Source organism: Rhodococcus sp. T9N, from assembly GCF_024436645.1.
In the GTDB taxonomy this organism is placed as follows: domain Bacteria; phylum Actinomycetota; class Actinomycetes; order Mycobacteriales; family Mycobacteriaceae; genus Rhodococcus_F; species Rhodococcus_F qingshengii.
In genome coordinates this window covers 1-53,313 of sequence record NZ_JAMSKS010000028.1, presented here as the reverse complement: position 1 = coordinate 53,313, position 53,313 = coordinate 1, and the positions used below count along the sequence as shown (strand labels likewise).

General features: G+C 63.5%; 70 protein-coding genes and 1 pseudogene (1 of these 71 only partly in view). 32 read left to right on the top strand and 39 right to left on the bottom strand.

From position 1 onward, the window contains the following. The 13 genes from M1L53_RS30005 to M1L53_RS29945 all read left to right on the top strand — a co-directional run. A protein-coding gene (locus M1L53_RS30005; protein WP_063316336.1) for a hypothetical protein crosses the window boundary here: on the top strand, positions 1-543 show its 3' portion. The gene continues 69 nt to the left of window position 1, outside the view; 543 of the gene's 612 nt are visible here — the last part of the coding sequence; the start codon falls outside the window, past its left edge; it ends in the stop codon at positions 541-543. Between the two features lie 50 nt (positions 544-593). Then, complete coding sequence (locus M1L53_RS30000) at positions 594-1,997, top strand: ParA family protein (protein WP_193595868.1); 1,404 nt, start codon at positions 594-596, stop codon at positions 1,995-1,997. Between the two features lie 44 nt (positions 1,998-2,041). Then, complete coding sequence (locus M1L53_RS29995) at positions 2,042-2,461, top strand: hypothetical protein (protein WP_193595867.1); 420 nt, start codon at positions 2,042-2,044, stop codon at positions 2,459-2,461. A 49-nt stretch (positions 2,462-2,510) separates the two neighbouring features. Beyond that, positions 2,511-3,242 carry a hypothetical protein gene (locus tag M1L53_RS29990; protein ID WP_063316337.1) on the top strand — a complete coding sequence of 244 codons (732 nt, stop codon included), beginning with the start codon at positions 2,511-2,513 and terminating at the stop codon, positions 3,240-3,242. A 16-nt stretch (positions 3,243-3,258) separates the two neighbouring features. Then, positions 3,259-5,559, top strand: coding sequence for a hypothetical protein (locus M1L53_RS29985; RefSeq protein WP_193595866.1), 2,301 nt, complete (start codon positions 3,259-3,261; stop codon positions 5,557-5,559). Next, entirely contained in the window at positions 5,559-5,849 is a 291-nt protein-coding gene (locus tag M1L53_RS29980; protein ID WP_063316339.1) for a hypothetical protein, read from the top strand. The genes M1L53_RS29985 and M1L53_RS29980 overlap by 1 nt, the downstream gene beginning before the upstream one ends. After that, entirely contained in the window at positions 5,849-7,435 is a 1,587-nt protein-coding gene (locus tag M1L53_RS29975) for a hypothetical protein (RefSeq protein WP_193595865.1), read from the top strand. Before M1L53_RS29980 ends, M1L53_RS29975 begins: the two co-directional genes overlap by 1 nt. Before the next feature lie 7 nt (positions 7,436-7,442). Next, entirely contained in the window at positions 7,443-8,945 is a 1,503-nt protein-coding gene (locus M1L53_RS29970; protein ID WP_193595864.1) for an ATP/GTP-binding protein, read from the top strand. After that, on the top strand, positions 8,942-9,196 hold the full coding sequence (locus M1L53_RS29965) for a hypothetical protein (RefSeq protein ID WP_193595863.1): 255 nt from the start codon (positions 8,942-8,944) through the stop codon (positions 9,194-9,196). Before M1L53_RS29970 ends, M1L53_RS29965 begins: the two co-directional genes overlap by 4 nt. Next, a complete protein-coding gene (locus M1L53_RS29960) occupies positions 9,193-10,956 on the top strand; it encodes a type IV secretory system conjugative DNA transfer family protein (protein ID WP_193595862.1) in 1,764 nt (587 codons plus the stop codon). Before M1L53_RS29965 ends, M1L53_RS29960 begins: the two co-directional genes overlap by 4 nt. Then, positions 10,953-11,225 carry a hypothetical protein gene (locus M1L53_RS29955; RefSeq protein ID WP_193595861.1) on the top strand — a complete coding sequence of 91 codons (273 nt, stop codon included), beginning with the start codon at positions 10,953-10,955 and terminating at the stop codon, positions 11,223-11,225. Before M1L53_RS29960 ends, M1L53_RS29955 begins: the two co-directional genes overlap by 4 nt. Next, the gene (locus tag M1L53_RS29950) at positions 11,225-11,851 is read left to right on the top strand and encodes a hypothetical protein (RefSeq protein WP_193595860.1); all 627 of its coding nucleotides are present in this window, start codon (positions 11,225-11,227) and stop codon (positions 11,849-11,851) included. The genes M1L53_RS29955 and M1L53_RS29950 overlap by 1 nt, the downstream gene beginning before the upstream one ends. Positions 11,852-12,131: 280 nt before the next feature. Beyond that, positions 12,132-12,305 (top strand): hypothetical protein, encoded by a 174-nt coding sequence (locus tag M1L53_RS29945; protein ID WP_156511760.1) that lies wholly within the window; start codon positions 12,132-12,134, stop codon positions 12,303-12,305. A gap of 72 nt (positions 12,306-12,377) precedes the next feature. On the opposite strand, the gene M1L53_RS29940 is transcribed toward M1L53_RS29945, so the two are convergent. Both M1L53_RS29940 and M1L53_RS29935 read right to left on the bottom strand, forming a co-directional pair. Next, on the bottom strand, positions 12,378-12,698 hold the full coding sequence (locus tag M1L53_RS29940; RefSeq protein WP_193595859.1) for a type II toxin-antitoxin system PemK/MazF family toxin: 321 nt from the start codon (positions 12,696-12,698) through the stop codon (positions 12,378-12,380). Continuing rightward, entirely contained in the window at positions 12,695-13,006 is a 312-nt protein-coding gene (locus M1L53_RS29935) for a hypothetical protein (protein WP_083059662.1), read from the bottom strand. The genes M1L53_RS29940 and M1L53_RS29935 overlap by 4 nt, the downstream gene beginning before the upstream one ends. Positions 13,007-13,096: 90 nt before the next feature. Here M1L53_RS29935 and M1L53_RS29930 point away from each other — a divergent pair, with 90 nt between their 5' ends. Beyond that, on the top strand, positions 13,097-13,279 hold the full coding sequence (locus M1L53_RS29930; RefSeq protein ID WP_063316347.1) for a hypothetical protein: 183 nt from the start codon (positions 13,097-13,099) through the stop codon (positions 13,277-13,279). A 100-nt stretch (positions 13,280-13,379) separates the two neighbouring features. Further along, entirely contained in the window at positions 13,380-14,177 is a 798-nt protein-coding gene (locus M1L53_RS29925) for a DUF5710 domain-containing protein (protein ID WP_218694683.1), read from the top strand. A gap of 48 nt (positions 14,178-14,225) precedes the next feature. Here the strand turns inward: M1L53_RS29925 and mobF are convergent, their stop codons facing one another. Next, on the bottom strand, positions 14,226-18,791 hold the full coding sequence (gene mobF, locus M1L53_RS29920) for a MobF family relaxase (RefSeq protein WP_193595858.1): 4,566 nt from the start codon (positions 18,789-18,791) through the stop codon (positions 14,226-14,228). Between the two features lie 276 nt (positions 18,792-19,067). Here mobF and M1L53_RS29915 point away from each other — a divergent pair, with 276 nt between their 5' ends. The 3 genes from M1L53_RS29915 (at position 19,068) to M1L53_RS29905 (ending at position 20,433) form a co-directional block, all read left to right on the top strand. Next, positions 19,068-19,514 carry a hypothetical protein gene (locus tag M1L53_RS29915; RefSeq protein WP_063316350.1) on the top strand — a complete coding sequence of 149 codons (447 nt, stop codon included), beginning with the start codon at positions 19,068-19,070 and terminating at the stop codon, positions 19,512-19,514. 196 nt (positions 19,515-19,710) lie between these two features. Continuing rightward, positions 19,711-20,220: a hypothetical protein gene (locus tag M1L53_RS29910; protein ID WP_082845778.1), complete on the top strand. Its 510-nt coding sequence runs from the start codon at positions 19,711-19,713 to the stop codon at positions 20,218-20,220. Positions 20,221-20,238: 18 nt separating this feature from the next. Next, on the top strand, positions 20,239-20,433 hold the full coding sequence (locus tag M1L53_RS29905; RefSeq protein WP_063316352.1) for a hypothetical protein: 195 nt from the start codon (positions 20,239-20,241) through the stop codon (positions 20,431-20,433). A 239-nt stretch (positions 20,434-20,672) separates the two neighbouring features. On the opposite strand, the gene M1L53_RS29900 is transcribed toward M1L53_RS29905, so the two are convergent. The 4 genes from M1L53_RS29900 to M1L53_RS29885 form a co-directional block, all read right to left on the bottom strand. Next, on the bottom strand, positions 20,673-21,695 hold the full coding sequence (locus M1L53_RS29900; RefSeq protein WP_257233277.1) for a DUF4192 domain-containing protein: 1,023 nt from the start codon (positions 21,693-21,695) through the stop codon (positions 20,673-20,675). A 318-nt stretch (positions 21,696-22,013) separates the two neighbouring features. Then, positions 22,014-22,331 (bottom strand): hypothetical protein, encoded by a 318-nt coding sequence (locus M1L53_RS29895; RefSeq protein WP_193595856.1) that lies wholly within the window; start codon positions 22,329-22,331, stop codon positions 22,014-22,016. Then, positions 22,325-22,663 carry a hypothetical protein gene (locus tag M1L53_RS29890; RefSeq protein WP_193595855.1) on the bottom strand — a complete coding sequence of 113 codons (339 nt, stop codon included), beginning with the start codon at positions 22,661-22,663 and terminating at the stop codon, positions 22,325-22,327. The genes M1L53_RS29895 and M1L53_RS29890 overlap by 7 nt, the downstream gene beginning before the upstream one ends. Positions 22,664-22,751: 88 nt before the next feature. After that, the gene (locus M1L53_RS29885; RefSeq protein WP_261949422.1) at positions 22,752-23,648 is read right to left on the bottom strand and encodes an ArdC-like ssDNA-binding domain-containing protein; all 897 of its coding nucleotides are present in this window, start codon (positions 23,646-23,648) and stop codon (positions 22,752-22,754) included. A gap of 526 nt (positions 23,649-24,174) precedes the next feature. On the opposite strand from M1L53_RS29885, the gene M1L53_RS29880 reads away from it, so the two are divergent. From M1L53_RS29880 to M1L53_RS29860, 5 genes are all read left to right on the top strand, one after another. Then, the gene (locus tag M1L53_RS29880; protein ID WP_193595853.1) at positions 24,175-25,011 is read left to right on the top strand and encodes a hypothetical protein; all 837 of its coding nucleotides are present in this window, start codon (positions 24,175-24,177) and stop codon (positions 25,009-25,011) included. A 727-nt stretch (positions 25,012-25,738) separates the two neighbouring features. Then, positions 25,739-26,293, top strand: a complete 555-nt coding sequence (locus M1L53_RS29875; RefSeq protein WP_156511752.1) for a hypothetical protein — start codon at positions 25,739-25,741, stop codon at positions 26,291-26,293. Then, a complete protein-coding gene (locus tag M1L53_RS29870) occupies positions 26,290-26,961 on the top strand; it encodes a hypothetical protein (RefSeq protein WP_193595852.1) in 672 nt (223 codons plus the stop codon). Before M1L53_RS29875 ends, M1L53_RS29870 begins: the two co-directional genes overlap by 4 nt. A 143-nt stretch (positions 26,962-27,104) precedes the next feature. After that, positions 27,105-27,359, top strand: a complete 255-nt coding sequence (locus M1L53_RS29865; protein ID WP_063316305.1) for a hypothetical protein — start codon at positions 27,105-27,107, stop codon at positions 27,357-27,359. 25 nt (positions 27,360-27,384) lie between these two features. Further along, complete coding sequence (locus M1L53_RS29860; protein ID WP_063316306.1) at positions 27,385-28,041, top strand: hypothetical protein; 657 nt, start codon at positions 27,385-27,387, stop codon at positions 28,039-28,041. A gap of 31 nt (positions 28,042-28,072) precedes the next feature. Here M1L53_RS29860 and M1L53_RS29855 read toward each other — a convergent pair whose 3' ends face one another. The 5 genes from M1L53_RS29855 to M1L53_RS29835 all read right to left on the bottom strand — a co-directional run bounded on the left by M1L53_RS29855 (position 28,073) and on the right by M1L53_RS29835 (position 32,392). Then, a complete protein-coding gene (locus M1L53_RS29855) occupies positions 28,073-28,648 on the bottom strand; it encodes a recombinase family protein (RefSeq protein ID WP_063316307.1) in 576 nt (191 codons plus the stop codon). Then, positions 28,645-29,553, bottom strand: a complete 909-nt coding sequence (locus M1L53_RS29850) for a Fic family protein (protein WP_193595851.1) — start codon at positions 29,551-29,553, stop codon at positions 28,645-28,647. The genes M1L53_RS29855 and M1L53_RS29850 overlap by 4 nt, the downstream gene beginning before the upstream one ends. Beyond that, entirely contained in the window at positions 29,550-29,771 is a 222-nt protein-coding gene (locus M1L53_RS29845; protein ID WP_154606760.1) for a hypothetical protein, read from the bottom strand. Before M1L53_RS29845 ends, M1L53_RS29850 begins: the two co-directional genes overlap by 4 nt. Before the next feature lie 361 nt (positions 29,772-30,132). Beyond that, positions 30,133-32,010 carry a cation-translocating P-type ATPase gene (locus M1L53_RS29840; protein ID WP_240978295.1) on the bottom strand — a complete coding sequence of 626 codons (1,878 nt, stop codon included), beginning with the start codon at positions 32,008-32,010 and terminating at the stop codon, positions 30,133-30,135. A 136-nt stretch (positions 32,011-32,146) separates the two neighbouring features. Continuing rightward, on the bottom strand, positions 32,147-32,392 hold the full coding sequence (locus M1L53_RS29835) for a hypothetical protein (protein WP_126860456.1): 246 nt from the start codon (positions 32,390-32,392) through the stop codon (positions 32,147-32,149). A gap of 99 nt (positions 32,393-32,491) precedes the next feature. Between M1L53_RS29835 and M1L53_RS29830 the strand changes: the two genes are divergently transcribed. Then, positions 32,492-32,866, top strand: coding sequence for a helix-turn-helix transcriptional regulator (locus M1L53_RS29830; RefSeq protein ID WP_126860455.1), 375 nt, complete (start codon positions 32,492-32,494; stop codon positions 32,864-32,866). A gap of 191 nt (positions 32,867-33,057) precedes the next feature. On the opposite strand, the gene M1L53_RS29825 is transcribed toward M1L53_RS29830, so the two are convergent. The 3 genes from M1L53_RS29825 to M1L53_RS29815 form a co-directional block, all read right to left on the bottom strand. Next, a complete protein-coding gene (locus M1L53_RS29825; RefSeq protein ID WP_161972433.1) occupies positions 33,058-33,576 on the bottom strand; it encodes a chromate transporter in 519 nt (172 codons plus the stop codon). Then, on the bottom strand, positions 33,569-34,150 hold the full coding sequence (locus M1L53_RS29820; protein ID WP_261949421.1) for a chromate transporter: 582 nt from the start codon (positions 34,148-34,150) through the stop codon (positions 33,569-33,571). The genes M1L53_RS29825 and M1L53_RS29820 overlap by 8 nt, the downstream gene beginning before the upstream one ends. A gap of 133 nt (positions 34,151-34,283) precedes the next feature. Next, positions 34,284-34,898: an HAD family hydrolase gene (locus tag M1L53_RS29815; protein WP_126860308.1), complete on the bottom strand. Its 615-nt coding sequence runs from the start codon at positions 34,896-34,898 to the stop codon at positions 34,284-34,286. 340 nt (positions 34,899-35,238) lie between these two features. On the opposite strand from M1L53_RS29815, the gene M1L53_RS29810 reads away from it, so the two are divergent. The 4 genes from M1L53_RS29810 (at position 35,239) to M1L53_RS29795 (ending at position 38,553) form a co-directional block, all read left to right on the top strand. Next, positions 35,239-35,838, top strand: a complete 600-nt coding sequence (locus M1L53_RS29810) for a recombinase family protein (RefSeq protein WP_147794727.1) — start codon at positions 35,239-35,241, stop codon at positions 35,836-35,838. 7 nt (positions 35,839-35,845) lie between these two features. Beyond that, positions 35,846-37,249 carry a Mu transposase C-terminal domain-containing protein gene (locus M1L53_RS29805; protein WP_161916670.1) on the top strand — a complete coding sequence of 468 codons (1,404 nt, stop codon included), beginning with the start codon at positions 35,846-35,848 and terminating at the stop codon, positions 37,247-37,249. Continuing rightward, the gene (locus M1L53_RS29800) at positions 37,246-38,064 is read left to right on the top strand and encodes an AAA family ATPase (RefSeq protein ID WP_147794725.1); all 819 of its coding nucleotides are present in this window, start codon (positions 37,246-37,248) and stop codon (positions 38,062-38,064) included. The genes M1L53_RS29805 and M1L53_RS29800 overlap by 4 nt, the downstream gene beginning before the upstream one ends. Positions 38,065-38,196: 132 nt before the next feature. Beyond that, positions 38,197-38,553 carry a hypothetical protein gene (locus M1L53_RS29795; protein WP_063316310.1) on the top strand — a complete coding sequence of 119 codons (357 nt, stop codon included), beginning with the start codon at positions 38,197-38,199 and terminating at the stop codon, positions 38,551-38,553. A gap of 140 nt (positions 38,554-38,693) precedes the next feature. Here M1L53_RS29795 and M1L53_RS29790 read toward each other — a convergent pair whose 3' ends face one another. The 13 genes from M1L53_RS29790 to M1L53_RS29730 all read right to left on the bottom strand — a co-directional run bounded on the left by M1L53_RS29790 (position 38,694) and on the right by M1L53_RS29730 (position 44,280). Continuing rightward, the gene (locus M1L53_RS29790) at positions 38,694-39,041 is read right to left on the bottom strand and encodes a hypothetical protein (protein WP_063316311.1); all 348 of its coding nucleotides are present in this window, start codon (positions 39,039-39,041) and stop codon (positions 38,694-38,696) included. Positions 39,042-39,112: 71 nt separating this feature from the next. Next, positions 39,113-39,331, bottom strand: a complete 219-nt coding sequence (locus M1L53_RS29785) for a hypothetical protein (RefSeq protein ID WP_063316312.1) — start codon at positions 39,329-39,331, stop codon at positions 39,113-39,115. Between the two features lie 67 nt (positions 39,332-39,398). Beyond that, positions 39,399-39,566 (bottom strand): hypothetical protein, encoded by a 168-nt coding sequence (locus M1L53_RS29780; RefSeq protein WP_197487733.1) that lies wholly within the window; start codon positions 39,564-39,566, stop codon positions 39,399-39,401. Beyond that, complete coding sequence (locus M1L53_RS29775) at positions 39,563-39,781, bottom strand: hypothetical protein (protein ID WP_063316313.1); 219 nt, start codon at positions 39,779-39,781, stop codon at positions 39,563-39,565. Before M1L53_RS29775 ends, M1L53_RS29780 begins: the two co-directional genes overlap by 4 nt. After that, positions 39,778-39,972 carry a hypothetical protein gene (locus M1L53_RS29770; protein WP_063316314.1) on the bottom strand — a complete coding sequence of 65 codons (195 nt, stop codon included), beginning with the start codon at positions 39,970-39,972 and terminating at the stop codon, positions 39,778-39,780. The genes M1L53_RS29775 and M1L53_RS29770 overlap by 4 nt, the downstream gene beginning before the upstream one ends. After that, positions 39,969-40,544: a DnaB-like helicase N-terminal domain-containing protein gene (locus M1L53_RS29765; protein WP_063316315.1), complete on the bottom strand. Its 576-nt coding sequence runs from the start codon at positions 40,542-40,544 to the stop codon at positions 39,969-39,971. The genes M1L53_RS29770 and M1L53_RS29765 overlap by 4 nt, the downstream gene beginning before the upstream one ends. Positions 40,545-40,550: 6 nt before the next feature. Further along, entirely contained in the window at positions 40,551-40,871 is a 321-nt protein-coding gene (locus tag M1L53_RS29760; RefSeq protein ID WP_261949420.1) for a hypothetical protein, read from the bottom strand. 32 nt (positions 40,872-40,903) lie between these two features. Next, on the bottom strand, positions 40,904-41,134 hold the full coding sequence (nrdH, locus tag M1L53_RS29755; protein WP_042925377.1) for a glutaredoxin-like protein NrdH: 231 nt from the start codon (positions 41,132-41,134) through the stop codon (positions 40,904-40,906). Between the two features lie 569 nt (positions 41,135-41,703). Beyond that, complete coding sequence (locus M1L53_RS29750; RefSeq protein WP_261949419.1) at positions 41,704-43,302, bottom strand: ParB N-terminal domain-containing protein; 1,599 nt, start codon at positions 43,300-43,302, stop codon at positions 41,704-41,706. Positions 43,303-43,388: 86 nt separating this feature from the next. Beyond that, positions 43,389-43,643: a hypothetical protein gene (locus tag M1L53_RS29745; RefSeq protein WP_261949418.1), complete on the bottom strand. Its 255-nt coding sequence runs from the start codon at positions 43,641-43,643 to the stop codon at positions 43,389-43,391. Between the two features lie 73 nt (positions 43,644-43,716). After that, positions 43,717-43,926 (bottom strand): hypothetical protein, encoded by a 210-nt coding sequence (locus M1L53_RS29740; RefSeq protein ID WP_007734790.1) that lies wholly within the window; start codon positions 43,924-43,926, stop codon positions 43,717-43,719. 32 nt (positions 43,927-43,958) lie between these two features. Beyond that, positions 43,959-44,102 carry a hypothetical protein gene (locus tag M1L53_RS29735; RefSeq protein ID WP_261949417.1) on the bottom strand — a complete coding sequence of 48 codons (144 nt, stop codon included), beginning with the start codon at positions 44,100-44,102 and terminating at the stop codon, positions 43,959-43,961. A gap of 37 nt (positions 44,103-44,139) precedes the next feature. After that, positions 44,140-44,280: a hypothetical protein gene (locus tag M1L53_RS29730; RefSeq protein WP_261949416.1), complete on the bottom strand. Its 141-nt coding sequence runs from the start codon at positions 44,278-44,280 to the stop codon at positions 44,140-44,142. A gap of 602 nt (positions 44,281-44,882) precedes the next feature. Between M1L53_RS29730 and M1L53_RS29725 the strand changes: the two genes are divergently transcribed. Next, a complete protein-coding gene (locus M1L53_RS29725; protein WP_261949415.1) occupies positions 44,883-45,254 on the top strand; it encodes a hypothetical protein in 372 nt (123 codons plus the stop codon). Positions 45,255-45,396: 142 nt separating this feature from the next. Continuing rightward, positions 45,397-45,738, top strand: a complete 342-nt coding sequence (locus M1L53_RS29720) for a helix-turn-helix transcriptional regulator (protein ID WP_261949414.1) — start codon at positions 45,397-45,399, stop codon at positions 45,736-45,738. A gap of 6 nt (positions 45,739-45,744) precedes the next feature. Here the strand turns inward: M1L53_RS29720 and M1L53_RS29715 are convergent, their stop codons facing one another. Beyond that, positions 45,745-46,080, bottom strand: a complete 336-nt coding sequence (locus M1L53_RS29715; RefSeq protein WP_261949413.1) for a hypothetical protein — start codon at positions 46,078-46,080, stop codon at positions 45,745-45,747. After that, positions 46,077-46,886 carry a hypothetical protein gene (locus M1L53_RS29710; protein WP_261949412.1) on the bottom strand — a complete coding sequence of 270 codons (810 nt, stop codon included), beginning with the start codon at positions 46,884-46,886 and terminating at the stop codon, positions 46,077-46,079. The genes M1L53_RS29715 and M1L53_RS29710 overlap by 4 nt, the downstream gene beginning before the upstream one ends. Positions 46,887-47,078: 192 nt before the next feature. On the opposite strand from M1L53_RS29710, the gene M1L53_RS29705 reads away from it, so the two are divergent. Together M1L53_RS29705 and M1L53_RS29700 are read left to right on the top strand one after the other, a co-directional pair. Then, positions 47,079-47,444 carry a hypothetical protein gene (locus tag M1L53_RS29705; RefSeq protein WP_083059724.1) on the top strand — a complete coding sequence of 122 codons (366 nt, stop codon included), beginning with the start codon at positions 47,079-47,081 and terminating at the stop codon, positions 47,442-47,444. After that, the gene (locus tag M1L53_RS29700) at positions 47,437-47,601 is read left to right on the top strand and encodes a hypothetical protein (protein WP_261949411.1); all 165 of its coding nucleotides are present in this window, start codon (positions 47,437-47,439) and stop codon (positions 47,599-47,601) included. The genes M1L53_RS29705 and M1L53_RS29700 overlap by 8 nt, the downstream gene beginning before the upstream one ends. Before the next feature lie 51 nt (positions 47,602-47,652). Here the strand turns inward: M1L53_RS29700 and M1L53_RS29695 are convergent, their stop codons facing one another. From M1L53_RS29695 to M1L53_RS29655, 9 genes and pseudogenes are all read right to left on the bottom strand, one after another. Then, entirely contained in the window at positions 47,653-47,838 is a 186-nt protein-coding gene (locus M1L53_RS29695; protein ID WP_166813019.1) for a hypothetical protein, read from the bottom strand. Positions 47,839-48,319: 481 nt separating this feature from the next. Then, positions 48,320-48,661: a hypothetical protein gene (locus M1L53_RS29690; protein ID WP_261949410.1), complete on the bottom strand. Its 342-nt coding sequence runs from the start codon at positions 48,659-48,661 to the stop codon at positions 48,320-48,322. Between the two features lie 97 nt (positions 48,662-48,758). After that, positions 48,759-49,412, bottom strand: a complete 654-nt coding sequence (locus M1L53_RS29685; protein WP_261949409.1) for a TetR/AcrR family transcriptional regulator — start codon at positions 49,410-49,412, stop codon at positions 48,759-48,761. A gap of 174 nt (positions 49,413-49,586) precedes the next feature. Further along, complete coding sequence (locus tag M1L53_RS29680) at positions 49,587-49,712, bottom strand: hypothetical protein (protein ID WP_261949408.1); 126 nt, start codon at positions 49,710-49,712, stop codon at positions 49,587-49,589. Continuing rightward, positions 49,709-50,371, bottom strand: coding sequence for a TetR/AcrR family transcriptional regulator (locus M1L53_RS29675; RefSeq protein WP_261949423.1), 663 nt, complete (start codon positions 50,369-50,371; stop codon positions 49,709-49,711). Before M1L53_RS29675 ends, M1L53_RS29680 begins: the two co-directional genes overlap by 4 nt. Positions 50,372-50,451: 80 nt before the next feature. Further along, positions 50,452-51,549 carry a DUF2637 domain-containing protein gene (locus tag M1L53_RS29670; protein WP_261949407.1) on the bottom strand — a complete coding sequence of 366 codons (1,098 nt, stop codon included), beginning with the start codon at positions 51,547-51,549 and terminating at the stop codon, positions 50,452-50,454. Positions 51,550-51,647: 98 nt separating this feature from the next. Beyond that, positions 51,648-51,935, bottom strand: a complete 288-nt coding sequence (locus M1L53_RS29665; protein WP_063316328.1) for a hypothetical protein — start codon at positions 51,933-51,935, stop codon at positions 51,648-51,650. 125 nt (positions 51,936-52,060) lie between these two features. Beyond that, on the bottom strand, positions 52,061-52,834 hold the full coding sequence (locus M1L53_RS29660) for a ParA family protein (protein WP_261949406.1): 774 nt from the start codon (positions 52,832-52,834) through the stop codon (positions 52,061-52,063). Positions 52,835-53,061: 227 nt separating this feature from the next. Further along, a pseudogene (locus tag M1L53_RS29655) lies at positions 53,062-53,313 on the bottom strand (hypothetical protein); the annotation flags it as partial.

Genomic DNA, 53,313 nt, shown 5'->3' with positions numbered 1-53,313 from the left:
GGCACGGAAGGCACCGCAACCGGCCCGTCCACCACGACGGGCGCACGGGCGCAGCAATGGTCCCCGAACGAAACCTCGGCGGCCGAGCCCACACGGCCTGCGGCCACCGTTCCGGAACACGCGCCCGAACAGGTCGCCATCGTGGACCGCAGCGATCCGGCTGCCGTTGCCGACGCCGTGGTCACCACCTGGTTCACCTGGAATACCGCTGACGATCGCGGACCCAATGACGCGGCCGCCCGCACCGGCGACCTGCTCACCGAACGCTTCCTCGGCGATGTCACCGGAACCACCCCGACCGGAAGCCCCGGCGGTCAGTGGCTCGAATGGGCCGCGAAGGACGCGCAGGTCTGGCCGACGGTCAGCTCGGTACCGAACCAGGGCGCCGTGGACACCGCGACTGCGGTGCACCGGATGTATCAGGTCGAACAGACCGCGATTGCGTCCGATGGCTCCATCGTCGGCGTCGACACCGCCATCGTCGCCGTCCTGGTCGTCAGTCGCGGCGGTCTGTGGGCAGTCGACGACCTTAAAAAGCTATGACCAGCGAGAAGAACGTCCCCGGAACCACCCCCTCCCCGAAAGGAACTCCCGTGAGCGCTCCTGACCCCTACGACGAGCACCAGGACACCTACACCACCGAAAAGGCCGTTGACCTGCGCGGCCAGCGTCTACGTCGGCAATCTCGGCCCGAAGCCGAGACCGCCCCGATCGAGACTCCTGAACCAGCCCCGCAGATCGAGTCAGCCGCCGAATCCGGCGATACCGAGTTGGTCGACGAGTCGGCAGGATACGACGACCCGTATGCGGTCGGGCAGGACGCGCTGGCAGAGAACGACGAACCCGAATTCGACTACCGGTTCGAGCGGGAGACAAGCGAAGTCGACGACAGCCCCGCAACATGGGGCTGGCGCGGACGTGTCAACGCGGCGGTCGGCATGAAGATGGCGCCGAAGCCTGACTCGGCGGAGGTGCGGTTCCGCCAATCCGTCACCCGCGTTCAGCAGCCGCTACCCGGTTGCATGGTCGTCTCGGTGATCAGCCTCAAAGGTGATGCCGGAAAGACTTCGACGACCCTGACCCTGGCCAACACCTTCGGTTCGCACCGCCACGGCGTTGTCGCGTGGGATGCCAACCAGTCCACCGGGACTCTCGGAGACCGCGCGGCCAATCCCACCGATCCCGACGTCGGCCCCTGGGATGTTCTCGAGAACGCCCGCGATCTCACCTCTGCGGGAGCCGTGTCGGGTGCGCTCGGCAGGTTCCTGCGGCTTCAACCCACGCACGACGAAGTCCTCGGAGCCGACACTTCGACCTCACGCGATCATGGCATCGGCTGGGACGAGTGCGCGGCGATCATGGCTGTACTCCGCCGTCATCGGGACCTGATCTTCATCGACACCGGCAACGAACCTGTGGCCGCGAATTGGCAATGGGCCGTGCAGCACTCGAACCTGTTGGTCGTTCCCCTGCCGCTGCGCCTCGACATGACAAAGATGGCGTTGCGGATGTTCAAAGGGATCATCGCCCGCGGCTTCGGCCATCTGGTGTCCTCCGCGATCGTGCTGACTGTCGTGACACCCGGCTCCGATCCCACCCTCGAGCCTGAACTCGTCGAGGGACTGGCTCGACTGGGCCTTCCGGAAGAGAACGTCATCCGGGTTCCCTACGAGCCGTCGTTCGCGACTGGGGAGCGCATCGTCTACGACCGTCTCCTTCCGTCCACGATCGAGGCTTACACCAATGTCGCCGCCGAAATCGCGGATGCTCTCGCTGCCAGCGTGTACGGCCGCGCTGCCGAGTACGCCGACCCGTACACCCCCGAGCAGATCCAACGTCCTCCGGAAGTTATTCGACGTACAGCCCGACCCGAACCGGTCGCGCAGTACGAGGACCGATACGCGGAGTACGAGCCGGAACCTCGGCCGAACCCCCGCCCTCTCCGTCCTCGCCCGGTAACTCCACCCCACCCGCGAAGTCGCGGGCGCCTGGATTGAAAACCACTGCACCACAGCCAGACACCACATCGAAAGGGAACACGATGAACGAACAGAACACACCGGTGAGCCCGTCCACCAGCGGCGGCCGGCTGCGTCGGGCGGCGGCCATCACCTCCGGCACCATCGCCCTGGCAATCATGACCGCCGCTCCTGCCGCAGCTCAGGACGCGCCGAAGTCGAAGAACCCGTTCGAAGGGGTCACCCCCACCCTCGAGTTCCTCGGACCTGCGTTCCAGAACGTCTGGGTCCGCGTGCTCGGCACCATCTGGGCACTCGCAATGGGCGGTGTCGGCGTGAAACTGATCTTCGCGCTGTACAAGATGCGAGCAGCGAAGAACGGCGGCTACGCCTCGGAGATGACCGACAACGCCGCTGAGGTCAAGACCGCAGCCACCGCCTTCGGCGGCCTGACACTTCTGACCGTCATCATCGGCGCCATCATGTTCGTCACTCAAGGCTGAGACGAATTCCGCTCCAGCTCAGCATTTTTCACGAGAAAGAAGAGAACTCATGGTCAAAGATTTTTCTCAGGTAGGTACGGGCAACCGTCCGGTCGCGGCGACTGGATCCACAGGTGGCGGATCAGGGTTCTTCTCTGACCGCAAGCGCGTTATCGCCACTGGTGTTGTCGCAGTGGTGTTCCTCGCGTTGGTGATCGCGCTCCTCACCTCCGGTGGTGGTGATGACAACAAGGGGAGCGGAGCCGATGCAATTCGTGCAGCCCACGGTCCGACGACGACCATCGACGGAGTTCCGGCCGGATACACCCGCGATCAGGCCGGCGCACAGACCGCGGCCGTGAACTTCATCCAGGCCAACGGTCAGACGTACCAGGGCCGGATCGACGCCGAAAAGCTGCGAGAAGTTGCTGTCTCGGCGAATGCGACCGATGCGCTCAATACCGTCATCGACATCTCCAGCGGCCGCACCGATCTGGGGAAAACCGTCAACAACGTGCCACTGATCGTCACCGTCCCCGACTTCACCCAGGACTCGGCCACCGTGTCCGTGTGGGGCATGGGCGTCGGTCAAAGCCCGATCAGTGAAGGAAGCGACAAGGTCGGCATCCTCACCGTCTACTCGACGAGCACCGTCACGGTGAAGTGGGAGAACGGGGACTGGAAAGCCCAGGACTGGAAGTTCGTCAGCGGCCCGTCCGCAGATGATGCCCAGTTCCCGGCCGCTGATTCGGCGCTTTCGAAGCCGGGCGCGAACGGCTTCTACACGTTCTACGTCAACTAGAAAGGGGGCCTGACTGATGTGGCGCAAAATCATTCTGACCGCGGTCGTGGCATTGTTCGCGATGCTCGGACTGGCGTTGCCGGCGGCAGCGGAACCAGTTGCTGTCCCCAACACCGACCCGGCTCCTGGCGTGCAGAATGCCACTCAGTCGGGCAAGGAACTCCCCAAAGGATTTCCCGATGATCTGAAGAAGTTCGTCGCCGGCACAGACGAATTCAAATCCGCCTCGTGGTTCACCGGAGTCTGCAAGGACAAAGGCGGCGACATGGGCCAGTACTCGACACAGGTCATGCACAACGAAAACCGGTTGATGTACTGGACGGCAAAAGAATCCGAGCGGATCGCCATGTGGGCACCGCAGGTGATGATGTCGAAGAACCCGGCTCTGATCGACGCCCTGGTCGCCGCCGGCGGCGCCGGTACACAGATGTCCGGCATCGACATGGGTGTGGAGGCGAACCAGAAGGCCGCCTTGAGCATCACGGACGAGTCGATCCTCAAGGGCGTCTATCCGAACACGTTCCCCCTCGATGAGGCTGCGGACATGTACCCGCCGTCTCCGACCTGTGCGCAGGATCTGGCGCGGTGGACAACGAAGACGACCAGCACATGGGGTTTCGAGTGGAGCCCGACACCGGACGCGGCCTCACTCGCGGCGATGAAGAAGCAGCCGAACGCCGACAAGGTGCCTGACGCTGCCTGGACTGCTCCCTGCGCCGGCAATGGTGTTCCCGGCGTCCTCTGCATGCACGCGATGTTCGTCAACTGCGAGCGCGCAACACCTGGGGAAGACATGTTCGCGTGCACGGAATGGAACACCAGGGTCGGGAAACTGTTCGGCGGCACCATGAACTGGATCGATCAGAACACCAGTTTCAGTGACCGCCTCGGCGAGACCCTCGGCGGGATGATGAGGGCAACGCCGGCCTATATGGGCGGCAAGATCTTCGTCGACAGTTTCACCTTCGCGTGGGATACCGTTGCCGGCCCGCTCGGTGATCTGGTCGCATTCGTCAAAGACCCGTCGGACGTGATCGATTCCTGGGCGAACAAATTCAAGAGTTCGGCGATGTCGATGACCGATTCGGTCCTGCCCGGTTTGGCAGGCATCGGCGAATTCGATCCGTTGGAGCCGCAGTTCTTGACTGTGTACGCCATGTCGACGGGGTTGGGTCTCCTGGTGCTGGCTATCGCCACGATCTTCGCGCTGTACAAGTCAGCCGACGGAAGCCGCCCAGGCGAAGAACTCGCCAAGGACTTCTTCGGATACTTGCCCGCCGGGATCATGCTGATGCTCTTCGCTCCCTCTATCGCCCAATTCGTCATCAGTCTCGCCCACGAGATCTCGGTCGCGTTGGTAGGCGCGATCGGCACCACCACCGACGAAGTGATCAACAACGTATCGACCTCCCTGGGCGCTCTCAACGACGAAACCCTGGTCGGTGGAGCCGTCGCCGGCATCATCGGATTCGGGTTGATGGTCATCGGTGTGCTCTCGGTCTTCTTCGGCTTCTTGATGCACGCGGCCGCGCTTCCCGTCCTCGCAGTGGTCAGCGGTATCGCATTCGGCATGTGGGTGCACCCCACCTGGCGAAAGAAAGCGCTTCGGCCGGTGATGATGTTTCTCGGTGTCGTGCTGTCCAAGCCCATGCTGTTCGTACTGCTGGCCGCTGTATTCGTCGTCATCAACGTCTCAGCGCAAGGATCAGTCGCCGACGACGGCAAATTGGAATCCCTGGGCCAACTCGCCCTGATCGCCGTGTGCTTCGTGATGATCGGTCTGGCACCGTTCGCGTTGCTCAAGTGGTCACCGATCCTGCCGACCGCTGCGGATTCCGCCGACTTCGGTAGCTCGGGCTCAGCCTCGGGCGAGATGATCGGCTCGTCGGCGAGCATGTACCAGCAGCAAGCCGGAGGCGGATCGGGCGGCGGCGGCGACGGGGGAGCTGCGTCCCGCAATGCCGACGTCGCGACCTCACCCGGACGCGGCACCGGACCCTCCGATCACCTCGGCGGCCACAATTCCTCCCCCGACGCATCGTCAGCATCGTCCGATCACGCGTCCAGTCGATCGGGCCACGGAGCGCAAACCTCGTCCGGTTCCGTCGGGATCGGCGGCAAAGACTCCGGCAAGGGCGGAGCCAAAGCGGGAAGCGCCGAATCGAAATTGATGAGCGCGGCGAAGACAACCGCCGGCGCAGCTGCAGGTGCAGCGACAGTGGCGGCGCCCTTCGCGGTGGCCGCTGCCGGCGCGGCGATGAACAAGGCCGGCGCCTCGGCGCAAAGCGCTCCCGAACACGCGGATGGAGAGAACTGATGAGAAAGCACCGCACCACCTACCTCGGCCGGGACGCCGCACTGCACGGTCTCGCTCAGTTCCGAGATCCAGTGGTACTCACCAGGATCGGAACAGTTGCGATCCCGCTGTACCTGACGGTGATGATCGGGCTGTCCGTAGGGACTCTCGCGGCCGCGTGCCTGGTGATGTTGGCCGGGTTCGTCGCGAGCACCGAGTTTTCTCGACCGGACACCTACGTTGAACGGCTGGTCCGCGCACGCGCCGCCCGCCGTCGAGACGCCACCGAACCAGTGACCGGAGAACAGTGATGAGTGAACAACGCACGTCGATCCTGGGGCGTCAGATCGCCCGCAAAGGAAACTTGCCTTTCGCCGAACCGGTCTTGATCGCCTGGAGCGCGACACTCGTCCTAGCGCTGGCCCTGATCTTCGTCATCGGGCAGAACATCTGGGTGCTCGGGTTCGACTTGGCGTTGATCCTGGCCGTCATCGGTGCGACGTTCGAATTCGGGCAGCGTGAGTCCTATGCGGCAAGCAAAGCCAAGCAGATTCGAAACCGTCAGCGCCGCAAGCGCGGTGAGCATGTCTACGTCAGCGCCAGGGACGAAAACTTCGGCGACCCCGACCACGATCCGGGGTGGGAGTTCCCCGTCCCGCTCTACCAGACGAAGCCGGTGGATCTGGCCGGTACCGGCCTCGACGACATGTTCATCCTCGAACACACCACACCGGGCGACAACAACTACTACTCGGTGATCGTGGCGATGCAAGGTTTGGCCGAAGGTCTACGCGGTGATGCGGAGTGGGCGGTGACCTCAGCTGCGTTCGGTCGTATCCTCGCCGGGTTCGCGAAGCGGTCCTCGTTCGTTCGGGGTGTGGCGCTGCTGCACCGCAGCGTCCCGGCCGACATGGCGCCTCACGAGAACTGGATGATGCGCATGATCTCGGCCGCCGGTGAATCCGTGCGGCGCATCGACGAAGCGATCCGTTCCTACGGTCAGCTCCTCGACCGCAACGCCCCGTATGTCGAGGAGCACCGCTCGTACTGCGTACTGATCATTCCGAAGTCACCGACGTTCCTCGCCGAAGCTGCCCGCATCGCGCGCCGCAAGGATGCCGCCCTGGTGGGCGGTATCGCTCAGGTCATTCGCGACGAAACGGAGAAGGCGCAGCATTCCCTCGAACGCGCCGGTATGGGCCGGGTGGAGGTTTACGGCGAACAGCGAGCCTGCGCGGTGATTCGCGCATTCCAAGACCCCACCTTCCCGCTCGACGCGCACAAAGGTGTGCGGTGGAACAACTGCTGGCCCTCTTACATCGGCCGCGACGAGTCGGTCGAGATCGCGGGGGCGTGGCACACACGGGCCGGGGTGATTCCCCCGCGGGCGATCGAACCGCGCGAACTCGGCCCGTTGTGGCTCGGCCCGTTCTTGACCGGAGTCGAGCCCGACGTCGGAGACGACGAGATCGCCGCCGCCCCGACCATCCGCACGGTGATGGTGCGCATGGATTTCGTGGAAGCCTCCCAATCCCGCGAAGCCGCGAAGAAGGACGTCACCCGAGACGAGGCCAAGCGCATCGAGGAGAGCCGCAAGGGAAAAACCACCGACGGCGCCTCCGACGTGGCGATAACCGAATCAGCTCGCCGCCGACAGGATCTTCTTCCCGGTAGCGGACACCACGGCTTGATCTATTCGATGGCCGTCTCGGTCACCGGCCGAAACGAAGACGACGCATTACGCGCCGGTACACGTGTGGAGCAGGCCGCCGACAACTGCGGTATCGGAGAAATCGTGTGGCAGGACAACCGCCACGACGTGGCCGCGTTCTTGACGTTGCCTCTCGGCCGCGGACTGGCGGCCACCAAATGGACTCGAATCAAGACAAGGGGCTGAACCGGCGATGACGAAGACAGAACAGAGCACCGCGCACCGTCGCGGCCACAAGAAGTCCAACCGATGGACCCTCACACCAAGCCTCGGGAAGAAGAAAGTCCAGGTCGAGGGCGCGGAGGAAGTCGCAGTCACGCAAGCGGTCCACGCCTCCGACAGGATCACCACCCGTCGGCCTGCCCCCAAACGCAACCGATGGTTGGACCGGTGGGGCTGGTACGAGGTACGGGCGGAAGGCGCGTGGACCACCACCCGGCAAGGTGAAGCCCTGAACCTGGCCACGATGCGCCGCTCGGTGCGTCACGAAGGACTCATGACCGGGCTGAACAAGATCAACCAGTCGATGGTGATCACCGACCCGTTCGCGCTCTACGGCTCGGAAATCGAGAACATCAACGTCGCCATCGTCGGCGACATCGGCAAGGCGAAGTCGTCGCTGATCAAAACCGCGTTCTGCATCCGGCAACTCGCCTTGGCGAACAACCGGCAGTGCGTCGTCATCGACAAAAAGCGGCAGGGCAACAAGGGCGGCGAGTATTCCGGTATCGCAGAGGCGATGGGCGCCCGATCGATCCGATTCCTCGCCGGCGGTGACGGCGTCCGGATCAATCTGCTCGACCCGGCTATCGCCAGCGGAACCCAACGTACGGACGGTGTTTCCCCGGCCGGTCAGGAAGCGCTGGTCGGTGCCGTCATCGAAGACACGATGGGTCGTTCCCTCGTCGAGACGGAAAAAGCAGCTGTGCGCCAAGCACTCAAGTCCGTCAACGAACGCGCCGATGCGGAAAACCGCGAGCCGACGTTGCGCGAACTCGCAGCGGAACTGCTCGAAGCGAGCCCCGGCAGCGGCAACATCTTCGGCTCACTGCACGCCGAGGATTCGCGCCGCTGGGGCCTCAATCCTGGTCTCGCGCTGCAAGAACTGTGCGAAGGAGACCTCAAAGGCCTCGTCGACGGCGCTACTTCCCCGGAGGTCCGCGAGGCACTCGATCATTCGTTCGTGCACTTCGACGTCTCGGCCCTCCCGAACAAGGGGCCGGCGTTGCGGGTCATCATGACCGTGATCAACACCTGGCTCGCGAACGTTCTCGCAACCCGCTCCGCCAAGCACATGCAAACGCTGCTGCTGATCGAGGAAGGCTGGCACGTCGCCGACGGCTCGACCGGAAAGGTGTTCCGCGAGAACATGAAACTCTCTCGCGGCCTCGGTCTTTCGACGGTTTCGGCGTTCCACCACATCTCGGACCTCCCGGTCGACTCTCCCGCGCGTGCGCTGATGAAAGAGGCCGGAATCGTCTTCTTGTACGGGCAGGACCGTGTCGAGGATGCAGAGGAAACAGCTCGCATGTACCACCTGCCGGCCGGGTCGACAGAAATCATCATGTCCCTGGCGAAAGGACATTGCCTGGTCAAGTACGGCAGCGCCGACCCGATTCTCATGCAGCACGTCCGTTCCGATCTTGAAATCGAACTCACCAACACCGACGAAGTGATCAAGGGAGAGGCAGCATGATCGCCACAGACGCTCCGGATCGCCTGACGACGCTTCCTGTTCCGCCGCTCGTTGCCTTCACCATTCTGGTCGGCGGGTCGGTAGCTGCTTGCGCGCTCATGATGTGGGTTCTGGTAGCGCGGCGCAGGTCCAGCGGCCATAGGCCGCCCCTGTCACCGCGGGGCCGGACATCCGATACGGCATCCACCCGCACCACACTCTCGCGGTCCGAGCTTGTGATGTCCGACCCGATCGAAGGAGACAAGTCGTGAGTACAACTCAGCGTCCTACGCAACCGATGGTGCCGCCTGGCGTGCTTCCCCTTGTGAGTCTCGTTGCTTCGGCCGTCGTCAGCGTCGTTGCCGGCGGATACATCTCAGGTGTCGTGTCCGGTCATGGCGGCGCTCTCCCCACCGGTGTGTACGGAGTTCTCGACGTGTTCGAAGGGCTGTTCCGGAATCCGGGCGACCCCGCACTCGCGTGGCCGGAAGGTTCTCGGCCGGGCGGACCGGTACTGACGTGGGTTTCCATCGCGATCGTTGCGGCGTTGTGCCTGTGGATGGGGCTGTTCTTTTCCGGGCAGCAGATGAAACGCGCCGCCGCTCGGCGGGTGCGAGAGTCCGGATTCGCTGACCGCACCGAACTCGCCCGAACCGGTATCAGCGAAAAGGCGGCCGTCCGGAAGGCGAAAGCGACCCGCCTCTCACTCAAAGACGTTCCGGTGCGACGCATCGATGCCGCTGTCGAGACCACCCGAGTCGCGGAGCTGTACGACCACAAAGGCGAGGGCGTATTCCTCCAGTACCGCGACGGACTGACCTGCACCGGACCGACTGGTGCTGGTAAGACGTGGCGTGTCTGCTGGAAAGGTGTCACCGACGCCGTCGGCCCGGTCGTCGCTACCTCGACCCGCGGCGATCTGTTGCGCTCCACGTGGGCGCAGCGCCGGGAAGTCGGGCACGTCGAGGTCTTCGACCCGGAGGGGCTCACCGCGATCCCCAATCCGATGCGGTGGTCGATCCTCGACGGGTGCGAGGATCCGGAAGTCGCCAAGCGGCGTGCAGAAGCACTGGTCCAAGCCATGCCGATGGACGACACCAGCAATTCCGGCTATTGGAACGGCAAGGCCGCGATGCTCATGCGCGGCTACCTCTACTCCGCCGCCGTCAAGAACAAGAACATGATCGACCTGCGGATCTGGGCGTCCTCCCGCAACGTCCAACTGGTCCGCGATGTTCTCGAGCAGGACCTTCCGGACTGGCACGCCGAACTCGAGCAAGCCTTGGACTCACAGTCCGACTCCTCCGATGACGTGGTCAGCGCGTGCGCGCGATTGCTCGAACCGTTGGCGTCCCCGAAGTTGATGAGCGCGATCAACGTCCCCCGCAGCGAGTCCGCGGATCTGCATGCGCTGATGACCGAGGGCAAGAACACCGTGTATCTGGTCTCGGAAGGACACAGCGCTTCGGCGGCCGCGTTCACCACCGTGCTCTCGGCAGAGCTCTATCACATCGCGAAGACACACGGGCTGGGCAACGAGGACGACAAGATCGATCCGCCGTTGCGGATGGTCCTCGACGAAATGAACAATGTCGCGGCGATTCCGCACATGCCGGATCTGATCACGGACTCGGGCGGCCGCGGAATCCAGATCTGGGCGTTCGTGCACAGCGCCTTGCAGAACGAGAAGCGTTGGGGCCGCATCGACGGGCAACGGTTGTCGAGCGATTCCCCGGCACGGATCTACTTGCCAGGCCTAGGTGACGAAGGCGAATTGTCGGCGCTCTCACGGTTGATGGGTAGCCGCGACGAATACATCAGCCTGGACCCGCGTTCAGCACCGCGCAGCGTTCCGGTGATGGCACTCAACGAAATTCGTGAAATGCCGGAAGATCAAGCGCTGATGATCTACCGCAACGCCAGGCCGATGAAGGTGCGGCTGCCATCGGTGTGGGATGTTCCGGATCTTTCGAAGCGGGTGCGGGCGAATCAGTCGGCGTTCGATGACTTCTGCGCGAAAGCCGAACTATGAGCTCCGAATCTGCGGCCTCACCGTGGGAGTGCGCGGACCACTGGGCGCCCGGGGATTCCGCGTTGTGGATTGGCGTCGGCTCCAGCGGGGTGTACGAGCGCCCGATCATCGTCGTCTCCCCGGCCGGCGCCCTCGTTCGCGATCCGGAAGTAACGTACAACGACGGTCTCTTCACTCTGTCCGACGGATTACGGGATGTGCGGCACCGTGATTCGTGCGAACCGTGCGCAGCTTCGGTGCGCCTGCTTCACCAAGGAGGTGGTGCGTGATGAGCATTCCGGTCTACCAACCCGGTCCGGCTGATTGGCGCCACCTGGATCGCGAGGCTGCTGCGGAGCTGTGGCTCGAGCTCGGACAGTGGGTCGAGTGGCTGCGCCGGCGCTACAACGTCGGTGGGCAGCAGATCCGATCGTGTTGGTACAAACATGATCCGATGGTCGAAGAGCTGACGGCGGCGATGTGGGCGCACCGAGAGGTGTACCAGCAGCTGGAGAAGAACCCGTATCACGGCGGTATGGCAGCCTGGCACAACCACGTGCTGTGGCCGATGATCTCTCGGCTGCCCAAGATGGGCTTCAACGAGGAATGCCGTGGCGGAGAGTGCGGCTACCAGCCGAACGACCCGAAGATCGGCACGGATTTCGCGGAATTCGTCGCCGCCGACACCGACCCTCGACCCGAGACCGCGCCCGCACCGCTGATCGATCAGGTCCTCGGCTTGGTCGATAGCGCAGCCGGGAAGGTGACTGCGCTGACGATGGATCAGGTTCTCGAGATGATCGACGGCGGCCGCGCGGTCGCCGAAGATCCTTCCGACGATTTCACGGCGGTCGAGATCGACGGCGACCGGTGGGAATTCGACGATGACACCGAAACATATCGGCCCGTCGAATAACCCTCTCAAGCCGAAGCATCAACAGCCCCACGCCCTTCGGGCGGTCTCGCCCACCGTTCGAGAGTCCGGGCCTCGGGGTAGTTGATGTTTCTCGTGTCCGCCACGGTTGCGGCGATCGTGGGTTGTCCCGCCTGGGGCCTGCGCGCCGTGCTGTGGCGGACACACCCTCTTTTTCATAGGATGCTTTGCATCACAACTCGATTCGGATTGGTGGACTGCCATGCAGGAGCACGACCCCCTCGGACGGATGGATTTTCCTTTGATCCGGTCACTCGCACGCATGAGTGGAATGTTCATCCGGTCAGGATTGATTTTTCTCGCCCTGTTCGTCGCAGCATCGCTGATTGCGCAGGAGACACCAGGCCAGTGGGCGGTCGGCGCGTTCGTCGTGCTCTGGCTGGGTTTCGGCCTCACGCTCCGGTGGCTCTCGGTATCGCGATTTACCGACCTGTGACAGTTCCCTCCGCTTGCATGACTGTGGCCCTCGACCGGAAAGGTCGAGGGCCACAGTCGTACAGCGAGTTCGTTAGGGCAGTCCGAGTGCGATCGCGAGTGCTTTGTTCAGTTTGACCACCGTTGCGGGGGAGAGCGCTCCTGCCGGCCTGCTCGCGGCGATCTCGTCGTCGAAGAGCTGGATGAGGTCGTCCGCCAGGATCGAACCGACAAGTGGATCTGCGGCTCCGAGGGGGACGGCCGTCGGAACGCCGGGCTTCGGTGTGGTGGTCACGCGTGCGGCGAGGACCGTGTTCAGGTTGCGGTTACGGACGTTGTTGGAGACCACCACCCACGGCTTCTCGCCGTGTCCCATGTCGAACCAGTAGATCTGCCCGCGGAGCGCGGCCGTCATTCGCCGTAAGCCTGGTCGACGCGCTCGGCGTAGCTGCGCCGGCGCGCTCGTTGTTCCGTTAGGCCTTCTTCTTGATCCTTCGCGAGTTCGGCATAGCCGGCTTCGAGAGCCTTCTCGCGGAGTGCTTCTGCACCCACACGGAGAAGTGCGCGGGCGATCCCGGACTCGGAGTTGTCGCGGATGGTGATGTGCTGCTGCTGCGCCCATTCCCGCAGGATTCCTGCTTCGAGGCGGTCGGGGTCGGCGAACACGGCGATTTCCGCTTGGTCGTCGCTGTCTAGTGTTACAGGTAGCCGTTTCACATCCATGTTTCACAGTATGACTCACTTTGTGGATCACGGCAATGAGTTTTCGGACACGCCGCAGATCCTGTCGGCGGGATTGGCGATACTCGCCGAATGAAACTGTTTGCCCAGAAGCGGGATGAATCGGAATTCGTGGAGTACGGCTTCGGCCTCGTGAATGAAGTCGGCATCGATCGCGTCAACACTGAGGACTCGACACTGGTCGATCTTTACTACTGGAGCGAAGGAGTACGCGAAGCGCTCCGGGAAGTCCGCGACTTCAAGGTCACGGACTGAGCTCGGCGTTTCACACTCACGTGCACGCCTCGTCGAGGCGACAGGCAATGTGCGATCGGTAGGGTCTAGCTCGTCGAGCAGGCTGAGGGGAGCAGCGACGGTGGTGGGTCGAATATGGCTGGATGTTCCGTATGTAGAGAAGGATCTGGCGAAGGCCGGAGGCGCGAAGTGGGATCCATCAGCCAAGCGATGGTATGCGCCCCGAGTCGAGATGGCAGGTCTGTCGCGATGGGTCGCGCTCCCTGACATTCCGGAGATCCTGCCGGGTGAAGACCGGTCTCTCGGTCATGGTCTGTTCGTCGACCTCGTCCCTGATACGTGTTGGTTCACCAATGTCCGGTACTGCGTCGAACCGAAGGATTGGGAAAGACTGCGCCGCATGGTCACGCGGCGCGCCGGGATGCAGTGCGAGATCTGCGGTTTCCCGGAAGACCGAGCGTCGCAGCGGTGGCTCGAAGTGCACGAGAGATGGACTTACGACTGGCCGACCAAAGTGCAACGTCTGGGCCGGCTCATCTGTCTCTGTACGCCCTGTCACCAGGTGACGCACTTCGGATTCGCGCAGATCAAAGGCAATGAAGAGCAAGCTTTGCAGCATCTGATTGCGGTGACCGGAATGACCCGTCCGCAGGCGCGGAGCCATGTTGCTGCCGCGTTCGATGAGTGGCGAGCCCGCTCCATTGGGGAATGGGCTCTCGATCTGAGCATCCTCACCGACGTCGGGGTTCAGGTTCGTCGACCTCCGGCGCCCGCCGACCGCCGGATCATCGCAAGCGGCCGGCCCACCGCGACACAAATCCGGCAACCACAACCGGTGGTTCCCCCGCTCTGTCCTACCCCTGCGATCACTGCACCTAGATTGCGCGATCGGATCGCGGCATGGTGGCGATCACGCTGAGACCACCCGCCCCCTCTGTCGTCTGACGAAACGCCAGCCTGCCGGCTGTCACAGACGCGGTCCGCGGCGTTTTTGTTCGTGTTCCACGTGTTGGGCGATGGTGTGGTGATGCTCGAGTGTCGCCTGCTGCCGCTCGGCGCGCCGCTGTTCTTCGCGGTGCTCTTGCATGCGGTCGTGCAGGGTGTCGATGTCGCGGTGGACAGTGTTGAAGGGTGCGATGTCGGCTTTGTACTCGGGCCGGTCGCCGGCCACTGAGGTGGTGTCGGTGATGTTGTGGCGGTCGCGGTATGCCTGGATCTCGGCGGCGGTGCGATCCCATTGCGCTGCCAGCTCGGGGTCGTCGGGCCTCGCTTCGAGGTGCTCGGTGAAGCGCAGTTCGGGGTCTTTGCCGCGAGCATCGTCGGTGCTGATGCGTCGGGTGTTCGCGGTGTGTTCGGCGGCGATGTCGGTGTAGGTGGTCTCCAGCTGCCCAGCGAGGGTGGGGTCGACGAGGTGGGCGTCGAGGTCGGGGGAGGGCACCCAGTGCGGCGCTGCGGGGTCGACGGGCTCTGATGCGGCCGGCGCGATGGTGTCGAGTGCGTCGGTGATCCCGGTGACGTGTGCGGTGGAGTGCGCAGCGGTCTCGATCGTGCGGCACAGTTCGTCGACGTCGAAACCTGCGTGGGTGACGAGTTCGCGGATACGGCCTACTGCTGCGTTCCACCGCGGGTCTTCGGTGCGTTCGGCGGCGGCCACCGCGAGAGGGAAGTGCTCGCGCAGGATGTCGTCGTGTTCGGCTGCCCAGCGGGTGTTCGTCTTCTCGGTCGCAGTCGTGATGGCTGGTGCCATGTCTTTGATCAGGTTCGCGGCGGTGACGTCTTCACCCCGTGCTGCGAGTTGCTGCGCGTGCCAAGACAGAACTGCCTCGGGCGCGATCCCAGCGAGTGCTGCTTTACGTAGGTGGCGGCCCAGTCGCTGCACCCCGGCTTCGGCGAGGATGCGTTCGGCGATCTCGGGTTCGAATGCTTCCCGCACGGGTCGGTGGATGCGGGTGGTGTCGAGCTGCGCCCGCGTCTCGTCGTACCGGCGGATGGTCGCGCCGATGCCGTCGGTGCGCTCGTGTTCCGGCCGGGCGGTGGCGTAGCGATCGGCGACGATGCGGGCGTAGTCGTCGAGTTCTTTGTCGGTGTTGGTGGTGCGCGGGGGCAGCGGGGGGAGCGCCGTGTCGGAGCGCTCGGCTGCCGCTTCTGCTGCGGTCTGAGTGGCTTCGACGATGCGGGAGTTCAGGACACGCGCAACGTCGCGGGCGGTGTGGAGTTCACCGGACGCGAGTGCGTCGTTGAGGATGCGCCGGGCACTGTCACCGCGGTCGTGTGCCTGTCCGAGAGTGGTGCGGAGCGCGGCGAGGCTGCCGGGGTTTTCGGCGGCGATCGTCGCGAGCAGTGCTGCGGGCAGCGCCCGGTCGAGGACGTCGTCGAGCCAGCGATCGCGCAACCTGCTGTGTGCGGCGTGGTACGCCTCGCGGAGTCGTTCGGGGCTGCGTGCGTGCTCGAGTGCGTCGCGGATCTCGGTGATGGCGGCTTTGTGGCCGTTGTCGTTGGCGAGGATCTTTTCGAGGACTTCACGTGAGGCCGGGTTGTTGATGGACCCCAGGTGCATGCCCTCGGTGTCTTGGGTGACGCCGGGTTCGACGGGGACGTACAGGTGGTTTTCGGTGCGGCCGCGGGTGGTGGCGACGTAGAGGCCGGGCCGGTTGGTGGTGTGTCCGACGGTGGTGTGGGAGGTGTCGACGGTGATGCCTTGGCTGCGGTGCACGGTGGCGGCGTAGCCGAGTTCGGTGTTCCGTTTCACGTACCGGGCGGGCAGGGTGATCATGCCCTCGTGGGTTTTGCTGCGCAGGTTCAGTGAGCCGTTGTCGTTGACGGCGGTGACGGTCCACAGGTCGCCGTTGCGGACGAACATGTTGCGCCGTTTGCCGCCCTTGGTGCGCAGACGGCGCTTGTTCTTGCGGGTCAGGACGATGTCACCGACTCCGGCGTCGAGTTCGTCGGACAGGGTCACGGTGTGTCCGACTTTGGCGGTGCCGGTGGCGCGGTAGTGCGCTTGGATCGCGAGGTTCACTTCGCGGACGTCGTCTCGGGTCGAGAGCATGACGATCGAGGTTTTCCCGGCGCCGATGTCGGCGAGGTAGGCGGTTGCGGCGGCGTCTTTCATCTCGGCGGCGGTGCCCTCGTGGACCCATCCGCGGGAGTAGAACAGCTCCAAGCTGCTCTCGTCACCGTGCCGCAGTGCGAGGGAGTTCTCGGCTTGTTCGGTGTCTTTGCCGAAGCGCACGACGACTGTGAGTTCGGGTGCGTTGGTTTCTTCGGCGAGCAGTCGCAGCGCTCCGCCGGTTTCGACGGCGTCGAGCTGGTTCGGGTCACCGAGTAGCCGGACCACTGCGCCCTTGGCTGCGGCGATTTCGGTGATGGCGGCGAGGTCTTTGGTCGATGCCAGGGACGCTTCGTCGACGAGGAGCATCGCCCCGGCGGGGATCTCGATGTGATCGGGGAGGCTGCGTGGTTCGTGGCCTTCGAGGCCGCGCCACGGGTACGTCAGGGTTGCGAGGGTGTGGGCGGTGACGTCGATTTCTTCGCCCAGGGTTTCGGCCGCAACTGCGGATGGTGCGAGCGCGATGACTTCGTGTCCGGTCGCGCGCCAGGTGTCGGTGACCGCTTTCATCGACGTCGTTTTGCCGGTGCCGGCGGGCCCGACACCGACGGCGAGGAGCGTTCCGGCGCCGACGAAATGCTCGGCAAGTTCGCGCTGTCCGGCGTTGAGCGGGTGATCGCTGGTACGGGCGATTTTTTCAACGACCTTGTCGAGTCCGGCTTGTGCCGCGATGTAGGCGGTCGGTGTCCGAGTGGCGTCGAGCATGAACTGTTCGGCGGTGATGATGCTCGCGGAGGTATGCAGTGCGGTGCCATGGTTGGTGAGGATGAACTCACCATCACGGCGTCTGAGAGCCTCCGGTGCGGGGGGAAGTTCGGCCGCCGGCAGGTGCACGGACGCGCCCAGTACGTGTTCGGTGACGGCTTTCACTGCGGCCGTGCGTGCGGCTTCGTCGGGGAAGGAGACGGCTGCAAAGTTCGCTTCGACGGCGCTGTGAATGTGGGTGATCGCCCACGTTGCGCGGCCGTTCTCGAGGTGTTCGACGACACGTTTCGCTTCCTCGGCCGGTGTTCCGGCCTTGCGCATCGCCTGGTGCTCACGCACTCCAGCGGCGTGTTCGCGCTGCACGCCGCGCCATTGTTCGGCGAGGGCTCCCACAGCTGTGTCGTCGCCGAGGATCTGCGCAGATCGGGTGATCCAGTTGTTCTGCATTTCGCGCAGGGTTTGCGGTTCCTGTTTCCCGGCGCGGGTGTCGAGGTTCGCTTGCTGGTAGAGCGCGTACATCGCCTTTGCGCTGGGCATCCGGTCGTGCTTTTGGCGGTATTCGGCGACCAGCTGATCGCGCCGGGTCTCGATCTGAGTGCGCCGCGAGGAGAACATTTCGCACAGCTGCTGCGGCACTTCGGCGATCTCGACGACGTTCTGCCGACCACGTCCGGTGCTGCGCTCTGTCAGTCCGAACCCAAGCTCGGTGTGCATTTTCGACATGATCGCTGCGTTGTAGCGCTGCGAAGCCGCGACGGCGTAGCGGTGCAGGGTGGCACCGTCGAGAGCTCGCCACTTACCGTCCTTTTCGGTGCATACCTTGATGGACACAACGGCGTGGGTGTGCAGGTTCGGATCCCCCGCGCGGGAGTCGTAGTGGTCGTAGAGGGTGGCGACCATGCCGGTGGTGTCCTGGTGCTCTTGGCTCGTCGCGCCGGTGCGGGTGAAGCATGCTTCCTTCTCGATCCAGCCAAGCGTGCCCTTGACGGTCTCGTGGTGGATTCGTTCGATCTGGCGGCGCAGATCATCGTCGGCGAGCGCCCACATCGTCGACACGCTCTTGGGCGGTGTGAACACCAGATCTTGTCCTGCGACGGGTTGCCGGACACGGTTCTTCTGCGCCGAAATCCAGGACCACAGCTCTTGCGGGTCCTGTGCGGAACGCTGGTGTGTCTCCTCGAACAGTGCGGTTCCGACCTTCTCCATCAACGCCCCGGACTCCGCTTTGGAGGGCCGGCGGGCGTTGTCGACGGCGAACTGCTCCAGGGCGGCGCGGTGGGCCTTCAGGAGGGGGATGTCGTTGGCGAAGTCCGGGAACTTGCGGCCCAGTCGAGCCTCTTTGACGGCCTTCTTCGGGTCCATCCCACCCTTGATCGATTCCTCAACCATGGGGTCTGCGTTGGGGTGCATGCCCTCCCCGAAGAGTGCCTTCATCTGAGGTTCGGACACTGTGGCGCCGTCGGTGATCCGATGCTGGTCGGCGATCTCGGTGTCGGCATCCATTCGTGCGAGATCTTCGAGTCCGCCGCCGAACCACGTACCGGGCGGGGTGCCGTGGGCGGTGTAGTAGTCGGTGAGTTCTTGCCCGTGCTCCAGCTCGCGGTCTGCGGTGGCGACCTGCTTTGTCAGGTACTCGTAGCCATCGCCCGCGTGCAGTACGTGGAGCGTCATCACAAGGCCACCATAGTCGCCGCAGGCGGCCTGGTGGAGGGCAGACACCCCCAAAGTCTGAAATTCAGCAAGAGGTGTGTCTGAATTTGGGGTTTTGGCTGAGTGAAACGAAGTGCATTTGGTGAGGGACGAGCTGTCTGTGCTGAGGGAAGCGAAGTGTTTGAAAATATGGATGAGCTGGATGGATAGATGGTTTGACATGGTGATGTGTGAAAAGGTTCAGTGGAGTTGTGATGGTTGGCCCGAGTTTTTGAGCCGGGAACCGTTAGGTGGGCGGGGAACAATTGATGGCCGATCGCCGCTGCCGGCGGTAAGGTTTGCGGCATGGCGTCCTCAAACACATCCACGATCAGCGCGAGGGATCGGGCACGCGCAGCGAATGCCGCTCGTCTCGCGGAAGAGCAAGAGCGATTGAAGAAGGTCGAGGACGATCTCGTCCGGTTCTTCAAGGCGCAGGAGTCGCGGGAGAAGATCGCGGAAGATGCGCGAGTGCGTATCGAGCGCATTCGCGAAGAAACCGATACCAAGATCGCGGACGCGGATCGTTCCGGTGCGGCTGCGATTGCGGATCTCAAGTCTCGCGGTGAAACGGTGGCGAGCATCGCGCAGCTGACCGGTCTGACGACGAGTGAGGTCAACAAGTTGCTGCGGTCGACCAAGCCGAAACAGAAATCGGAGAAAGTACCCGCCGACAAGGCCGCGTCGAAGGAAGATTCTTCGCCCGCGCCTGCTTCGACTTCGTCGACTGATTCTGCCGCGCTGGCGTCGTAGAAGCGACCAGCAAACCAATGTCGGCCTTCGCGGTTTTCCCCGGTTGGGTGTCAGCGACCGATTGTGTGTTGCCTGAGATCGAGCGGAGCGGGAACAGAAATCTCGGGCATCCACATGAGGGATATCGCTGTCCCCGGTTGGGGGAAACCGCGGCCGATTCGTCGGCAACTCTCACAAGCGTTAGGAGTTCGTTCTGATGGCGGACGTCCTAACGCTTCCGGCGCTCGGCGATCCGGAGCGGGAACGTTTCGCGCGGTTCATCGTGCGCGGACCTGGCGAACGTGATTGCCATTTTTGGACCGGCAGTATTTCTGATGACGGGTACGGAAGATTTTGGTTGATGCGCGATGGCCGGCAGCGGGTCGTGCGCCCGCATCGGTACGCGCTGATGCTCGAACTCGGTCGGCCGTTGACCGATTCGGAGTTCGCGATCCACGAGGTGTGTGACAACCCGATCTGTGTCCGGGCGACGACGAGCATCGCCGGTCGTCCACATGTGGTTGCGGGTACGCAATCGCAGAATCTTGCAGGGATGAGCGCGAAGGGGCGCGGCGGCGGCCGGGGGCAGAGCTGGCATTGGTACGGCCCGGATCGCGCCGCCCGCGCAGCGCGATCGAAAGCTCTACGGGATGCATTGCGCAATGGATGGGATGCGGACGCGGTGGAGTCCGCTTTGCTGCGCACGGATACTCCAACACTTTTTTGACGACCGAGAGGCATGTAGATGACTGAGAACGGCGTTCCGCGTGAGCGGTCTGAGGTGGAGGCTTCTCTGTATCAGGCAACGAAGCATGTGAATGTGATTACCGATGCGGATCTCGCGGCCGTTGTCGAGGGATTGACTGGCGAATCCGTTGCGCGCCCGCGGATCGATTTCGCTTTTCCCGAGCCGGGGACCACGGATCATTTGTTCAATTGATCTTTGGCGCGCCGCATTGCACGGGTGGCGCGCTGAGGAGCTGACGCAGCGGTGGGTGGGGGGGGAGGGCCCCACAACCCCCCCCCCCAACGGGGGGGGGGGCCCCCCGGGGGGGGGGGGGGGGGGGGGGGGGGGTTTGTGGGGGGGGGGGGGGGCCCCCCCCCCCCCCCCCCCCCCCCCCCGCCACTGCATACGGGGGCGGCCCCGACTTCTTGGCGAAGTCGGGGCCGTTGTTGTTTTCAGCTGTCGAGGTTGTCGACGTCGACGCCGAAGGATCGCGCTGCCTCGGCGCTGATCGCGTGGAGTTGCGTGGTGACTGCGGCGGGTGAGACTGCGTGCTCGAGTGCGAAGTCGAGCAGGTTGCGCAGTGAGGTGTCGTGTTCGCCGTTGCCGTCGATGACGGCGGCTTGGGCGGCCTCCAATGCGATGCCGGTACTGGGGCCGTCGCCGCTGATGTACGAGCAGTACGCCGCGACGGTGAGAATCTGGATGCGGGCGTTGCCGCGTACCTGGCGGGCGATAGTCGCGAACGCGTGGGCGGCTGCGTGCTCATTTCCGTTGGCGGTGAACATCAGAGCATCGCGTGCGGTGGGGCTGATGGTGGCGCACAGTCCGACACGTGCAGCCAACTCGGCGGCCGGGTTGCCGCGTGTGCGGATGAGTGTCACGAGTTCGGTGACGGTGTGGCGAACGAAGTCCGGTCCCTGCGCGTGCAGCGCTGCGTGTGCCGGTGCGGTGTCCGCTTCGACGGTGACTGCGTAGCGGGCGGCGATGTCCTCGCGTGAGGCTGCGGTGCTGCGGCCCTCTTCAACGGCGTTGTGAATGCTCAACGTGGAGGCGTTCGGGTCTTCGGTGAGTCCGGTCGCGTACGTGTCGAGGTCCGTCCACAACGCTCCGGCTTCGAGCGCGGTGACGTGCAGGGCGAGCATGTCGTGGATTCCGGCGTCACGGAATCCCTGGCGCAGGATCGCGATCTGGTCAAGCGCGATGACTGCGGCGGTGTCTTCGGCGACGGCAACGCAGATCGTGGCGGTGGCCTCGGCGCGTGAGGCAGCTTCGAGGTACGGGGCCGGATCGAATTCGGCGCCCTCGCCTGCGGCGGCGTCGGTCCGCGCGACAAGGGCAATCTGCTTGGTGGTGCGTCCGTCGACGATTTCGTCTTTGAGCATGATCACGATGACCGATGCGGTCGGGATGAATCCGAGCATGGTGGGGATGGAGGCAAGTACCTCGGTGGCGGTGTTCAAACGGATGCGCTGCATGTCGTTCCCCTCGCTGATAAAAGTGACCGGGCCAGGTGCCCCGCCAATTTTTTTCGCCTTCTGGCAAAGGAGAATCGCGTCGGCATGAGGGGGCCGGAGTGCCACCCCTGGGCCGAGAAAATTTCGGCGGGAGCTTGCGAGTGACGAAAATTTCTCGGAGCCAACGGCCGGCGCTTGCGCCGCCAGGGGTTGCGCGCAGGTCACCGCCGACGAGAATCGGAAGGCCAGAAGTGAAAACAAATCAATGCTTTTCACAGAACGGAGCGCAGCGGAGTTCATTTCGAGGGACACCGAAGGTGGCCGGCCGCCGGGCAGGCGTCAGCGTTCCGCCGGCAACGTGCAGTCGCGGCACTCCCACTGCCCACCAACGCGGGTACAGGTGCGGCGTTGCTCGCACAGCCAGCACCGTTGATTGCGTCGGGTCAACTGCTGCGCTGCGGTCGCGGCGGGGCGCGCGGGTTCGGTGGTCTCGGCGCGCTCTCGCTCGGATACGGGCCTGATCATGTCGCCGAAGATGCGGCGGCACTGCGAACAGATTTCTCCGTCCTCGGCCACGATGTTCGAGCATCCCGCGAGAACGCATCCGGTGAACATCTGCCGATCCACCATCGTCTCTGCCCTCGGCGCGCTCACCATCGGAATCGGATTCCGTGCGGTGCGGCGGCGCGCTCGACTCGGCCGTAAACCCGATTCACCCGAGAGGGTGCGATCTGTCCGGCGTCGTAGGCGCGGCGGGTCGCGACGGCGAGCAGGGCGACAGCTTCCCGGGCGCTCACTTCGTGCGCGAGGGTGAGCCACCCGATTTCCGCTTGCATCCCTGCCGCGCTCGTGGCGGCGGTGATCTTTGCGGCCAGCATCTCGAGGATCTCGGCGGCCGCCATTCCTGACGGTGTGATCGCGGGATACGCGGCGTCGATGGCGTTGCTGTACATCGTGTCGGCCCGCAGCTCGTCGGTCGTGATGCTCATGTCGTAGCCCTTTCGTAGACTTCCAAGCGCGACACCGGGCGGGCTGCCTCCACCCGGTATCGCACCTGTGTTTGCGGGGTGCTGCCGTCTATGCGGCTGCGGTGTCCTCGGCTTCGTCGGCGTCGGGTTCGAGTGCCTCGGCGAGGGTGTGGACCGTGGCCAGGACTGCGCGGGCGGTGTCGGTGATGACCTCGAGGTCTCCATCTCCCCATCCGGCGATGTAACCGATGCTGTATTCGCTGGTGTCGAGTCCGAGCAGTCCAGCCAGGACGTAGGCGACGGATTCGGCTTCCACCTCGGCGCGGCCTCGGTGCAGCTCGGCGGGGTCGATATCTCCGCTGGCGTGCATGAGCGCATGGGCGGCTTCGTGAATCATCGTTTTCGCGGCCTGGGCGTCGCTGATCGTGTCGTCGACGATGATGCGGCGCGATCCGTCGAGGCTGGTGCGGCCGTTCGATTCTCCGGCGATGGGCTCGCGGGTGACGGTCCATCCCTGCTCGGTCATCACCTGCGCGACGCGGGTATAGATCGCGGCGGGGTCTTCGCCTTCAAGTCGGGTGGTGATGGTTTCGGCGGCTGCTGCGGGGTGTCCTTCGATCGGGTCGGTCTGGGCGATGTCGAACACCGACAGAATCGGGAACCGCGGCGCGCGGCGGGTGGTTTCCTCGCCGGTCTCGGTGTCGGTTTCGGTGATCTTCTTGGTCGAGTAGCCGAAAATCTTGATCGACTTTTCGCCCTTGCGGACCTGCCGTCCGAGTTCCTGCCACTTGCGGAATCCGGCGACCTGGCTGGCGTCCGGGGCCTGCGAGAAAATCAACATGACGTTGTTGAAGCTGTAGGAGTGGAACGCTGCTGCTGCGGTCAGGTAGGCGGCCCATGCGTCGGTGTCGGTGAGCTGGGCGACCTTCGCGGTGATGCTCTCGTGCAGTGCGGCGGCCTGCTCGCGTCGTGCCGCGCTCTTGTCTGCCGTGGTCTTCGCGCCCATAACTTTTCGGCCTCCGCTGATCCGGTGGCGTCCCCCTGCTCGGTGGCCGCCAATTTTTTTGCCCTGCTGGCAAAGGAGAATCGCGTCGGCATGAGGGGGCCGGAGTGCCACCCCTGGGCCGGGAAAATTTCTCTGCGAGCGTGCGAGTGCGGGTTGAGAAAATTTCTCGGAGCCCTCGGGCCGGCATCGCCGCCAGGGGTTGCGCGCAGGTCACCGCCGACGAGAATCGGAAGGCCAGAAGGACAAACAAATCAACGCTTTTCGCTGGTGCGGAGCGCAGCGGAGCTCATCTCGGGGGACACCGGTAGGTGGCCGGCCGCCGGGCAGGCGCCAACACACCGCCGGCAACGGGCCGGGCGTTCGCACCTCCCGCTCGGGTGGCTGGCGGGGTGATTGTGCGGGAGCGACGGAGGCCGGCCCCGCTTGGTGTCGCGGTAGCTCTGTGCTTTGGTAGGCAATCTCGACTTCAGACGCCGGGTGGTGGTCTTAGCCAATCCTGTTGGAATTCATGGTGCATAATCACCGTATGGAACTGGGTATTTATCTCGACTCAAAAGAAATTAACGCCCTCAATGAGGAGATTGCGCCTGCGGAAATGAAATCTTTCATAGCCCGAATAGTTAAAAAGAATGCAGATGAGAGGGCGGGCTCGTCGGACGAGATCCATCGAGTGATGTTCTACAACACCGTTATAAACTCAGCGAGCGATATTACACAGAGACCGGGTTACGTTCTTGAGGATGATGGTTATGGCATGTACGAGCCGGCCGTGGTGGCCTGGCATGACGGTGAGATTAGTGCGTCAATTAGAGCAATGAGTTCGGCGGAAATTGCTGAGTTCTCGGCAGAGATGGTGGCTCATCGTTATTTGAGCTTGGAGTCGATCAATGAGGTGTTCGAAGCGTTCAACTTCGGTGCCCGAATTCGTCGGCCAGAGCGGGGAAAGATTGAGGTCGAGATTCTTGAGGCCACCGATCTCGATCAGACGGTTGAGGAGTCAGCTCATCAGAACATTCGAGCGCTTTTTGCTCGGGCGAGTTCCAACCTTGACGCCGGCGATTACACGGGTGTGCTGGTAGCGGTAGCGAGTGCGTTGGAAACACTCGCGAAGGAAACCGTCGGCACAAGTGCAGTCGCGAATAAGTCCATGGGGCAATTCAAGACTGAGTACAAGGCTGCGTCGAATTTGCCGGATCCGGTGGTGGACTACATGCACGCGATCTTTTCACGTCGAAATACAGAGCCAACCGCAGGTCACGGAGGTTTGGGGGAGCCAACGTTTACTCGTGCGGAGGCGGTGGTGATGTTGAATATGGCCAAAGCGTTTGTTGCTTGTGAGAATGCTCTGCGTGATTCCGAGTGATCGGCCGTACCGCTGGTTGTGGCCGCTTCCTGCTGGTCTTAGGGTTATCCGCTGGGCGACCTGAAATGGGGGAAGCAGTTGTCGGATAGTTGGAGTCCGGATTTTCGGCCGCGGAGGTGGGAGCGAGACAAGGAACAGTTCGCGGCGTGGACGGCCGGTGCGGATGTTCGTTCTCCGTGGAAGCGTCGCCGGTTCGGAATCTGGCGTGAGGAGCAGTTTTCGGGCGAGATGCGCGTTGCTCGCGAGGCTGAGCAGAAGCGTCGTGCGGAGCTGATGGCGAATCCGAGTGCTGAGCTTGTTGAGGCGTATCGGGAGCTGCGGGCTGCGGAGGCGGCATCGGGCTCCCAGATTGGTTGTGCGCGTGGCGGCGATATGAGTGACCCGAAAACGGTTCGGGCTCTTGCTCGGTTGCTGAGCGATCACGCCGAAAAGTTTCAGTAGCGCTGACGGCCGGGCCGCATTACTCCTGGTGTCCGGCCTGATCGCGGATGGAACTTGTCTGATGCGTCCCCGGTCGTGGTCGCGTGTCGCTGGCACGGCCGCGCGGTGAGGTCTTCGGGAGCTACTGCGCGGCTTTGATGTGTTCGCCGCTGTCTTTCTGCGTGCGGTAATCAGTGCGTGACAGAGATAGTTACGAGATCTATCTTCAGTTATTTTTTAGACACAGATCACAGTTATTTTTTAGACATATTTTTGCCGGATTCGTTGTTATAAAAACCAGACACGCTTGAGCGAGCGCGGTGGCGTCGCGGTATGTGAATCGGTGTTTCTGAACCAGTTTCATGCGTTGAACTGGCGATTCAATCCACTGCAAAGTGGGGTCGCGGCCGGCCGCAAAGCTGTGCATAATGACTTTCATCGGGCCTTGAGTGAATTCAAATTTTCCTTGTGCAGGGCTTTAGTCTGTCTACAACCGGGAGTTCAAATGATTGAGTCTGTCAGTGCTTTGTCGTCAGCGCCGTCGGTGGGTTCTGGTGATTGGTGGCCGGTTTTGATGATGGCGTCAGCGGTGTCGGTCGGTGTCGTTGTGGTCGGTGCGATTGTGGCGGCGTCGGAGCGGTCGCCTTGGCCGTTTGCGGTGGTCGGTGTTGCATGCCTGAGTGCGTGGGCTTTTGCCGATGCGGCGTTTGCGAGTGCCACGGCGAGTGCGGCGCAGCTGGCGGCTTCGGGGCCGCTGCCTTTGTCGCTGCTCAATGGGATTGGAACAGCCGTTTTCGTCGTCTATGTCGGTTGCGCGGTCGTGCTGGGAATTATCGCCGGTTCTGGATGGATCGAATCGTGACGGCGGCGCGGTACGCCGATGGTGCTGACAGTGCGGCGTTTGCCTCAGTCATTGCTGGTCGGAGTGTCGGCCGCGCCCGGCGTCTGGTGATGTGCTGGCGCGAGTTCGTGGCTGCGATGTGGGGTTTTGGGCGGAGTCCGTTCGAGCGGCAGAAGCGCGTCCGATCGCTGCTGTTTTTACTGGTACTCGCGGGGTGGGTTCCGGGTCTCGTTGCCCTGGGCTTGACGTTGCAAGCTGCGGTGCAGCTCGGCGGGGTGGCGGCGCTGTCTTTCGCGGCGGTGTTGCTGGTGATTTGGCCGTTGGCCTCGGTGTTTTCGCCGGGGTTTTGCCTGGAAAGCTCGGATAGTTCCGCGTCGCTGCGGGTGGTGCCGAGAGATGAGGTGCCCGGGGTGTTCGAGGTTCGGAGTTTTTCGCGGTGGCCGATGACGGAGGCGACTGCCAACTCTGCGGGCGAGGTTGCGGGTGTGGTGGGTGGTCTTGCTGATGAGTTCGGTGTGACTTTGGTGGCGTTGGCCGCTTCGGATTCTCTGCGGCGTAGTTACATTCGGAAGTTCGGGTTCGTTGGAGCGCCTGAGAACCTGTGCAGGATGCTGACGGGTAAGCGGTTGAAGCCGTTTTTGGTACGCACACCAAGGATTGCGGTTGAGCGTTCGGAAGCAACTATCTGATTTGTGCTGGTGTTGGGAGTGTGCGACACGCCCGAGCGGGTCGGTTCTTGTTAGAATGTGCGCACCCCCGTAGGGGGTGCGCAACCTCATTGTCGCGTGAAAAGTGCACTGCTTCTTGACTTTTCTGGCTTACTGTCGCACGCATGACGACCATATTTGCTCAGACGTACATGTCTGCTTCGGATCGTGATGGCGTGGAGTTGTTCTCACTGGAACCTCTGTGGGATGTGATTCGGGATCATGCCTTGTGGTTGTTGGTGATCGCTCTCGCAGTGGCTCTGTGGGGTCACGCGAAGGTGCAGGGGCGATTCAAATTACGCGCGTCGATGGGTGTGGGCGGCACGGCTGTTATCGCTGCCGCGGCCTTTGCGGTGGGTGTGTTGGTGGTGTGGTGGTAGCGCGCAGCCCGTCTATGTTGGGTGAATGACTGAGGCCATGCCGAGTGACGATTTTGTGGTTTCGTTTTCCACCACGGAGGATGCGCGGGCCTGGTTGATTGACCGTGTGGCGTATCTGGCTGGGGTGGCGGGACAGCAGGGTTCGCCGCGGGTTTCGTTCAGTGCGCTGCGGACGGCGAATGTGGCCGGGTCGGGTGCGTCTACTCCTGCGATGTATTACTACGAGACAGACGAGTTGGTGTTTCATCCGCGAGAGGTGGCGACCGGGATCATCAACACTCAGATTGCGGACGCAATCGTGTTGCATGAGTTGGGCCACCGGGCCGACCCAGGCCCTATGCTGCGGAAACGGATCTCTCAGGGGTTGTGGATCGTCGCGGCCGTGGCCGGTATGTGGTTCCTGCTCTCCCATTCCGGGTGGGCTGTCGCGCTTCTCTCCGTGACTGGGCTGTTGGGTTATGTGTGGTTGTCGTGGAACGCGTCGGCTCTACGGAAGGAAGAGGACATGGCTGACGATTATGCGTTGGCCCACGGGGGTTCTGAGCCGATTCTGTCGTTCTTGAGGGCTTCTGTCGTCGATCCCACGGCCGAAGGGACTGCGGTTCATCGGAAACCTGCTGATCGGTTAGCTCGAATGGAGCGCAAGGTCGCGGAAACAGGGGCGGTACCGCGTCGGTTTTGACGGTTCGGCTTGTGTTTGGTTCGTGTGAGGATTACTGCGTCTCGCCGGCCCTCTCGGGTGCGAGGGCGCGACTGACGGATGATCTACCGACACGGAGTGTCGAAGCTATCGTGTCGAGGCTTTTGCCCTGTTCACGCATCGTGCGGGCGAGTTCGGTGCGTTCGGGCGTCATAACGGTGGGCCGGCCGCCGTGTCGGCCTTGGCGGCGGGCGGCTTCGAGGCCGGCGTGGGTGCGTTCGACGATCATGCGGCGTTCCATTTGGGCGAGGGCGGCCATGATGTGGAATAGGAATTCGCCGCCTGCGGTGGTGGTGTCGAATCCCTCTGTGAGGGAACGGAATGCGATGCCACGTTCGCCGAGGTTGTGGACGGTGTCGATGACGTGGCGGACGGATCGTCCGAGGCGATCGAGTTTCCAGACGACGAGGACATCACCGTCGTGGTCGCGTAGGTAGTTCAGGCATTCGGTGAGTTGAGGGCGCTGTGCCGTGGAACCGGATTCGTAGTCGGTGAAGATGCGGATAGCGCCAGCTTGGCGGAGTGCATGTTCTTGCAGCTCGGGGTTTTGTTCGAGGGTGGAGACGCGGGCGTATCCGATGATGCTCACAGTCTCGGCCCTTCTGGTCTGCTGCTGTGTTGTGGGATGGTGCGGCTGTTCATGAGATGGTGGTCGACTTCTGGGCTCCAGTGGGTGTGGAACTTGGTGGTGTCGAGGTCGGCTAGTTCTCGCTCCGGAGCGACTGGTGCGGGAGTTGGCCGAATCTCGGTCGACCGTGGTTCATGTTGTGGTGCTTCTGTTTTGATCTGGCTTGCCCACGTGTAGGTCTGTTCGGGCATGGTGTCGTAATGCTCGATCATGGCCTGCCAGTGATCGGGGAAGGTCATGACGTTCTCGCGGGGTGCGGTGGCGATGGAGTCCGCGGGTACTTCGGTGACGGGTTTGATCGCGGGCCGTAGGACGTCGGCGAGAATGGTTCCGCCATCGATGTATGCGAAGTTTCGGGCTGCTTGGACGGCGTCGACGCTGAGTTCGCGCCACTCGATTGCCCATCCGACATCGCGTGCGAGTTGGTCGAAGAAAACCCTTTGGGTGCGGGAGTTTCCGTCGACGAACGGATGGACGCTGGTGAGATCTCCCCAGTGTCCGGCGAGATCCTGGACGAACGCTTCGTGGCTGTGGTGGTTGACGTAGACGCCGCTGTTGATGTCGGTGAACACTCGGTCGAGTTCGCCTGGGATGGCGGCGGGTGGGTCGTGGAGGATGCCTAGATCGCCTGGCGCGGTGTCGATGGTGCGGATTTCACCGGCCCAGTCGTAGAGGTCACCGAGTAGGTGTCGGTGGATTGCTTGCAGGTGCGCGAAGTCGAAGTGTCCGTCGATCGGGTTCGCTGCCAGTTCTGCCATTCGGGCAGCGGCGATCGCGCCTTCGACCTCGGCGAGGATCTGAGGGTCTTTGTAGCCGAACTTGTTTCGGAGTACCTGTGTACCCGGGTAATGGTAGGAATCGGTCACAGTCCGTGCCGCCGGCGGATCGCTGCATGCGCGAGCTCGATCGCCTCGTCTCCCGTCAGGTCCCCGGCGAGTACCGATCGAGCAGCTGTTTCGGCTTCGGCGGTGAAGGGGACGCCACCCATTTCGAGGCCGGCGCGGATGCCTGCTATTTCCCGTTCGATCTCGCCCGCGGTCAGGATGCGGGTGGGTTTACGCGGAATCTCGTCTGGATTCGTCATGGTCTGCTCCCCCGGTTCTCGTTTTGCGGCTGTACGCGTTTCTGCGGTTTCGATGCTGCCGACCCTCTGTCGGTGGTCGCCGGCGGCGTGTTCGTCGTTCTGCGTTGAGAGTGATGCTATCGAACCGACCGAAAACGGTCTACTCGCTAATTTCGGTCGAACCAGTTTCGGTCATGAGTTTCGGTCGACGGTTTCGCGTGGTCGCTCGATCACGCCGATGTGGCTTTCGCCTCTATATGGCGGTGTTCTGGTGGCACTCTGTGGCGGCCGCGTCGGGTGGTGATGACGATGATGACGGTGCGCTATGACGTTGTTGGTGATGGTGCGAAACTGGTCTACAAGACTGGTTTCGGCCCGGAGATTAGACAGATACCGAGGTTCGGGCGCGTCGGGTCTCGCCGCGGCCGGGGCGGAGCATGCGCAGGCCGTTGAGGATGATCAGCGCCGCGCTGCCCTCGTTGAGGAGCAGGCCGGTGGTCAGGGACATCCAGCCGGCGAGGGCGGCGACGATCAGGACGGCCACGACGGTCAGGCTCAGGACGATGTTGATCTTGATGTTGTTCCGAGCGCGGCGCGAGAGTCGGATGGCGGCCGGGAGCCGGTCGAGCTCGTCGGCCATGAGGGCGACATCGGCGGTCTCTAGGGCGACGTCGGTGCTGGCGGCACCCATGGCGATGGCGAGGTCGGCGTTGGCCAGGGCGGGGGCGTCGTTGACGCCGTCGCCGACCATCGCGATCACGCCGTGTTTCTCGCGCAGCTCACGGATTGCGGCGGATTTGTCCTCGGGGAGCAACTCGGCGCGGTAGTCGTCTAGCCCCAGGGCCTGCGCGGTGGATCTGGCGACGGTGGCGTTGTCGCCGGTGAGCATCAGGACCCGCTCGACTCCGAGGTCGCGCAGCTCGGTAAGGGTGCTTTCGGCGTCGGGGCGCAGCTGGTCGGCCACCGCCACGACGGCCAAGGGTCGGGTGTCGTCGCGAAGAACCACGGCCGTGCATCCTTCCGCCTCGGCGTGCGCCAGCGCCGGGCCTGCGGTGCCGTCAGTCCGGTCCTCGTCGGTGGGCCGGCCGATGTGCAGGGTGCGACCGTCGAGGGTGGCTTCCATGCCGGCTCCTGGCAGGGCGCGTGCATCCTGGACGGCCGGGATGGTCAACCCGCGGTCGCGGGCACCGGCCACGATCGCGGTCGCGATGGGGTGCTCGCTACCGGTCTCGACCGCCGCCGCAAGGGTCAGAGCCTCGTCCTCGCTGATCCCGTCGAGGGGCGTCACTTGAGCGAGAGTGGGCCGGCCGCGGGTGAGGGTGCCGGTCTTGTCGAAGGCGACGGCCTTGATGTCGGCCAGGCGCTCAAGGTAGATGCCGCCCTTGATGAGGATGCCGTCGCGGGCGCCCCGGGCGATAGCGGTGACCACGCTGACAGGCACCGAGATGACCAGGGCGCACGAGCACGAGACCACGAGGATGACCAGCGCCCGGTAGATCGCTTCGCGCCACTCGAAGCCGAGCAGCGGCATGACCAGGGCTACGACGATGGCCAGGGCGAACATCGCCGGGGTGTAGATGGCACTGAACTTGTCCGCGAACCGCTCGGCGCCGCTGCGGTTGGCCTGTGCCTCTTCGACCTGCCCGATCACCCGGGCCAGGACGGTGTCGTAATACTCCTTGGTGACCTTCACCCGGAGCACCCCGTTGCCGTTGAGGCTGCCGCCGAAGACCTCGGTGCCCGCGGTGGCCTCGACCGGTACCGACTCCCCGGTCACCGGGCTGGCGTCCACCCACGAGGCACCGTCAACCACAATCCCGTCGGTGGGTAGGCGCTCACCGGGGCGCACCATGACGACGTCACCGGGGTGGAGTTCCTCCACCGCCACGGTCTTGGTCGCCCCGTCATCGTTGAGTCGGTTGGCGGTCGGGGGCGTGAGCTCCATCAGGGCGCTGATGGACCCTCGGGCCTTGTCGGTGGCGTATGCCTCCATGGCCTCAACGAGGCTGAAGATGACGACGAGCGCTGCCGCCTCCTCGATCACCCCGAGCGCGATGGCGCCGATAGCCGCCACCACGAGCAGCACGGTGATGGTCAGCCGTTTGTGGCGCACCGCCCGGATCGCGCTGCGCAATGGGTAGACGCCGCCGATGAGGATCGCGCCCCAGAATAGGGCCAGGGCCACCGGCTCGGAGTGGATGGTCCACTCCACCACCAGCCCGGCCACCAGCAGCACCGCGGCGACGGCCAGGGTGACCATCTCGGGGTTCTGCCACCACCGGCGCCGGGCCGCCCGCACCACGACCGGAGCTGCTACCTGTGGCGACGTCGTCGCTCTAGCACTCATCTTGTTCTTACCTTCTCTTCATCGGTTTGCTGGGTGCAGTGGTGGAGCGTCAGACGCGTACCGGGCGGGCGGGGCCGGCAGGGGCGAGCGGCAGCCCGACCTTCTGGGCCGCCTGGACCACGGCGTCATCGCTCACGGTGCCGTCGTGGGTCACGAGGACCAGACCGGAGGCCAGGGCGTCCACCTCTTTGACCCCGGGCAGGGCCTCGAGGGTCGCAAGGTCCCCGGAGCAGGACACGCAACCGCCCTCGATGGCGCGGTACTTCGAACGGAAGAACTGGGCGGGAACGGTCATCGGTACATCTCCTGGTCGGGAAGCCTCCAGACTTCGACTGTCATCGAAGTCTTCAGCGACAATATTGCCACAGACTTCGATACATGTCAACATGTACGCATGTCGATGTCCTTGCTGCCCACCCGGAACGCGGCCCTGAGGTACTGCACGCCGCTAGCGCGCGAGCCGATCAGCCCCGAGCAGGCCGAGGGCGTCTCCCGCATGCTCAAGGCGCTCGCCGACCCGGTTCGGCTGAGGCTGATGTCGATGATCCTGTCCCACGAGGGCGGCGAGGCGTGCGCGATGTGCGACCTGACCGAGGGCTTCGACCTGGCCCCGTCGACCCTCAGCCACCACCTGAAGGTTTTGCACGACGCAGGCCTGGTCGACCGGGATAAGCGCGGCGTGTGGGTCTACTACAAGGCCCGCTCGGAAGCAATGGGCGCCCTGCGCACCCTGTTCAGCGGCGACCTCGCTGCTCCTCAGTCGGCGTGACCGGACCTAACGCGCAGCCCCCGCCTTGATACGTGGAGCCACCGACCGTGCTCCTCGCCCTTGTTCATACTGGCGCGATGGCCGCGGTCAGTCTCACCGGAACCCTGCTCGGGCTGGTTCTGGTTGGCAATTGATCGGCCCCACCCGCGACATTCACGGCTTGCCTGGTTGGGTCCAGGCCCGCAAGGCGATTAGTTCAGAAGGGAAGCCGTAATCGCCCCGGCGGTGATAGCCCCAGCAAGGAGCAGCAGTGGGTGTACCCGGCGGGCGGCAAGCCCTACGAACAAGGAACCGACAAGAAGGCCCGGGTTGATGTCGGCGACAGGGCGGGCGAGTGACGTCAGCGTGACGACGAGCAGACCGATCGCGCCCGCACCCGCATAGCGCCCGAAGGCAGGCAGCCACCACGTCTGCGACAACCGATTCACTGCGCTGGCAGCACCGATCGCCGCGAGCACCGGGAGAGCGAACACGGCAGCGGTGGCGACCGCCGCACCGCCCACCCCAGCGGTCACGTATCCGACGAAGGCAGCGATGATCAGCACCGGACCGGGAGTTGCGTAGGAAAGCCCGACCGCTGTCGCGAACTCACCCGGGCTCAGCCAACCGTGCACCCCGACCGTGAGCCGCTCCACCAGTGGCAGCGCAGCCTGGCCACCGCCGAAGGCCAGCGCACCGATCAGAAGGAACGTGGCGACCAGGTCAACCACGGTGGCCGCCCCGGTATCGGCGCACCCGGTCGACGATGACCCCGACCAGCCCGGCAAGCACCACGACGATGGCAGGGTTGACGAAGAACCCCCCGGCGGCCGCCGCCACCGCGACCGCGGCGAGGGCGAGCGTGCGCGCCTCTTTGGTCAACAACCCAACCATCGAATGCCCGAGCAGACCGACAACGGCGACCTGCATACCCAGCAGCGCTCCGTCGACCCAAGCCGCGTCAGGCAGTGCCGCGGCGCCGGCCGCTGCGAGCGTCATCAGAACTGCGGCAGGCAGGAGGAACCCGAAGGTAGCGACTAGTGCCCCCATCACCCCACCGAGCCGCCAGCCAAGGAAGGTGACAATCTGCACGACAGTGGAGCCGGGAAGCGCCTTGGTGTAGGTGAGTGCGTCCCGCACATCGGTCGACGTCAACCACCCCCGTCTAGCGACCAATGAGCGATCGAGCAAGGCCAGCGTCGGGCCAAGCCCGCCGAACGCGACGGCACCAAGGCGCAACATCGCCCACCACAGAGTCAACATTGGTACGCGGGAACGATGGGTAGTTGCGTCTGTGCCGCTCACATCCCTGCACTCCCTACCTGCGGTCGACGGTTCTTACCTGCGACCGGATGGTCAAAGCTGTGACTTTCGCCGGTGTAGGGCGGGCTGAGTGGCGGGCACGGTCAGGTGACGCCGATGACCAGGAGCGCCCTTCCTAGGTCTCGAGCAGGGCCAACGCATCCATCGGTGCAGCGAGCCGCGCGTCGGCGGGTTCCTCCGCCCGGTACAGGTGGCCCCAGGTCGCCGCTGCGCCGCGTGCGCCGGCGGATCGGGCTGTCCGCAAGTCGGTCGGCGCGTCACCGATGTACACGATGTCGGCTACATCAACTCCTAGCCGGGACGCTGCGGCCAGGATGCCGTCCGGGGCGGGCTTCGGCCACGCCACGTGGTCCCCACCGATGAGGATGTCGTACTCGATGCTGGCCGAGGCGAGCAGCATGCGCGCCGCACGGCTGCTGGCGACCGTGAAGATGACCGTCCGCAGATCCCGCGCACGCAGCGCCGCGAGGGTCTCGAGCACACCGGCATAGGCCGTAACGGTGCTGGCGTGCAGTCGGTCGTAGTAAGCGTCGACCTCGCCGTTCTTGAGTGGCCGACCGACTAGGTGCTCGAGCATCACCTCCGGCACGCCGAGGGAGTAGGCCGCAACGACCTTTTCCCGGTCGACGTCGGCAACCCCCAGCTCTTGCACCGTCGCGACGAACGCGTCAGGCACCACCGACGTGGTGTCGAGCAGTGTGCCGTCCATGTCCCAGACCAGGTGCGTCATGCGAAGCAGCCTAGGTCCGGTTCTGACGACCATGACGGACGGAAGAGCGATTCACTCGGGGGGCGTCCGGCCCGACTCGCCGAGCGACGGGGCGCGCGCCTTCAAACCCGCGATCGGCAGCGCTCCGCGTTCCAAGGAGCCGCGGTAGAGGTCCAGGACGTGGGCCCCAGGGCCCGGTCGCGGCGCGTTAGCGGCGTATCTCAAACGAACGATTCCGCTACACGCGCCGGAGGGCCGGGCGGCGCGCGTCGTCGACGAGGCGCCTGATGTAGCGGAACTGCGTGCCGAAAACTACGGCGCGATACTTCCCGTGTCGGACGGGTTTCGCTACGGTCGACGCGTGGGGCATCTCCTGGGGTACGCGCGCGTGTCGACAACCGATCAGGACGCGTCGCTGCAGGTCGATGCGCTGACCAAGGCCGGGTGCTACCGGGTGTTCGTCGACACCGGCTCCGGGTCGCTGCAGCACCGGCCGGAGCTGGACAAGCTGCTGGACCAGCTGCGCCCGGGGGACACCCTGGTGGTGTGGCGGCTGGACCGGCTCGGCCGGTCGATCCGCCACCTGATCGACCAGCTGCAGGTCCTGGCCGACCGCGGCGTGGGGTTCCGGTCGTTGCAGGAGACCATCGACACCACCTCCCCAGGCGGACGGTTGGTGTTTCACGTCTTCGCGGCACTGGCCGAGTTCGAGCGCGACCTGATCCGAGAGCGCACCAACGCCGGCCTGGCGGCCGCTCGTGCTCGGGGCCGCAGCGGTGGGCGGCCGTCGGCGTTGTCCGCGGACCAGGTCCGGGCGGCCCGACGGATGTATGAGCAGAAGGACATGACCGTCGCCCAGATCGGGCAGGTGCTCGGCGTCTCCCGCACCACCATCTACCGGGCCCTGAACCGCGCGCCCGCCGCAGCGGCCCCGTCACGACGAGCCACGAGCGCCGTGTAGGCCGGCCGTGGACGCGGACGGGCGGTGGCGGATCCTGCGGCTGCATGTCGAGGACCAGGTCCCGCTCGCCGCGCTGGCCCGTCACCACGGCCTGGGAGTGCGCACGCTGGAACGCTGGCATGCCCGCTACCGCGCCGGCGGCCTGTCGGCCCTGGGCCGAGTGCCGCGGGCGGACGCGGGCGGGCATCACCTGCCGGCGGACCTCATCGCGCTAATCGAAGGGCTCGGGCTGACCCGGCCCCGCCCACCGATCGCCGCGATCCACCGGACGGTGGTGAAGGTCTGCGCCGGCACCGCGTGGCCGGTCCCGTCCTACGGCGTCGTCCGGTCGATCATCACCGCCCTGGACCCCGGCATGGTCACCCTCGCCCTCGAGGGAGCAGGCTCCTACCGGGACAAGTACGAGCTCGCGTTGCGGCGGACGGCCGACCGCCCCAACGCGATGTGGCAGGCCGACCACACCTTGCTGGACATCGTGCTCGTCGGCACGGACGGCAAGCCGGCCCGGCCGTGGCTGACCGTCGTGATGGACGACTGCTCCCGCGCGATCTGCGGCTACACGGTCTTCTTCGGTGCGCCGTCAACGATGCACACCGCCCTGGCGCTACGGCAGGCGATCTGGCCCAAGGCCGACCCCCGGTGGCCGATGTGCGGCATCCCCGACCTGTTGTACGTCGACCACGGGTCGGACTTCACCAGCGACCACCTGGCCCGCACCGCCGTCGACCTGCACATCCGCCTGATCCACTCCGCCGTCGCGCGACCCCAAGGGCGAGGCAAGGTCGAGCGCTTCTTCGGCACGGTCAACACCGAGCTGCTCACCACCCTGCCCGGACACCTCCACAGCGGCGCGGAGCGCTGGCCCGCGCCAGCCCTGTCCTTGGCTGACCTCGACGCCGCCGTCGGGGCGTTCGTCCTGGACTACAACGACCGCGCCCACGGCGAGCTCGGCGTCTCGCCGCGGTCGGCGTGGATCGCCGACGGCTGGCTGCCACGCCTTCCCGACAGCCTCCAGGCGCTGGACGGGCTGCTGCTGACCGTGGCCCGATCCAGGACGGTGCGCCGCGACGGCATCCACTTCCAAGGCATGCGCTACGTCTCACCGACCCTCGCCGGCTTCGTCGGCCGCCCCGTGGTCATCCGCTACGACCCCAGAGACATCACCGAGATCCGCGTCTTCGACCACGACCAGTTCCTGTGCACCGCCGTCGATCAGGAACACCACGCCAAGCAGATCAGCCTCAAGGACGTCCAGGCCGCCCGCAACGCCCGTCGCCGCGCCCTGCGCCGAGGCATCAACGAGCGGATCGCCGTCGTCGCCGCCCACACCCCCGACGCCCCTGCCAGGCCCGTGCCGCCGCGCGTGCCGACCGTGGCGCGGCTCAAGGTCTACAAGGAGGACCTCAGGTGAGCGAACGCTTCATCGTCACCAAGGAGCACCGCCGCTTCACCGAGTTCGCCGACTCCGTCCGGCGCGGGCGCACCATCGGGCTGTGCTTCGGGCCGGCCGGGGTCGGCAAGACCGTCTCCGCACGCCGCTACGCCCACTGGGACCAAGCCCACGAGCTGCTCACCGACTGGGGCCCGCGCTGCGATGACGACGCCAAGATCTACGCCGCGCTGGCCAAGAACCGCACCGCCCTGTACACCCCCGGGGTCCTGACCACCCCGCGGCTGCTGCGCGAGGACCTGGACCGGATCATCACGCGCACCAGCATCTGCATCCAGCAGCACGTCGAAGCCCCCGACCGCATCCCCTTGGACCGGTGGGGCACCCGGCGCACCACCAACTACGTCCAGCTCGTCATCGTCGACGAGTCCGAACGCCTGAGCCCCACCGCGCTCGAGCTCCTACGGGACCGCTACGACCGCGACCAGATCGCCCTGATCCTCATCGGCATGCCCGGGCTGGAGAAGCAGTTCAGCCACTACCCCCAGTTCTACAGCCGCGTCGGCTTCGCCCACCAGTACCGGCCCCTGAGCACCGACGAGATGCTCTTCGTCCTCCAACGCCACTGGCGCTCCCTGGGCAAGACCCTCAACCCCGACGACTTCACCGACGCCCAGACCATCGCCGCGATCAGCCGCATCACCCGCGGCAACTTCCGCCTCCTGGAGCGACTCTTCCCCCAGATCGAACGCGTCCTGAAGATCAACGAGCTGCAGACCATCACCAACGACGTCGTCGAAGCCGCCGCCAGCACCCTCGTCATCGGAGTCAACTAACCGTGCCCCTGAGCGGCTGAAGACCGCCGCCACTCACCGGAGAAAGTCACACGCCGATTCAGGTCGATTCGTGGGCCGAATACGATCGTTTCCGGCCTATCGGCCTTATCGTTAGAGTGCTAAACATAAGGCATGAATGATGAAGATCGGCAGAACGCTCTCGCGGATGTCGTGGAGCTTGCACGCCTCCTCCACGCTCTCCGGGGGTTGTCCGACGAAGTCGAAGCGCTTCTTGCGGATGCGATGAAGATCGCTCGCAGCTCGGGCCTCAGTCAGGCGCTCATTGCGGAGGCTGCGGCGCTGTCACCTGGCCGAGTGAGCCAGATCGTCAAGTCCGATGAACCTGAGGTGTCGCGATCACAGGTACACGACCGGGTATACAAGATCACCGAATGGCCCAGCGACGCATTGCGGACTTATTGGGCCTCGTTTCCCGGCCGTATGACTATGCCGCCTTACCCCCGTCGCCGCCATGCCTCTGATCGATAACAACATCTACGGCCGGGGGCTTCTGTCGGTGGACGATTCGACTGCGGTACGCAGGATTTCGTTTTCCTCATCAGTGAGTGCGCGGCCCATCGCACCTTCAACGAGGCCAGCGACCATGAGTGTCGTTCGGGTTTGCTCGCTCATCGGTTCATCTCCGTGTGATTGCTCGGCCAAACAGCGGTGCGCTGCGCCTGTTTGGTGGTGTGATTGGTAGGGATGGGCGCGAGATGGTGGAGTCCGGGGAGGCTGTAGGCGGTCAGTGCGAGTCGGGTGCGCCAGGCTTTGTGTTTGAACGCCCAGATCCAGTGTCCGGTCATCCAGATTGCAATGCCGGCGGCGAGGATGCTGTAGGCGGTGGGGGTGCTTCCGGTGAAGCCGATGCGGAGCAGTCCTTCGAAGACTGCGATCGCTCCTGCGAGGCGGGCGATGATCGATCCGAATCCCCAGATCAAGAGTGCTGCTACGGCGATGATCCCGGCGATAGCCATGCGGTTGTCCTCCTTCTCGTGGTTGATTCGGGGTTCGGGTTCGTTGTGGTCGAGCGTCGAAGAGTGCGCTGCTAGCTTTGTCCGCTGTACCGGCGCCATACGAAGGGGGCGGCGCTGAGGAGAACCAGCAGCAGCGTGACGAGGGCGAAGATCATGCCGAATTGCCACGGCTTCATTGCGTCGGGAAAGAACAGCCAGGCGATCAGTGTTCCGAGTACGAATCCGGCTACTGCTGACCCTGCTCCTGCTTTTGCGACTGGGGCAACGATGGTGGTGATCTCGTTGTTCATGGCGGTCCTTTCTGTCGTTTCTGGTGAGTGTGCCGGTTAGGTCCGACAGGGATTGCGGTGCCGAGGGTCAGAACAGGGTGTTTTGCGCGGTGTGGGCTGCTGCGTCGGTGCGCCTCTCGTAGGCGGCTGCGAGGGTTTGCGCAGTGGTGGGGCTGCATCCCATTTCGGTGCCGATCTCGTCCCAGCTGGCTCCGTGGTGGTGCAGTTTCCAGGCGTCGTGTTCGTCGTCGCTCATGGCCGCTCTTTCTCTTCGGTGGGTGTGTTGAGTTCTCGGCGGAGGCGTAGGGCTACGACGAGGTGGTAGATCGCGAGTCCGAGGAGGCTTGTTCCGGCGATGAGGGAAATGGTTGTTCCGCCGGTGAGGAAGATGATGCCTACGGCGAGGCTGATCAGCGCGACGACGGTGTGCGCTTTCCAGCCGGGTTTGCTGGTGCCCTTTTCGGTCGTCAAGGTCGATTCTCTCTGTCTTTTGGAGCTTTTCGGAGGCTGGCGGCTTTGGCGAAGCTGTAGACGGAGGCGGTGAGGGCGATGATTCCGGCGGTGATCACATGTTTGGTGCCGATCGTGAAGTCCAGGGCTGCGACGGCGAGCGCGAGGACTCCGAAGATGCTGTGTTTCACCACACCTGGCTTGTTGGTCATGCTCGTCCTTCGCGGATGGCTGCGAGGCGTTGGGAAGCTGCGCGGCGTTCGCGGCCGATGCTGAGCAGGTGCTCGAACAGTTGGTCTTCGGGGAGCTCTTCGGCGGCTTGGGCGAGGGATCGTGCTGCGTCGAAGAATCCGCGCCGGTAGGCCTGGGTGAGGACTGCTGCAATGTTGTCCTCGAGTTCGGCGGACGGGACGCCGATGGTGGTGATGTCGGTGAGTGCTTTGGTGAGTTGTTTGCCGAGGTGTCCGCTGGTGCGGCCTTCTTGCTGCAAGGTGGTGAAGACGTGGGCACTGTTGTGGGGTTTGCCTGCGCTCACAAGGTCCGCGATGACGGCAAAGAGTTCGGCGTGGACGGGTCGGTAGAAGTCTGCGCTGGTCAGGGTCGCGACGGTTCGTTTCGCGCTCTGGGCCGGTGCCCAGAGCAGTGAGCACAGGAGTTGTGCTTCGACGTCGAGGGCGATGCTGTACTCGTCGATGTCGTCTTCGTTGTCGGTGAGGTCGTCGAAGTCGGGGACGGTGGCCAGTGAGAGTGTCACGTCGGGTTCCTTGCTGTCGCCGGTGGGCATGGGAGGTCAGGGGCGCGGTGAGGTGAGTTGCCGGTGGCTGCGCAGGATCTCGGCGGCTGCGCGGAGGTTGCGGGCTGCGTCCTCGAGGTGGGTTGCGATGTCCTGGCCGTGGCCGGCAACAACTTCGGCGGTGTCCGTGTCTGGTGCGGTGTAGAGGGTGTGCAGTTCTTCGCGTGCGTCGCTGATTCCGGCGAGGGAGTCGTCGAGGGCGGCGAGCATGGTGCGGAGCTTCCGGTCGACGGATTCGCTGTCGCGGCGGAGCTCGGCGTCGAGTGCGCGGTCGACGAAGTCTGCGTCGGGGGTGAAGGTGAATGCTGCTGCGGTCATGGTGTCCTCGTTTCGCTGGTGAAAGTGTGTGGTCAGGCGGCCGGGGTGAGCTTGGAGATTTCGTCGGGACGGAATCCGCTCCAGTGGTTTTCTCCTGCGACGACGACGGGGGCTTGCAGGTATCCGAGACTCATGACGTAATCGCGGGCCTGCGCGTTTTCGGTGATGTCGATGACGTCGTATTCGATTCCCGCTTTGTCGAGTGCGCGGTACGTGGCATTGCATTGCACACATGCGGGCTTGGTGTATACGGTGATCGCCATTGTCATTCCCCCTTGTCGGTGATTCTTTATTGATTTCATTCTATCGAACAATGCGATATAAGCCAATACTTTAATGGGTATTTCTTCGATTAGTTTTACGCTTTCGCTAATAACATTTTCAATCATTCCGAGATTCATTCACTAACACTCGACCATGACATATGCAGCTAGTTTTGCGCGGTCTACCTGCACTTTCTCCCCCTCCCCTGGTATCTGCCGATATTCTGGTCTCGGCGGGAGTGAGTCAAGGTGAGCGGAGGAAAAAATATCGTAGCGCCGTTGTTCGAGCGCGCGAGTGGCGCGTGTGGATATTATTTCCGGTGCGGCCTTGATGCGCGAGTGTCGGGATAGAAGAATGTTCACACCGGGGCGGGTCGGCTCCTTTTCCTTGCGCCTTTATCGTTAGTTTTGGCCGCCGGCCGGGTGCTTTCTCGTGTTTCTGTGGCTTGTCCGCATTCCGCCCTTCCGGTCCGCCGGTGGCTCTGACCGCCGGCCGGGGGCGGAAGGTGCGGGGCGGAAGGGCGGACGATCCCCAACCCTTTCGGGTCGGGGATCGCCGCAACATCGGGTCAGTCGATCGCGACCTCGTCGAATGTGAGCTGTCCGGTGATGATTTCCTCGACGGCGGCGAGGGTGTAGCCCTGCCCCATCAGGAAACTGAGGTACCGGTCGGCGTTGCGGGGCTTGGATCGCCATGCGTCTTTGACCATGCGGGACTCTTGCGCGGCGAGCACCAGCGCGAGGGTGAGGACCTGAGCACGGGCCTCGGTCGCTTTCGCTGCCGTCGCTGCAATTTCCTTGCCTGGGTAGACACTCGGCAAGCCCATCAGCTCAGCGAGGACTTCCCCGGCCTTGTGTTCGGTCAACAGGTGGGGATCCTGAGCGATGGTCGCCGCGACGTAGGCCGCTGCCGCCCCTGGCGGGGTCTTGCGGGCGAGCAAGCTCGTGCGCAGAAATTCGCGCCGAACGGTGGTCGCGGACTCGGCCTGCTTGTTCAGCTCCCGGACTCGCCGCCGTTCCTGCTTGTCCTTCGCTTCCCGCTCGCGCTGGCGGCGGGCTGCCTCGGCGGCGCGTTCCTCGTCGGTGAGTGCACCCTCGGCTGCCTCTTCCTCGTCGGTGGCTGCGGCGGCGGTGCTGCGGACTGCTTCCATGACCGGCGTCAGTGCCAACCCTGCTCCCTCGTGGTCGTGGCAGAAGTACTCCGCTGTCCACTCTTCGCGCCATTCCGCAGTGTTGGCGTGCCGGAGTCCTTCGGCGGGTACGGCGTCGTCGTCCTCGGCGGTGTCCCAATCGATATCGTCCTCATCCACCGGGTTTCCGGTCGCGGTGTCGCACAGCACGTCCGCATAGACCAGAACCACGGACCAGAACTTCGGCGTGGCGTCGATCAACTCCTGCGTGACCTCGCCGCCGTCTGTGGTCAGCAGATCTGCCGGGGTCAGCGCCGTCCTGTGATCCGGTGCGGCCGTGAGGATGGTGAATCCCTGCTCGGCGTAAGGGGCTGCGGTCTGCGCGTATGCCACTTCCTCTTCGCGGCGGTCCCGGATGCGTTGGGCTGTGTAGGTGAAGTTGTACGGCCCGGTGTTCAGAAGCATCTCGACGGCTTCGGTATCTCCGGCTTCCTCGAACTCGGCCACTACTGCGGCTTGCTCGAGGTCGAGCTGTCCGGCATCGAGGGCGGTGCGGGCTGCCTCGGCTTTCCCTACCGCTGCCTGGGCTTTGACGTCCTTTTTGTTCATCGCGAGGGTCTTGGACACCTTCGTGATGGACGCACCGAATTCGAGCATCTGCGCAACCCCTCGGGTGTGCTGAGCTGCCGTCAACCCTTCGCGGTGCCGGTTGGCGGTGATCTGCTTGCCGATCCGGTCGACGGCGCGGGCCTTGTCGCTTCCTTCGGTGTCGGGGTAGATCACGACGGGGATGCTGGTCAGGCCGGTTTCGCGGGCTGCGAGGGTGCGGCGCTGACCGTCGCGGACGACGATCGTTCCGTCTGCGGTCCGGACTGCGCTGATCGCTTCGAGTACTCCGTTTTCGCGGATGGATTCGACGAAGTCGGGTGTCTGCGTCAGATCGACGCTGTCTCGGACGTTCTCGCCGATGTCGAGGGCGTCGGGGTGCAGCTGCGCAACCTCGAGTGCTGTGGCGGGGGCAGTGTGTGTTGCGGTCACGGTGTTGCCTCTCGTAGACTTTCGGACACGACACCGGGCGGATACCAGCCGCCCGGTGTTGTGTTGTTTCCGTAGGGTTTTCGGTCTCAAGCGGTGGCCGGTTCCAAGATCACTTGATCGGCCGTGGGGTGACGGTCTCGGCAGCTATCGGCCTCGATGTGTGCGTCCATCAGGGCGGAGGCGTGGCCGTGGTAGTCGAGCGAGATGAGCAGCTCCACGAACACGTCGATTTCCGAACAGCAGTTGTGCTCGACGACGCTGGCGAGATACTCGGCTGTCTCGAACAACTTCGCCCAGGCATCTGCTTTCTCGCAGATGTTGTGCAGGTCGTAGCCGTACATCGTTTTCTCCTTCGGTCGGGCGGTTGTGGTCGGTCATGCTGCGCGTCCTTGCTGGTGACGGATGGGCGGGTGGTTAGTTGGTGGGGGTGGCGGCGGCGTCGATGTCCTCCTCGGTGTGTCCGGCGTCGCGGGCTGCGGCGCGGGCGGCTGCGAAGGCGTCGACCAGGGCGGTGACGTCGATGAACCCTTCGCGGCTGCGGTCGAACATCGCTGCATCGAGCGCTGCGGTCGCCTCGACAACGGCGACGAGCGCGGGTGCGAGGGTGTCGGTTTCGGTGCTCATGTGGGGCTCCTTTGTGGTGGGTGGTGGGTCGCTCAACCGCAGATGCAGTCCTCGTCGCCGGATCGTTGCGCGGTGCAGGCGTAGTCGCCGGGGTCCGGGTAGATGCACATCTGCGTGTCGTCTGTCATTGCGGGGCAGGAGGTTTGGCCGCAATCACAGTTCGTGTTGTTGCTCATCGTTTTTCCTTTGCTCGAGGTTGGTGGGTGGTTGTCGTTACTCGGCGTTGACGCACTGCGCGGCGTCGTTGTGCATGCGAGGGCAGGAGTAGTCACCGCACCCGCAACTGAGTCCGGCGTAGTGGATGGTTGCCGCGCTGTAGTCGTCGCCCTCGGTGTAGTCGTAGTCGTCGCTCATCGGTGACCTTTCGTTCGTGACTGGGGACCAACCCCGTACCCCGCCAATTTTTTTGCCCTTCTGGCATAGGAGAGTTGGACCGGCATTAGGGGGCCGGAGTGCAACTGGTGAGCGAAAGAGTTTTTCTGCGAGCTTGCGAGTGCGGGTTGAAAAAGTCTTTCGAGCCGGAGGCCGGAGCGAAGCGGAGTCAGCGGTTGCGCGCAGGTCACCGCCGGTCAAAATCGGAAGGCCAGAAGGGAAAACAAATAAAACGCTTTTCCAGAACGGAGCGAAGCGGAGTTCCCTTCGGGGGACACCGCAGGTGGCCGGGCCGCCGGGCAGGCGGATGCACTAGGTGGTCCGACCGACCGGGTTGAGTGCCAGGCATTCACTCACAGGGAACGAAAACGGCAGGCGGCCCGTTTCCGTGTGCACATTCCCGGCCCTTATCTACTGTTTCGCCTAGTCATAAAGTACGAGCGCGCGAATGCCGGACCCCCAGTCCCTCGACCACGTGACCGAGGTCATGTTGTCGCAAATGTTCGGTTACCGGCATTTGCGATACCGTCAGTTACATCAAGTTGGTTGCGGTCGATGCAGCCTTCGCGTCGTAGGAGGTTTCAATGTCCCGTTCACGTATGGCCGTAGCTGCGCTGTTGGTCCCGGTCGCTGCCGGTGCTGTCGCCCTGCTCGGGGCGGGTGCCGCTTCTGCCGCTACGCCGTATTCCGGAGACGGATATGTCGGTGTTCGGTTCGATCAGAACGAGACGCGTTTTATCGCTGATACCAACACCGCCGATTTCCTCAACGCTATCCCCGGCGAATACTGGGGTGTGTATTCCGGCGAAGGATCGGTCTACAACGACGGGACCATCGTCCGCGCCACCATCGGTCAACTGGTGGACGAGACCGCAAACCACCGAGGTCAGGTCTCGTTCAGCGTGAACAACCCGGCGATCTGGGGCAGCACCGTCGACATCGTTCAGGAATGGTGACATAGGTCGAGTTTGTACGAGTAGCGCCGGTGAGCACCTTGCTCACCGGCGCTTTTGTGTGTCATCTGTCCATTCTTCAACGAGCAAGACTGGTTCCTATATGTGAAAAAGTATGTACGCATCTTTTTGGTAGCGTTGTGGTGTGGCCGCCGACAACATACGGATGACACCTGCGGTTCAAGCGGTGCTTACACTTCTTCTCCGGCATCCGGAGAAGGAGATCTACGGATATCGAGTCATGGACGCCCTGGGGTATTCGAGTGGAAAGACTTATCGCATTCTCGCCCGGTTGACGGGTGCGAATTGGTTGGTCCGCCACGACCCAGGAGTGGATAGCGTTTCAGGGAAGCCACGCGTGACGTACTCGATCGCTCCAGCGGCGCGTACCACCATCAAGGCAGCGTTGGCGGACGCTCGCGAGCGTGAACGGCGCGGTAGCCGGTTCCGAGCGCACGGACCTCGGCTGCCACCTTCGATCGAGTAAGGACGTTCAGGTGGCCGGCACTTCGGTGATGGCGTCGGCGGTCACGAGCATGTCGATTTCGACGAGGTTGGTTCCGCCGGCGTCGGTGACGCGCACGGTTACCCCGGCCAGCCATTGTCCGTCATGCATTTTGACCCAAAATTGTTGGGTTGCATCGAGATACCCGGACATGTAGAGCGCGGACGTTTTCACCCGCATGCTTACGTGATCGGCGCGTGATGCTCCCCCGCGTCCGAGCGGGAGCGCCCGACCGATGTCGACTTTCACTGCCCGCGGCGGGTCGAATGTCCTGATCACGGGGTGATCGGGCCATCGTTCGGACCAGTGGTCGGTGTTGATCACTGCGCCGCCCTCAATGGCGGTACCCCGGCGGCGAGGGCGTCGTCGACGGAGGCCCAGCGGAGTTGTCCGGTGTCGTCGCGGATCTCCATGCGTCCGGTGCGTTGCTGGAATCCTTTGCCGGCGGCCGCGACGTCGAGCTGGACCCCTGTCACTCGCCCTCTCCCCGCGGATAGTCCTGAGTATCCGGAAACTCGGGACGAGATCCGCAGATCCGGACCGTCCCATTGCCCCTCAGTGACTATGAGCAGTGATCCCTTACTTCTCGCACGTGCAGCGACCGCTCGCCCACGAGAGGGCGTCACAGCACCTCCGGCGAGGCCCAGGACAACTACGTCGAAGCCCTCCAGCAAAATTGCGGCGCAGTCGATTGCGGCGTCCTTTGGCTGAGGGATGAGGGCGAGCTTCGCTAGATTTCCACCTTGCTCGTGGAAGGCGAGGAGTCCGAGGCCGGGCATTCCGATTATGGCGACGTGTCCGCCGGCGGCGGTGATGGTGGCGAGTAGGCCGATGAGGACTGAGGCTGCGCCGTCGACGCTGACGACAGTTCCGCGTGCCAGTCCCCCGCGCGGGAGTAGGTCGCCGATCGGCTTGGGGACGGGCAGCATCCTGAGGGTTGATTGCGCGGTGGCGACAATCGGAGTCGGCTCGCGCTCGTCGACTGGGTGGAGCATGACAGAGGGTGTGGCTGGTTCAGTGCCGTCGGAGCGTGCGGGTATCGACGCCATTTTGCGTCGGAGTTGTTCGAGCTTCTCCGCTTTGCTGAGGACTTCTGCACCGAGTGTGACCTGGTCGGACAGTTCTGTCATGACGATCTGCCCTCCTACCGCCTGTTACCCCTCCACTCAAGGTAGTCGAACGTGCGTTCGATGTCATATGGCCGACACAGGTTGTGCTCGGCGGCAGTGTCGGCACCACGGCGTAGCGTCTTGAAGTGGCATCTCGGTCGGCGAGGTGTTTAGACGCCGCCCTCGGGTGGTTCCTTATCGGCAGGAGCAAAGATGACGTTGAGCAGACTCGCGCAAGAATTCGCGGACGAGATCAAGAACCATGACTGGTCCGACGCGCCGTACCGCCGTGACAGAGCAGGACATGACCGTGCGACAGACACCAAGGCTGGTCCTACCGTTTTGGACGCCGATGAGATCGACCGACTGCGATGGAACGTCGTACTCGTCACCGCTCAGGTACTGAAGTATTCGGATCCGAATCTGGATCTGGCGGAGTTCGCGATTGCCTGTGGACTGCCGCCGAGCATGACCGGAACGATCGACCGTCCTGATGGCGGCCTCAAGGCTGGAATTCGTATGAGCATCGACGTGCCGCCGAAGATCGCGCGGCCTGGAACGTGGGATTTCGATGAGTGAGATTGCAAAGCCGGAAGAGACTCAGAGGTGGAGTCCGGCCCCGGACGAGGGCCAGGCCGGCACGGTGCTTACGAAGGATGGTCAGTGGGCGTATCGGTATAAGGACGGTGCGGAGCTGATCTTGATGAAGATGCCGGATCGTCCAGCCTCCACGTAGGAGTGCAGCAGTGAGGCCCGCACCGAATCCGGTGCGGGCCTTGTTGGTTGGTTAGCCCAACTGTGTGTTCATCTTGTTTGCGAGCCATTCCGCGTCCGACTGGACCATCGGTCCGCGTAGGCAGTAGCGGCCGCTGTTGTCTTGGACGTAGTGGGTGAAGCACTTGTTCTCGTGTCCGCCGTGTTCTTCGGTGCGGGGTATCGCGACAAAGCGTGTGGGAGCGGCTGTTTCGGTCATGTTGATGCCTTTCTGAGAGTCGGTAGAGTCGCTCCCCTGTCACCATGTCGAGGGTGGGCTGTCAACCCCGTAGAGCGAAGCGTGGGTTGACGGGTCGGGTCCCCGGCATGGTGTTCTGGGGCGACTTGTACGACGACTTTCTTGACCACTCGGGGCTGCGTAGCGGCAACGGCGCCGGAGGTGTCGTTCGGTTCTTGGTGTGTGGCCGGCGGTGGGTGTGTGCGGTGGTGGGCACCTCCCGCTGGGTGCGCTGGCGGGGTGATTGTGCGAGAGCGTCGGAGCTGGACCACGGGTGGTGTCGCGGTAGCTCTGGTTTGTGGTGGTGAATGAGGATCAGGTCGCCACGTGTGACCGATCTGCAAGGGTTTTTGCAGGTCAGGACTTCGGCTTTCGCTTCGGTCTGGTCAGTGTGGCGACCTGATGCTCGTCGCGGTGTTGATGGTAGTTCGGGGGTCTGACATTTGGTGAGGGTGTTCGGGGATCAGTGCTTGCCGTGCGAGGTCGCGTTCGCCTGGCGCTGCTCGCCTTCGAGTCGTGCCAGTTTGTAGCGCTGGATGTTTGTCTCGGACTTGTGCCTTGCCCAGGGGCGTAGCGCGGCGGCGAGGCCGGCCACGACGAGGGGGATGGCGGCGAATGCGAGGCCTATCTGCCATGTTGCGATGGAGTCGGGGATGACGAGGGAGTCGGGTATCGAGATTTCCATTCCCCCGCTACCGGTTTGAGGCCGGAATACGGTGCCGATCATGATTCCGGCGACGAATGCGAGGCCGACAGCTGCGAGTAGTGCGATCACTCGGATCTGGATTTCATTCTTTCGGCTCATGGTGTCTTCTTCCCCCTGGTGGTGCTGTGGTTGTGCAGCTCACTCCGATTGTTTTCGAGTATTGCAGTCGACTGTGACAGGGACCTGATCAGCGATGTCAGTGGTCAGGTCCCTGCACGGTCGGTTCGGTGTTGCGCAGTTGTCCCGCAACTGCATCCTCGATGCGGGTTTCGAAGTCGACGTCTTCTCGAAGGATCGCTGAGGCGTGGGTGGCTCCGATGGTGCCGGCGCAGAGGTTCCATGCGAGTCGGTGCGCGGTGGGGGTGTCGGGGATTTCGCCTGTGGTGATGGCGGTGTCGACGATGTCGCTAACGGAATCGACCCAGCGTGCGAAGGCTGCATCGTTGTCGACGGCTGGTTCGAGGATCAGTTTCATCCCGGCGCGCAGATTGGTGTCATCAGCGATCTTGTGTGCCAGGGAAGTGAAGATCGCAGTCAACCGATCGAACGTGGTCCCTCCAGCGGTGCGTTCCGATGCGTCGCGGATGGACTCGTCGACCGCGAGATTCCAGTCTGCGATGAGCTGTTGCGCAATCGCCTCCTTGGATGGGAAGTGGTAGTAGACCGCACCTCTCGCGAAGTGGCCAGCGTCGAGGATTGTGTTGATGGTGGCGTTGCCGTACCCGTCGATGTCGAACTGTTGGGCAGCGACGGCGATGATCGCTTCTCGCGTTCGGATCGCGCGATCTTGCATTGCGGCGTTCTTGCTGCCGTGGTTTCGGCCGATGTGGGGGCGAATAGGATTGCGCATGGCTACAGGTCCTGTCTGTGGCTTGGTCCTGGTGGTGTTGCGAGCACTGCCAGGACCTCTGTTTGTACTGTTGGTTCGGCTGAGGCGCGAGGCCTCTCCATATGCACTGTCGAACGATCATGGCGGTCATCGGTTTTCAGCGTGGCTGGCATGACTGTGCAAGATCGCAAGGGTTCAGCGTCGAGCCTGTGACTCGGTCAGGGCTGTCGGTGGTTCTTGAAAGTCGGAGAACAACTTTCGGTGGATCTTTTCGGTGTACGAGTCGGGCCGGGGCGTGTGATCCGGTGCGGAAGTGTTCACAGCGTCGCTCCTTCGATCATGCGGACGGCGGCCGGGTCGGTTCCGCGCCACATCAGCAGCAGATCGTCGACTCGTTTGGTGATGGTGTGGTTCTCGTCGAGGCTAGCGGCAACCTGCACTGCGCCGACGAATCCGGCGCAGAGAGTGTCTGCGAGCCTGGACATGCTTTCCGCGCAGTCGAGGGCGCCGGAACGGATCGCGTCGACGACGATCGGTGTGATCGCGTCGGTCCACGATTCGTAGGTGGCACACGCATCACTGAGCGATTTGTCGACGGACAGGATGAGTCCAGCTCGGGTGATCGCTTCTGTTTGGGTACGGCGGGCGAGTTCGCGGTAGATCATGATCACTTGCCGGTCGGCGGGTTGACCTGTCGCTGCGGCCTTCCCCACTGTCTCCGAGACGACGTTCTCCCAGCGATGCAGCATTTCTTGGGCGATGGATTCCTTCTTCGAGAAGTGGAAATACATCGCCCCTTTGGTGGTCTCGGAGATCGCCAGGATGTCGTTGATGCTGGTGCCCGCGTACCCGGTTTGACTGAACAGGGTGGCGGACACCTCGAGGATCGCTTCTCGGGTGATTTTCGCTCGTGGCTGCACAGGTGGTCGGCCGGTTTTGCCGTGATCGACGCCTTCGGATCGGTCGGTATGATTGTTCATGGTCACAGGTGCTTTCTGTGGTCATCGGCCCTGACGGTGTTCGTAGCACTGTCGGGGCCACCTTTGTTGGTGGGAGTTGGTCAGACGGTGGTGAGTTCGCGGTCGGCGGGGCTCTCAGCGGACCGGAGGTCGGGCAGTGGCGGGCTCGTGAATCCCGCTTCTCGTGCTGCGTTATCGAACTTCACATACCGGCGCCATGCAGTCGATATTGCGACGGGGGGCTTCGACTCCAAAGCGATGGTTTCCCATGTGAGGTTCTGGTTCGTCAGCTTGCGGACCGCTGTGTCTTTCACGTTCTTCGCCAGATCCGAGCTGGCAATGAACGCCATGAGGTCGTCTATGCCGGGGTCGGTATCGGCATAGGCTTCTTCGGTGTCTTGGCGGCGACGGAACTCCGCAACGGTGTCTTGGGGATCGAGGATGTCGTCGAGGCCTTCATTCGTTATTTCGTCCACGAAAAACGGCTCCGCAAAGTCCGCAATAAGCTCGCCCTGGTCGGTCTGCGTGTCCGCCGTTGTGGCGTCCTCGTTTCGTTGCGCTTCCGCCGGCTCCGCAATATTGTGGGCGATCTTCTCGCGGGGCTGAGGGACGCGGATCGGTCCCCGGCCTACGGTGAGGTCAGACGCAATACTCGTTGCATCCTCACTGTCGGTGGCATTTTCGACGATCGCACGGTAAGCGGCGTACGCCATTCCGACTGCCTTCACCAAGATCGTGATTCCGTGCGTGAACGCCAAGACCAGGGCCGGCGGAATGATCGCTATGGCCGCTGCAATGGCCGGCGCGAGTGGAGTGAACCCGAGGTCTCCCCCACCATCGATTGACTCCTGCGCGGCGATTGCTGCGTGATAGGCGTGGTAGGCGTTTCCGAGGATGCTGATCACGACGACGCTGACGGCGAGTGCGATGTAGAAGCCTCTGTCGCGTTTGTTCATGTTGAGCTTGCTGATGATGACGATGGCGATGGTGGCGCCGAGGATGGCGCTGTCGACGATTGCGGGGAAGATCCAGGTCAGGTGTTCGGGGATCAGTGCTTGCCGTGCGAGGTCGCGTTGCACGGCGAAGGAAAGTACGAATGCACCGGTGGTGATACCGAGGGCAATCACGATCGCGAGTGCGAGTGCGGCGAGCAATGCGCCTAGCTGAATACGGGCAGCTCTGAGGCTAAAGTCGGTCATGACTGGGTTCTTTCCTTCAAGTGGTTTCCCGGTCTGGAGCCTCGCCGGGTGCATCCGGCGGGGCTCCTTTTGCGTTTTCAGATCAATCAGCGCGCTCGCTATCGGGTACTGCGGCCGTGCTTTTTGTAGTGCTCGGGGTAGGTCGACTGAATTGCCTGCTCGATGATCGAACGGATGCTGTGTCCGGTCTCGTCTTCGACGGCGTCGATAGTTTCCCGGAAGCTCAAGCCGAGTCGGGTTGAGAACTGGATGACGGGTTCGGCTTTTTCCTTCTTCGGCCGCCCTACCGGCCTGCGTGCGGCTGGAACCTCTGCCGAATCGACAGCCTCGTCGACGGCCGGGCGCGGCCCTCTCCGTGGGGCGCTGAGGTCAGGTTCTTTGCTCATTAGTCCATTCCTTCGTTCGGTAACTCATGAGTTCATGCATTGCTGCATTCCGTAACTCACGCATGAGTTAGTGCATTCACTCATTATTGCACGCGTGCATGAATTAATTAAGTCAACTCGCGCACTCATGCGTTAATGAATGCGGAAAATATTTGCTGGTAAGCGGCAAAAACGGGCTCACCCTTGTCGAATTTTCCGTACCACTCGCCGGTCATGCGCGACTGGTCGACAATGGTGCGATTCGGAATGATTGGCGTCAGAACGAGGCCCGTTTCCCTTAGTCGCTCCAGCGCTTTCACTGAAACTTTCGTCATCACTGTCTCCTTGACGGCGCCGACGACGATGCCTGCCTCACTGAGACGGCAGGGGGCACCGATCGCTTCGCGACTTTTGCGGAACTTTGCGACGGACTCTTGCGCACCTTCGACGCCGTCGATCCCGTCCTGATTCGCGGTTGCGGCGTAGATGACCTTGTCGCTGGCGGCGAGCGCATTTTGCGTGAGCGTTCCACCTTGGCGGTTAGGGCAGTCGATGATGCGAATTTCCGCAGTGTGCCCTTCCAGCGCCGTTGCGAGCCTCAGTTCGGCGTGATCCTCGTAGTCCCTCTCACGGTTCGAGAGCGACCTCGAGGACGGAATGATGCGCAGATTGTCGTCCCACCCGCTGTCAATGGCGAGATCTTCGGCCCACCCTTCCGGGTTTTCGTCGGCCAAGATCGCGCCCACGTGCTGCCACGATTCCTCCGGGTAGCTGCCGATCCATTTGGTGGCTGCACCTCGGGGATCTAGGTCGATGAGGGTGGTCTTGAACCCCGACAGGGCAGCCACCATTGCAAGGGAAACTGCGGTCGTCGTCTTGGTGACTCCACCAGCCTCGCTGTACACCATGATTGTCGTCATGCATGAATGCTAGCACTCATGCGTTAACTCTGTCTGTAGTTAATGAGTTCATGCATGCATTAATTAACGCCACCTCGTCGATTGCTTTTAGTCACGGCATCACCGCTGGTGAGGAAGTTTTGCGGTCCGCTGCACTTCCGCTCTCACACCACTGTCAATTCGAGGCAAAGACGCAAAATGCGCAAAATGTGGAGCGTTGCCTGACTCATCCCACTGTCGCAACGGTCTTATGTCCGGAGGCGAATATTTCGCCGTGCTGGGCCGAAGACTGTCACTCCGCGTTCGACGTCGGCCGGCGTGGAGCTGTGGTGAACGAGAGAAACCCGGTCTGTTGCGTGCACTGCGGCTTGGTCGTAGGAGTGCACGGTCGCGTTGTCGTAGGCATAGGTGGTGGTGTCTTCTCCGACTTCGCCGTAGGAGTCGTGGGGGTCGGGGAGCAGATTGACGAAATCCGGCGCTAAGGGGCAATCGCCGAGCGA

Coding starts and splice junctions, on each gene's coding strand:
- M1L53_RS29830 (WP_126860455.1), top strand. CDS start 32,492: ATGTCGATGTCCTTGCTGCCCACCCGGAACGCGGCCCTGAGGTACTGC.
- M1L53_RS29675 (WP_261949423.1), bottom strand. CDS start 50,371: ATGAACAATCATACCGACCGATCCGAAGGCGTCGATCACGGCAAAACC.
- M1L53_RS29795 (WP_063316310.1), top strand. CDS start 38,197: ATGAATGATGAAGATCGGCAGAACGCTCTCGCGGATGTCGTGGAGCTT.
- M1L53_RS29970 (WP_193595864.1), top strand. CDS start 7,443: ATGACGAAGACAGAACAGAGCACCGCGCACCGTCGCGGCCACAAGAAG.
- M1L53_RS29670 (WP_261949407.1), bottom strand. CDS start 51,549: ATGACCGACTTTAGCCTCAGAGCTGCCCGTATTCAGCTAGGCGCATTG.
- M1L53_RS29735 (WP_261949417.1), bottom strand. CDS start 44,102: ATGAGCAACAACACGAACTGTGATTGCGGCCAAACCTCCTGCCCCGCA.
- M1L53_RS29705 (WP_083059724.1), top strand. CDS start 47,079: ATGACGTTGAGCAGACTCGCGCAAGAATTCGCGGACGAGATCAAGAAC.
- M1L53_RS29935 (WP_083059662.1), bottom strand. CDS start 13,006: ATGGATGTGAAACGGCTACCTGTAACACTAGACAGCGACGACCAAGCG.
- M1L53_RS29860 (WP_063316306.1), top strand. CDS start 27,385: ATGACTGAGGCCATGCCGAGTGACGATTTTGTGGTTTCGTTTTCCACC.
- M1L53_RS29660 (WP_261949406.1), bottom strand. CDS start 52,834: ATGACGACAATCATGGTGTACAGCGAGGCTGGTGGAGTCACCAAGACG.
- M1L53_RS29990 (WP_063316337.1), top strand. CDS start 2,511: ATGGTCAAAGATTTTTCTCAGGTAGGTACGGGCAACCGTCCGGTCGCG.
- M1L53_RS29910 (WP_082845778.1), top strand. CDS start 19,711: ATGGCGGACGTCCTAACGCTTCCGGCGCTCGGCGATCCGGAGCGGGAA.
- M1L53_RS29995 (WP_193595867.1), top strand. CDS start 2,042: ATGAACGAACAGAACACACCGGTGAGCCCGTCCACCAGCGGCGGCCGG.
- M1L53_RS29730 (WP_261949416.1), bottom strand. CDS start 44,280: ATGAGCGACGACTACGACTACACCGAGGGCGACGACTACAGCGCGGCA.
- M1L53_RS29840 (WP_240978295.1), bottom strand. CDS start 32,010: ATGGTCACCCTGGCCGTCGCCGCGGTGCTGCTGGTGGCCGGGCTGGTG.
- M1L53_RS29740 (WP_007734790.1), bottom strand. CDS start 43,926: ATGAGCACCGAAACCGACACCCTCGCACCCGCGCTCGTCGCCGTTGTC.
- M1L53_RS29760 (WP_261949420.1), bottom strand. CDS start 40,871: ATGACCGCAGCAGCATTCACCTTCACCCCCGACGCAGACTTCGTCGAC.
- M1L53_RS29770 (WP_063316314.1), bottom strand. CDS start 39,972: ATGACCAACAAGCCAGGTGTGGTGAAACACAGCATCTTCGGAGTCCTC.
- M1L53_RS29950 (WP_193595860.1), top strand. CDS start 11,225: ATGAGCATTCCGGTCTACCAACCCGGTCCGGCTGATTGGCGCCACCTG.
- M1L53_RS29885 (WP_261949422.1), bottom strand. CDS start 23,648: ATGGGCGCGAAGACCACGGCAGACAAGAGCGCGGCACGACGCGAGCAG.
- M1L53_RS29710 (WP_261949412.1), bottom strand. CDS start 46,886: ATGACAGAACTGTCCGACCAGGTCACACTCGGTGCAGAAGTCCTCAGC.
- M1L53_RS29690 (WP_261949410.1), bottom strand. CDS start 48,661: ATGAGCCGAAAGAATGAAATCCAGATCCGAGTGATCGCACTACTCGCA.
- nrdH (WP_042925377.1), bottom strand. CDS start 41,134: ATGGCGATCACCGTATACACCAAGCCCGCATGTGTGCAATGCAATGCC.
- M1L53_RS29835 (WP_126860456.1), bottom strand. CDS start 32,392: ATGACCGTTCCCGCCCAGTTCTTCCGTTCGAAGTACCGCGCCATCGAG.
- M1L53_RS29985 (WP_193595866.1), top strand. CDS start 3,259: ATGTGGCGCAAAATCATTCTGACCGCGGTCGTGGCATTGTTCGCGATG.
- M1L53_RS29700 (WP_261949411.1), top strand. CDS start 47,437: ATGAGTGAGATTGCAAAGCCGGAAGAGACTCAGAGGTGGAGTCCGGCC.
- M1L53_RS29940 (WP_193595859.1), bottom strand. CDS start 12,698: ATGACGGCCGCGCTCCGCGGGCAGATCTACTGGTTCGACATGGGACAC.
- M1L53_RS29785 (WP_063316312.1), bottom strand. CDS start 39,331: ATGAACAACGAGATCACCACCATCGTTGCCCCAGTCGCAAAAGCAGGA.
- M1L53_RS29685 (WP_261949409.1), bottom strand. CDS start 49,412: ATGCGCAATCCTATTCGCCCCCACATCGGCCGAAACCACGGCAGCAAG.
- M1L53_RS29945 (WP_156511760.1), top strand. CDS start 12,132: ATGAGTGGAATGTTCATCCGGTCAGGATTGATTTTTCTCGCCCTGTTC.
- M1L53_RS29745 (WP_261949418.1), bottom strand. CDS start 43,643: ATGTACGGCTACGACCTGCACAACATCTGCGAGAAAGCAGATGCCTGG.
- M1L53_RS29880 (WP_193595853.1), top strand. CDS start 24,175: ATGGAACTGGGTATTTATCTCGACTCAAAAGAAATTAACGCCCTCAAT.
- M1L53_RS29955 (WP_193595861.1), top strand. CDS start 10,953: ATGAGCTCCGAATCTGCGGCCTCACCGTGGGAGTGCGCGGACCACTGG.
- M1L53_RS29965 (WP_193595863.1), top strand. CDS start 8,942: ATGATCGCCACAGACGCTCCGGATCGCCTGACGACGCTTCCTGTTCCG.
- M1L53_RS29815 (WP_126860308.1), bottom strand. CDS start 34,898: ATGACGCACCTGGTCTGGGACATGGACGGCACACTGCTCGACACCACG.
- M1L53_RS29905 (WP_063316352.1), top strand. CDS start 20,239: ATGACTGAGAACGGCGTTCCGCGTGAGCGGTCTGAGGTGGAGGCTTCT.
- M1L53_RS29865 (WP_063316305.1), top strand. CDS start 27,105: ATGACGACCATATTTGCTCAGACGTACATGTCTGCTTCGGATCGTGAT.
- M1L53_RS29695 (WP_166813019.1), bottom strand. CDS start 47,838: ATGACCGAAACAGCCGCTCCCACACGCTTTGTCGCGATACCCCGCACC.
- M1L53_RS29845 (WP_154606760.1), bottom strand. CDS start 29,771: ATGACGAATCCAGACGAGATTCCGCGTAAACCCACCCGCATCCTGACC.
- M1L53_RS29765 (WP_063316315.1), bottom strand. CDS start 40,544: ATGCCCACCGGCGACAGCAAGGAACCCGACGTGACACTCTCACTGGCC.
- M1L53_RS29980 (WP_063316339.1), top strand. CDS start 5,559: ATGAGAAAGCACCGCACCACCTACCTCGGCCGGGACGCCGCACTGCAC.
- M1L53_RS29725 (WP_261949415.1), top strand. CDS start 44,883: ATGTCCCGTTCACGTATGGCCGTAGCTGCGCTGTTGGTCCCGGTCGCT.
- M1L53_RS29890 (WP_193595855.1), bottom strand. CDS start 22,663: ATGAGCATCACGACCGACGAGCTGCGGGCCGACACGATGTACAGCAAC.
- M1L53_RS29665 (WP_063316328.1), bottom strand. CDS start 51,935: ATGAGCAAAGAACCTGACCTCAGCGCCCCACGGAGAGGGCCGCGCCCG.
- M1L53_RS29915 (WP_063316350.1), top strand. CDS start 19,068: ATGGCGTCCTCAAACACATCCACGATCAGCGCGAGGGATCGGGCACGC.
- M1L53_RS29790 (WP_063316311.1), bottom strand. CDS start 39,041: ATGGCTATCGCCGGGATCATCGCCGTAGCAGCACTCTTGATCTGGGGA.
- M1L53_RS29975 (WP_193595865.1), top strand. CDS start 5,849: ATGAGTGAACAACGCACGTCGATCCTGGGGCGTCAGATCGCCCGCAAA.
- M1L53_RS29895 (WP_193595856.1), bottom strand. CDS start 22,331: ATGGTGAGCGCGCCGAGGGCAGAGACGATGGTGGATCGGCAGATGTTC.
- M1L53_RS29780 (WP_197487733.1), bottom strand. CDS start 39,566: ATGAGCGACGACGAACACGACGCCTGGAAACTGCACCACCACGGAGCC.
- M1L53_RS29900 (WP_257233277.1), bottom strand. CDS start 21,695: ATGCAGCGCATCCGTTTGAACACCGCCACCGAGGTACTTGCCTCCATC.
- M1L53_RS29930 (WP_063316347.1), top strand. CDS start 13,097: ATGAAACTGTTTGCCCAGAAGCGGGATGAATCGGAATTCGTGGAGTAC.